The organism is Streptococcus infantis (assembly GCF_047465185.1).
GTDB lineage: Bacteria > Bacillota > Bacilli > Lactobacillales > Streptococcaceae > Streptococcus > Streptococcus infantis_O.
In genome coordinates, this window is record NZ_JASHAJ010000001.1 from 56,448 (window position 1) to 114,118 (window position 57,671).

Below are 57,671 nucleotides of genomic sequence, written 5' to 3' on the forward strand. Positions count from 1 at the left end.
CACCAGCAACTGTTGAAATTCCAAATGTTGCTGGACAAACTGTAGCAGAAGCTAAGGAAAAACTTAAAAAAGCTAATTTTGAAATTGGCGAGGAAAAGACTGAAGCTAGTGATACGGTAGAAGAAGGCCGGGTGATTCGAACGGATCCAGATGCTGGTTCGTCTCGTAAAGAAGGTATTAAAGTTAATCTCATTATCTCTTCAGGTCAGCAATCGTTTAAGATTGGAAATTATATTGGACGCAAATCTACGGACGTCATTGCAGAGTTGAAAGGGAAAAAAGTTCCTGAAAATCTCATCAAGGTTGTAGAAGAAGAATCAAGTGAAACAGAGGCAGGACTTGTTATGAGACAGAGTCTGCCAGAAGGAACCACTTATGATCTTAGTAAGGCGACAGAGATTACCTTGACAGTAGCCAAGAAGGTAACTAGCGTTCCTATGCCAAGTTATATTGGATCAAGTCTTGAATTTACTAAGAATAACTTGATTCAGATAGTTGGTGTAAAAGAAGCTAATATTGAAGTGGTAGAGGTCTCTACAGCTCCAGAAGGAACTGCTGAGGAAACTGTTGTCAGTCAGAGTCCAAAACCAGGTGAAGGTGTAGATTTGAATACAACTCGTATCAAGATTTCTATCTATAAACCGAAAACAACTACAACAACAAATCCATCACAAGGGAACCCTTATCGTGGAGAAACATCTCCACAGATTAGAGAACCACAGACTAATCAAACTACCACAACTTCAGATATCCATCAAGGTGAGAACTAATCAATCTTTGTCACAGTTTTTGTGGCAAAGATTTTTTTTCCTTAAAATTTATGATAAAATAAAAGGAGTTTAAAAAGGAGGGGAACATGGACGAATCAAAAAAACTGAATGCAGTCATTGATGTCATTATGTTAGCAGGTACAATTCTGCTTCGTAATGGTTCTGAAATCTATCGTGTCGAAGACACCATGATTCGAATTGCTCATTCACAAGGCATCATGGATTGTAATGTTTTGGCCATGCCTGCAGCTATTTTTTTCTCCATTGAAAATACAAATATCTCTCGAATGAAACGAGTAACCTCCTCTGCCTATAATATTGAGAAGGTGTGTGATGTCAACCAGATTTCACGACAACTTGTATCGGGACAGCTTGATTTGGAGACAGCCTTTATCCAATTAAAGGAATTGAATGCCAAGGCATCTCCCTACACCAATGTTCAGCTAACTGCTGCAGCGACCCTTAGTGCTCCCTTCTTCTCTATCATGTTCGGGGGGAATGTCTACGATGCCATTGGTGCAGGAGTAGCAACCATATTTGCTTTCACCTTTTCTCTTTACGTAGAAAAATTTATTCGTATTCCCTTTATGACAGCTTTTGCAGGTGCTCTTGTTTTTGGTTTGATTGCACAATTTTGGGCTCGCTATTCTGGCTTTCCTTCGACAGCCGATTTGGTCATTGCAGGTGCGGTCATGCCATTTGTACCTGGAATTGCTCTGACCAATGCTGTTCGAGATATTATGACCAATCACATTAACTCTGGTATGAGCAAGATGTTTGAATCCTTGCTGGTTACCCTTGCCTTAGGGGCAGGCACCTCTGTCGCCCTCCTACTCATGAACTAATATGACTCTAACAACATTTTTATTGCAGGCTTTAGCTAGTCTGTTAGCTATTATTACTTTTTTAATCGTTTTAAACGTTCAACGTTCTATGCTCATTCCTGGTGGAGTTTTGGGAATGTCAATCTGGTTGCTCTATCTAATACTCAAGGAGCCAACTAATGTTATTTTGGCGACCTTTATTGCCGCTGTAATTGGTTCTTGTATCAGCCAGATTATGAGTATTATCTACAAAACACCAGCCGTTGTTTTTACTTTAGCCATCTTGGCTCCGCTGGTACCAGGGTATCTATCTTATCGAACGACTTCATTTTTTGTGACAGGTGACTATAGAAACGCCATTGCCAGTGCAATGTTGGTGATGATGTTGGCCCTTGTTATCTCTATAGGAATGGCCAGTGGGACAGTCATACTCAAGTTGTATTACTATCTCAAAAAGAATCGAGCTAGCTAAGACTCGATTTTTTCGTTGGTAGAGTGGCTGAAAGAACATGAATAGGAAGATGGAAATGAACTTGATTTGGGGAATCAAGTCTTTTTTCGCTCATTTGACCTCAATTATGATAAAATAGAGGTGAACGAATTTTTATAATGAATGATAAAAATAGAGGTAAATATGAAAATCGGTATTGATAAGATTGGTTTTGCAACCAGTCAATACGTTTTGAAATTACAAGATTTAGCAGAAACTCGAGGGACTGATCCTGAAAAATTGAGTAAAGGGCTCCTTTTAAAAGAATTGAGTATTGCTCCTTTAACAGAGGATGTTGTTACCTTGGCTGCTAGTGCAGGAAATTCTATCCTGACTGAAGAAGAGAAGCAAGAGATTGATATGGTTATCGTAGCGACAGAATCAGGAGTCGATCAAAGTAAGGCAGCTGCGGTTTTTGTACACGGTTTGCTTGGAATTCAACCTTTTGCTCGTAGTTTTGAAATCAAGGAAGCTTGCTATGGTGCAACTGCGGCTCTTCACTATGCTAAGTTACACGTAGAAAATTCTCCAAAATCAAAAGTGTTGGTACTAGCTAGTGATATTGCAAAATATGGTGTCGAAACTCCTGGTGAACCAACCCAAGGAGCAGGCTGTGTTGCCATGTTGATTAGTCAAAATCCACGTGTTATGGTCTTCAACAACGATAACGTTGCGCAGACTCGTGATATCATGGACTTTTGGCGTCCAAATTATTCAACGACACCATTTGTAAATGGAGTATATTCAACACAGCAGTATTTGGATAGCTTAAAAACGACTTGGGAAGAGTACCAAAAGCGTTATGATTGTGACTTGAATGATTTTGAAGCTATTTGTTTCCATTTGCCATATCCAAAGCTAGCTCTCAAGGGATTGAAAAAAATTCTTGATAAATCTCTACCTCAAGAGAAAAAGGATTTACTTCAAAAACACTTTGATGAGTCCATTATTTATAGCCAAAAAGTTGGGAATATCTATACAGGTTCACTCTTTTTAGGCCTCTTGTCTCTTCTTGAAAATTCTGATAGTCTTAAAGCAGGGGACAAGCTAGCTCTCTATAGCTATGGTAGTGGTGCTGTATCTGAGTTCTTCAGTGTGGAATTGGTTGAAGGCTATGAACAGCAATTGCAGAAAAATCGCTTAGAATTGCTAGACCAGCGTCAAGTATTGAGCGTAGATGATTATGAACGAATCTTCTTTGAGGAAGCAAACTTGGATGAGTCTGGTTCTGCAACCATGTCAGGCTATGAGGGACAAGACTATGCTCTGGTTGAGATTGTAGAACACCAACGTCGCTACAGCAAGGTTGAAAAATAATGAAAAAAAATTGGAATGGATTTGCTAAAAAAACAATTCAAGAGCGCCTAGAGTTCGTTAAGTCTCAGGCGCTTACTTCTATCGAATCCCAAGAGAGTCTTGAACAAAACGAAAATCTCAGTCTAGCAGTAGCGGACCAATTGAGTGAAAATGTGGTAGGAACCTTCTCACTTCCATACTCAATCGTTCCAGAAGTTCTGGTAAATGGTCAAGAATACACAGTTCCCTATGTGACCGAAGAGCCATCTGTTGTAGCTGCAGCTAGTTTTGCTAGTAAGATTATCAAACGTGCGGGTGGTTTTACTGCTCAGGTTCATCAACGCCAAATGATTGGTCAGGTAGCTCTTTATCAGATTCCGGATAGAGAGCGAGCTTGCCAGGCTATTTTGAGTCAGAAAGCAGAGCTACTCGAACAAGCAAACCAAGCCTATCCCTCCATTGTCAAACGGGGTGGTGGTGCTCGTGATTTAAAGGTTGAGAAAATTTCTGGTGAGACGGACTTTTTAGTGGTTTATCTCCATGTAGATACTCAGGAAGCCATGGGCGCCAATATGCTCAATACCATGCTTGAAGCTTTAAAACCTAGTCTAGAGGCTATCAGTCAAGGACAAAGCTTAATGGGGATCCTATCCAACTATGCCACAGATTCGTTAGTAACAGCAACTTGTCGGATTGCCTTTCGTTATTTGAGTCACCAGAAGGATGAAGCGCGTGAACTGGCAGAAAAAATGGTATTAGCCAGTCAGTTTGCCCAAGCAGATCCTTATCGAGCAGCCACTCATAACAAGGGTATCTTTAATGGCATTGATGCTCTCTTGATTGCTACTGGAAATGATTGGCGTGCTATTGAAGCGGGAGCGCATGCCTATGCGAGCCATGATGGCGCCTATCGAGGTCTCAGTCGTTGGACTATCGATTTGGGAACAGAAGAACTCATTGGAGAGATGACCATGCCGATGCCGGTTGCTACCAAGGGTGGATCAATTGGTCTCAATCCTCGAGTCGTTCTCAGCCATGAGTTGCTAGGTCATCCATCTGCCAAAGAATTGGCTCAAATTATCGTTTCGATTGGTCTTGCACAGAATTTTGCAGCCCTTAAGGCTTTGGTCAGTACAGGTATTCAGCATGGACACATGAAACTTCAGGCAAAATCGTTAGCGCTTTTAGCAGGTGCGACTGAGGCAGAAGTGCCTAAGTTGGTAGAAAGCTTGATTGCAGAAAAAACTTTTAATCTAGAAAAAGCACAGACTCTTTTGAAAAAATTAAGATCATAAGAAAAACTCAGACGAAACTAGTCTGAGTTTTTTGTTTATACTCAATGAAAATCAATGAACAAACTAGGAAGCTAGCCGCAGGTTGCTCAAAACACTGTTTTGACGTTGTAGATGGAAGCTGACGTGGTTTGAAGAGGTTTTCGAAGAGTATTAAATACTTTTTCCAGGTAAGAGACTAACCGGCAAGAAATAACCAGTGGTAGCAACCTCTTTACCTTCAATTTTTTGCAGTAGCAAATCAACTGTCAGGCGAGCAATCTCTTCCATAGGTTGTTTAATGGTAGTGAGGTGAGGATAGAAATTCTCAATGAAATAAGTCCCGTCATATCCGATCACTTTGAGTTGTTCAGGCACAGAGATACCAAGTTCCTGAGCAATTTTAATAACCAAAATAGCAGTTAAATCATCAGAGGCGAAAATCGCATCTGGTTTTTGTTTGGTCAAGATATTTTTAATTTCCATTTCCTTACGAAGGGGTGAAAAATCACTGGAAACATTGATAATAGGAGCCTTTGGCAAGATTGAAGCAAAACCAGCATGACGAAGTCCAGTTGGGGAATTGGAGTTGTCATTACCTGTAATCATGATGATAGATTTGGCTCCAGTTTTAGCCAAGGTCTGAGCGGCTAGGACTCCGCCAGCATAGTTATCGGAAGAAACGACAGGTATGTCTGGTGATAGGTTACGGTCAAATGAAATGATCGGAGCGGTTACGCGATTGTAATCCTCAATCCCAAGGTTGTGACTTCCCGAAATGATGCCGTCCACCTGGTTGGCTTCTAGCATTTCGATGTATTCGCGTTCTTTTTCTGAATCATGCTCACTATTACAGATGATGGTCTTGTAACCTTTTTTGAAGAGTTCGTGTTCCAATTTATCAATCAATTCAGCATAGAAAACATGGCTGATTTTAGGGAAAATCAAACCGATTAACTTGGCTGATTTTCCTTGAAGACTTCGAGCTAGGTTGTTAGGTTTATAGCCCAGCTCACGCATGGCTTCATTGACTTTTTGAATGGTTTTTTCTGACAGATAACCCTTTTTGTTGATGACACGTGAAACAGTAGTAGGGCTGACGCCAGCTAGTTTTGCGACATCAGTTAGTTTTGCGACCATATTCTAATTCGTAGTATGTTCCAGTTGGGTTTCCAGATTTAATGAGGATTCCATTTTGATCTTCGTGAGGGAAGACACGACCAGAAAATACCTTTTCTCCTTTATTGATGAAGATTTCAAAGACTGAGTTGTCGATGAAGATATTGACAGTAGTTGCTTGATTAGTAACTGAGCAAGAGCGAGTAGTTCCAAATTCTTGAGCATATTGCTCACCTGCTTGACTGCGGTCGACGGTTACTTGGCCATTGACAAGATCGAAATTGATAGAGAGCCCCTTGCCGTCTTTATCAGCAAGAAGGATGATTTCACTTTGGCTATTAGCTTCTAAGTTTAGTTCAAGTTCGTAGGTGTTCTTAGTTTCAGAACGATTTGAAAATTCCTCTTTTGAAGCACGGAGGTCCTTGATGGCTGCTACAGGATACTGATAGAGTTTTCCATCTTTAATAGTTAATTCTTTGACCAATGAGAAAGTTCCTTGGTGATCAAAGTGATCAGATGGATAAGAAACATCTGGTAAGCCAAGCCAACTTACTGCTAAGGCACGTCCATCAGGAGCATTGAAGGCCTGAGTGGCATAGGCTTCGAAACCATAGTCTAGATTGTGTAGTTCAGACACATCTACCAAACGAGCATTTTCAGGGTCGAAGGAAGCACCAATTTTATACATATTTGGATAGATATTGTCATAGTCAAGAACTTTTTTATCCAAACCTTGTGGACAGTAGAGAAGGACAGGTTGTTCTCCGACAAAGACAAGATTTGGGCACTCCATCATATAGGCAGTACGGTCATTGTTGAAGTCCAAATCACCAACTTCTTGCCAGTTTGTATAATCGTTATCGACTGCTTTGTAGAGACGGACAAATCCTTTTTTCTCCAAGTCCTGACCGCCGACGATAGCATAGTATTGTCCTTTAAAGTTAAAAATTTGTGGATCACGGAAGTGGTCAGTAGCATCAGCTGGTTGATCAATTAAGATTTTATCAATCTTTTCGATTTTTCCATCCTTATCCATTAAGGCACCAATCTGATAAGGGTGACGCACCCAGTTTTCATCACGGACATTTCCTGTATAGAATAGGAACAATTGATCACCAAACTGCATAGCAGATCCAGAGTAAGCGCCGTGGCTATCAAGTGGAGTATCAGGTAAGATTTTTACACCTGTTTCAGTAAAGTGAACCAAGTCGTCGCTTTCAAGCTGAACCCAAGATTTCAAACCGTGAGCTGCACCAAAGGGGAAGTTTTGGTAAAAGACAACCCACTTGCCATCAAAGTAAGAGAAACCGTTTGGGTCGTTAAGGAGTCCTTCCTTTGGTTCAATGTGATAGCTGACATGCCATGGGGATTGTGCCATCTTTTCTTGGATTTCTTTTCTTTCTTCTTGTGTCCAATCTTCATAACGTCTGTAACGACGTTCAGTAGTCCATTCCATTTATATTCCCTCCATAAATTCTACTATCTTTATAGTAAACGTTTCCTTTTAAAAAAGCAAGTCTTTTATCATAAAATTAAGAAAAAAATGTCAAACGATTGACAGAAACGGATTGAAGGATTTTATGAAAATAAATGAAAAAATGAAAGAATTTGCAAAAAAATATTTAAAAACCTCACAATAATAGGTAAAATATTGCTTTTTTTATTTAAAAAACATCAAAAACAATCAAAAAGTTCAAAATGCTAAAATTTTTTCTGCAAAACGCTTGACATATTTTAAAAACATGATAGAATTATATGCGTAGGGCGGATAAAATCGCTTTCAAACATTTTACAAATTTTTTATAAGGAGATTTTTGCAAATGACGAATACAGAAATTGCAAAAAAAGTCATCGAAGCCTTAGGTGGACGTGAGAACGTTAATAGTGTAGCTCACTGTGCGACTCGTCTTCGCGTTATGGTTAAAGATGAAGCGAAAATTAACAAAGATGCTATCGAGAGCTTGGAAAAAGTTCAAGGTGCTTTCTTTAACTCAGGTCAATACCAAATCATCTTTGGTACTGGTACAGTAAACAAGATGTACGATGAAGTCGTAGCTCTTGGTTTGCCAACTTCAACAAAAGCTGAAATGAAAGCAGAAGCTGCTAAACAAGGAAATTGGTTCCAACGTGCCATCCGTACTTTCGGTGACGTCTTCGTTCCAATCATTCCAGTTATCGTAGCAACTGGTCTCTTCATGGGTGTTCGTGGTCTCTTGACTGCTCTTGGAATGACACTTCCAGAAGATGTGACAACTTATACTCAGATCTTGACTGACACTGCCTTTATTATCTTGCCAGGTTTGGTTGTTTGGTCAACTTTCCGTGTATTCGGTGGTAACCCAGCCGTTGGTATCGTTCTTGGTATGATGCTCGTTTCTGGTTCACTTCCAAATGCCTGGGCTGTTGCGTCTGGTGGTGAAGTAACTGCAATGCAGTTCTTCGGATTTATCCCAGTTGTTGGTTTGCAAGGTTCAGTTCTTCCAGCTTTCATTATCGGGGTTGTTGGAGCTAAGTTTGAAAAAGCAGTTCGTAAGGTTGTTCCAGATGTACTTGACCTCTTGGTAACACCGTTTGTAACACTCCTTGTAATGTCAATTCTTGGATTGTTTGTTATCGGACCAGTCTTCCACGTTGTTGAAAACTACATCCTCATTGGAACTAAAGCTATTCTTAACTTGCCATTCGGACTTGGTGGTTTCTTGATTGGTGGAGTTCACCAATTAATCGTCGTATCAGGTGTTCACCACATCTTCAACTTGCTTGAAGTTCAATTGCTTGCTGCTGACCATGCTAACCCATTTAACGCTATCATCACAGCTGCCATGACTGCTCAAGGTGCTGCGACAGTAGCCGTTGGTGTGAAAACTAAAAATCCTAAACTTAAAACACTTGCTTTCCCAGCTGCTCTTTCTGCCTTCCTAGGTATTACTGAGCCTGCTATCTTCGGGGTTAACTTGCGTTTCCGTAAACCATTCTTCCTTTCATTGATTGCTGGTGCAATCGGTGGTGGATTGGCATCTATCCTTGGACTTGCTGGTACTGGTAATGGTATCACAATCATCCCTGGTACAATGCTTTACATTGGTAATGGACAACTTCTACAATACCTTCTTATGGTAGCTGTATCATTTGCACTTGGTTTTGCTCTTACTTACATGTTTGGTTACGAAGATGAAGTAGAAGAGGTTGCAGGAGCAATTTCTGAAGCTGAAACTGACCGTTTAACAGAAGAAGCAGTAACTGGTGCTGTTGTTGCACCAAGCGAAGGTGTCATCCAAACACCAATCGTTGGTGACGTTGTTGCTCTTTCAAATGTGAATGACCCAGTATTCTCAAGCGGAGCTATGGGACAAGGTATCGCCGTAAAACCAAGTGAAGATGTCGTTTACGCACCAGCTGATGCTGAAGTAACAATCGTCTTCCCAACTGGCCATGCTTATGGATTGAGAACAGCTAATGGTGCTGAAATCTTGATCCACGTTGGTATCGACACTGTTTCAATGAACGGTGAAGGCTTCAACCATAAAGTTGCCCAAGGTGACAAAGTTAAAGCTGGAGATGTTCTTGGAACATTTGACTCAGCTAAGATTGCCGCTGCAGGACTTGATAACACAACTATGGTTATCGTAACAAACACTGCAGACTTTGCTTCAGTAAATCCAGTTGCTTCTGGATCAGTTGCTAAGGGGGATGCAATCATCGAAGTTAAAGCTTAATACTCTTCGAAAATCAAATTCAAACTGCGTCATACTCGCTTTGCCGTACTCAAGTACTGTTCGCAGCTCGATTCCTAGTTTGTTCTTTGATTTTCATTGAGTACACTACTTTCGATTTAATAGATCAAAAAACGAACAAATGTCATGTTTGTTCGTTTTTGATTGAATGGTAAAATTTACAGAGGAAAATCTAAAATATTGAGCAATTTTCAGTCTGGAAATATGCTATAATAAAGAAAATAAATACAAGAGGTTAATCATGACAAAACTATACGGAAGCTTGGAAGCGGGCGGTACAAAATTTGTCTGTGCTGTCGGAGATGAAAACTATAACGTTGTAGAAAAAGTACAATTTCCTACAACAACACCTATTGAAACAATCGATAAAACGATTGAATTCTTTTCAAAATTTGATAATCTTGCAGGACTTGCAATTGGTTCATTTGGTCCAATCGATATCGATAAAAACTCAAAAACTTACGGATTTATCACAACAACTCCAAAACCTAACTGGGCAAATGTAGACTTGCTTGGTGCTCTTCGTCGCGCTCTAAACGTGCCTATGTATTTCACGACAGACGTAAACAGTTCTGCCTACGGTGAAGTGGTTGCTCGTAATAATGCCGGCGGTCGTATCGAAAACTTGGTTTATTACACAATCGGTACAGGTATCGGTGCAGGTGTTATCCAACGTGGCGAGTTTATTGGCGGTGTTGGTCACCCTGAGATGGGCCATTATTATGTGGCTAGACACCCAATGGATATTGAAAAAGAATTTAAAGGTGTTTGTCCTTTCCATAATGGATGTTTGGAAGGTTATGCGGCTGGTCCAAGTTTGGAAGCTCGTACAGGTGTTCGTGGGGAAAACATTGAACTCAACAACTCTGTTTGGGATGTTCAAGCCTATTACATTGCTCAAGCCGCAGTGAATGCGACTGTAACTTTCCGTCCAGATGTCATCGTCTTTGGTGGTGGGGTTATGGCTCAACAACATATGCTTGACCGTGTACGTGAGAAATTCACAGCCCTACTCAATGGCTACCTCCCAGTTCCAGATGTACGTGACTATATCGTGACTCCAGCTGTTGCTGGCAATGGTTCAGCTACACTAGGAAACTTCGTTCTTGCTAAGAGCGTTGCAAAATAAGAATATAAAAAACTCCCAACTGAGAAAGTTGGGAGTTTTGCTTTAGTCTTTTTCTATTTTTGTTTCCTGATGGAAAATATTTTGCCAAGTTTCGTGGCGGCGCCAGATACTGGTATGAATGGTATCACCGACTTGGTAGCGGATGAGTTTAGTCTTTTGACTGATAGAAGTTAGATGAAGCTCCTTGATAGCAGAGGTCAATTCTTTTTCAGCCTTATAGGCTCCCTTGTCTAGTTCTTGTCCGTCTTGGCGGATAAAAATAAAATCTTCAGCAAGTAATTCCTCCAGTTGATTTCCTTGGTCAATCAGTTGCTCTCTCATGAGCAATTTTTTATAGACATTATCTAGGATTTCATCCTCAGGGATTGGTGCTGGTTCGATATGAATGTCTGTATCAAAGACACCAAAGCGTTCTGATAACATGGATTCGACCTGGTCCGCAATTTCGTGACTTTCAAAAACAGACAGATCTGGGTTCATTTCAAGTGTGATGTCCAGATAAATATTGCTTCCGTAGGTACGACCCCTTTGAGATTTGACCTTGCTAATCTTAGGAATTTCCATGATAGCCTTTTGGTAATCTTCTAGCAAGTGTTCATCAAAACCATCAGAAAGGCTGAAGGATGACTCGATAAAGATATCATAGGCAGTCTTGAGGATAAAGAAGGTAATGATGATAGCGACCAACTTATCCACAATTGGATAGTTGAAGCTACTAGCCAGGATAGCAATAGAAGTTCCAAGAGATGTTACGGCATCTGATAGATTGTCCTTTGCTGCAGCCTTGAGGGCCTTGGATTTAGACTGTTTGCTCAGATGGGTATTGTAGAGATAAACAGCAAACATGATGATGGCAGAGATGACTCCCAGAGTCGCCCCAAGTGGGTCGATGACGGTTTGCTCTCGGCTGAGTATTTTTTGGATGGTGTCACGTAGAACATCAAAGCCAACGTAAAACATGATGATGGAAGTGATGAGACTTGCCAAGTCCTCGATTTTCCAGTGACCGAAGCGATGGTCCCTGTCTGCCGGTTGGCGAGCCAAACGAATTCCGATTAGAAGGGCAACATTTCCAACAATATCTGAAACGTTGTTAAAGCCATCAGCCACCAAACTGGATGAATGGAGGAGGTGTCCGGTCGCTAGCTTGGCTGCAGACAAGAAAAGATAAGTCAAAATGCTGATAATGGCACCACGCTCAGCTAATTTTAAGTTTGAAATCGATTGATTCATCTAACTCCCCTTCTAGCATTCTAGTATTCTATCATTATACTGGTTTTCCAAGGAAATTTCAAATGGAGCATGAACTAACTCCACCCCAGCACTTGAAAACTTTTGAAATTCTGATATAATAGAACTACTCAAGGGAGTAGCTGGCGGGTATCCGCGATAGTGTCGTCATTCCGAATTATTTCCGGCACTATATTAAACAGCGAGACTTGTTTTTTTAAAAAACAGGTCTCTTTTTTTGTAAAAGAGGCCAAAAAGGAGGAGACTGTTTTGTCAAAAGAACAAAATAAAGACTTGTTTTACACGCAATCTTCTGAGGAAGTCCTAAAGAATCTGGACTCATCTGTTGAAGGTTTGTCAACTGCTCAAGCTCAAGAACGCTTAGCGACTTATGGTCGAAATGAGTTAGAAGAGGGCGAAAAACGTAGCCTACTAGCTAAATTCCTTGATCAATTTAAGGATTTGATGATCATCATCTTGCTAGCAGCAGCCACACTTTCTGTGATTACAGAAGGAATGGATGGTTTAACAGATGCTCTTATCATCTTGGCCGTAGTTGTCTTGAATGCAGCCTTTGGTGTTTACCAAGAAGGGCAAGCAGAAGCAGCGATTGAAGCATTGAAAAATATGTCTAGCCCAATGGCCCGTGTTCGTCGTGACGGTCATGTCATTGAGATTGACTCAAAAGAATTGGTACCCGGAGATATCGTCTTGCTTGAAGCGGGAGATGTCGTGCCTGCAGATATGCGTTTGTTTGAAGCAGCTTCTCTTAAAATTGAAGAAGCAGCTCTTACAGGGGAGTCTGTGCCAGTTGAAAAAGATGTGACAGGACTTGTTGAAGCAGATGCTGGTATCGGGGATCGTGTTAACATGGGTTACCAAAACTCAAACGTAACATACGGTCGTGGTATTGGTGTCGTGACCAACACTGGTATGTATACAGAAGTTGGTAAGATTGCAGATATGTTGGCTAATGCCGATGAGACTGAAACACCATTGAAGCAAAGCTTGGAACAATTATCTAAAGCCTTGACTTACTTAATCGTTGTGATTGCGGTCATTACTTTCTTAGTTGGTGTATTCGTTCGTGGAGAGCATCCATTAGAAGGCTTGATGGTTGCGGTAGCCCTTGCGGTTGCGGCGATTCCAGAAGGACTTCCTGCCATTGTAACCATCGTTCTATCATTGGGAACTACAACTCTTGCAAAACGGAATTCAATCGTCCGTAAATTGCCAGCTGTTGAGACTCTAGGTTCAACAGAAATCATCGCGTCTGATAAAACAGGTACTTTGACTATGAACCAAATGACGGTTGAAAAGGTTTATACCAACGGTCAATTGCAAAGTTCGGCATCTGAAATTGCTGCTAACAACAATACGCTACGTATCATGAACTTTGCCAATGACACCAAGGTGGACCCATCTGGCAAGCTGATCGGGGATCCAACGGAGACAGCTCTTGTACAGTTTGGTTTGGACCACAACTTTGATGTTCGTGAAGTCTTGAAGGATGAGCCACGTGTAGCTGAATTGCCATTTGACTCAGACCGTAAACTCATGTCTACCATTCATAAGGAAGCAGACGGTTCTTACTTTATCGCTGTCAAGGGTGCGCCTGACCAACTGCTCAAGCGCGTGACGCGTATTGAAGTCAATGGGGAAGTTCGTCCTATCACGGATGAAGATAAGAAAGCTATCCTCGCTACCAACAAAGACTTGGCTAAACAAGCCCTTCGTGTCTTGATGATGGCTTATAAGACAAGTAACGAAATTCCAACCTTGGAATCTGAAATTGTTGAGTCTGACCTCATCTTCTCTGGTTTGGTCGGAATGATTGACCCTGAGCGCCCAGAAGCTGCAGAAGCTGTTCGTGTCGCTAAGGAAGCGGGTATCCGTCCAATCATGATCACAGGTGACCACCAAGATACGGCTGAAGCTATTGCCAAACGTCTTGGAATCATTGATCCAAATGATACAGAAGACCATGTCTTCACTGGTGCTGAGTTGAATGAACTCACTGATGAAGAATTCCAAAAAGTCTTCAAGCAATACTCTGTATACGCACGTGTATCACCTGAGCACAAGGTTCGGATCGTGAAAGCATGGCAAAAAGAAGGCAAGGTTGTTGCCATGACAGGTGATGGAGTCAACGATGCGCCATCACTTAAGACAGCTGACATTGGTATCGGTATGGGGATTACAGGTACAGAGGTTTCTAAGGGTGCTTCTGATATGGTCCTTGCTGATGACAACTTCGCAACCATTATCGTAGCGGTTGAAGAAGGACGTAAGGTCTTCTCAAATATCCAAAAATCCATCCAATATCTCTTGTCTGCTAATATGGCTGAGGTCTTCACTATCTTCTTTGCAACCTTGTTTGGTTGGGATGTGCTTCAACCAGTGCATTTGCTATGGATTAACCTAGTAACAGATACACTACCAGCTATCGCCCTTGGGGTAGAGCCTGCTGAACCAGGTGTCATGACTCACAAACCTCGTGGGCGTAAGTCTAACTTCTTTGATGGTGGTGTCTTCGGAGCAATCATTTATCAAGGGATCTTCCAAACCATGCTAGTTTTAGGTGTTTATGGTTGGGCTCTTCTCTTCCCAGAGCACCAAAGTCATACTGAAATCCATGCGGATGCCCTTACCATGGCTTTTGCAACTCTTGGTTTGATCCAATTGCTCCATGCCTTTAACGTCAAGTCTGTTTACCAATCAATCTTTACGGTTGGACTCTTTACAAACAAGACCTTTAACTGGTCTATCCCAGTTGCCTTTGTCCTCTTTGTGGTGACAATTTTGGTTCCTGGATTTAATAATCTCTTCCACGTGTCACATTTGAGTTTGACTCAATGGATGGTGGTTGCTGTAGGAGCGCTTATGATTGTAGTCCTTGTTGAGATTGTCAAAGCAGTTCAACGAGCACTTGGAAAAGATAAAAACGCTATTTAAACATTGAAAAGTCATCTTTGGATGGCTTTTTGTTTTATATAAAGATAAACTGAAATAATACTCAATGAAAATCAAAGAGTAAACTAGGAAGAGAGCCGCAGGTTGCTCAAAACACCGTTTTGAGGTTGTGGATAGAACTGACGAAGTCAGTAACACATATACGGCAAGGTGAAGCTGACGTGGTTTAAATTTGATTTTCGAAGAGTATAATTTTGTGCTATGATCAAGGAGAACGATATGGTATGGAGGAATGAATCTTGGAAAAGAAAATTGTAAAAGATATCTTGTTTTTGTCGCAGGTATCCCAGCCTGCTAGTCAGGAAGATTTACCCCTAGCAAAGGATTTGCAGGATACCCTATTGGCTAACCGAGAAACCTGTGTTGGACTAGCGGCTAATATGATTGGAGTACAAAAACGTGTCATTATTTTTAATATCGGAATGATTCCCATGGTTATGTTTAATCCGGTTCTCAAATCTTTTGAAGGACCATACGAAACAGAGGAAGGTTGTTTGTCTTTGACAGGTGTCAGACCGACAACTAGGTATGAGAAGATTACAGTAAGCTATAGAGATATCCATTGGCAAGAGCAAACCATTACCCTGACGGGTTTTCCAGCGCAGATTTGTCAGCATGAATTGGATCATTTGGACGGTCGTATTATTTAAGCTCAAATCCTTCAAACTAAGTAAAGCCTCGTTTTTCTTGCACTCTTGTTTGAAATTTGTGATAATGAAAGAAAGAATAATAAATGGAGGACAGTCAAATGGGATTTTATCTGATGATTGGTTCGATGTTGCTTGGTCTTTTTGCTTTGAAGATAGGATTTTCTCATCTAAAGGAGAAAAAGTTTAATCTGTCATCTATCTTGGCAAGCTGCCTTGGGACAGCACTAGTTCTCTTTGCAATCTGGTTAGGATTGCCAAAATAAGGAAAGAAGAGGCTGGGACAAAAGTCCTAGCCTCTTTTTTATGTTGGATTGTCGAGTAAGACGCAGTGGTTGAGTGGGATCTACTACGCTGATTTCATCAGCTTTTATAGCCCTACTCAACTGTGCGGAGGTGGGACAACGAAATCGAATTCTAACGAATTACCGATTTCTGTCCCACTCTCTTTTAAGCTCAAATCCTTGGTAGTCCTAAAAAAATATGCTACACTAACACTATGAAAATTCTAATCCCAACTGCAAAAGAAATGAACACCGAAATTCCTAGTTTAGAGGCTAAACACTTGCGCCCTGAAAGTCAGGCAGTGCTGGATGAATTGGCCAGATATTCTGCCCAAGAGCTGGAGAGTTTTTACAAAATATCTGCCGAAAAAGCGCAAGAGGAGTATGACCATATCCAGGCCTTGAAAAATGAAACTGCGACAAACTATCCAGCCTTGCACCTCTTTGATGGACTCATGTATCGCAACATCGAACGGGACGATCTCACCAAGGAGGAGCAAACCTATCTGGAGAAACACCTCATGATAACGTCAGCTCTCTATGGTGTGATTCCAGCCTTTGAACCGATTGCGCCTCACAGACTGGACTTTTTGATGAAACTAAAAGTCGCTGGAAAAAGCTTGAAAAGTCATTGGCAGTTAGCTTATGAGGAGTCAATGAAAGACCAGGAGTTAATCTTTTCACTCTTGTCTTCTGAGTTTGAAACTGTCTTTCCTAAAGAAATCCGTGAGAAAATGGTGACCTTTAAGTTTATGGAAGAGCGAGATGGTAAACTAAAAATCCACTCAACTATTTCTAAAAAAGCCAGAGGTGCTTTCTTAACAGCCTTGATGGAAGGTCAGGTCACTTCGGTTGAAGAGATTAAAAAGCTCAGCTTTGCGGATTTCAATTATCGAGAAGACTTGTCTAGTGACAAGGAATTGGCTTTTGTGAAATAGATAGAAAATAGAGTCTGTCCTAAATTGTATCAGGGCAGGCTTTTTGTGATTTGGTGCTCCTATTTTTAGTTTAGAATGGTAGGAATTTTCTCACAATTTTGGTATAATAAGACTATTAGAAAATTTCGAGGAGACAAACATGTCAGTTAAGATTGCTTTACTTGGATTTGGTACAGTAGCCAGTGGTGTACCATTCTTGCTAAAGGAAAATAGAGAAAAAATCGTTCAAGCAGCACATTCAGAAATTGAAGTAGCCAAGGTTTTGGTCAAAGACGATGAAGAGAAAGCACGCTTGCTTGAGGCAGGAAATGATTTTAATTTTGTAACAAATATCGATGAAATCTTGTCAGACAAAGACATCACTATCGTTGTTGAGTTGATGGGACGTATCGAACCTGCTAAAACATTTATCACTCGTGCATTAGAAGCAGGGAAACATGTCGTGACAGCCAACAAGGACCTTTTGGCAGTCCATGGTGCAGAATTGCTTGAAATTGCTAAAGCTCACAATGTTGCTCTCTACTACGAAGCAGCTGTTGCAGGAGGAATTCCAATCCTTCGTACCTTGGTTAACTCACTAGCATCAGATAAAATCACTCGTGTTCTTGGTGTTGTCAATGGAACATCAAACTTCATGATGACTAAAATGGTAACCGAAGGTTGGTCTTACGAGGATGCTTTGGCAGAAGCCCAACGACTTGGCTTCGCTGAAAGCGACCCAACCAATGATGTGGACGGGATTGATGCAGCCTACAAGATGGTCATCCTTAGCCAGTTTGCTTTTGGGATGAATGTCAAGTTTGAAGATGTTGGTCACCAAGGAATTCGCAACATCACTCCAGAAGATGTAGCAGTAGCTCAAGAACTTGGTTATGTTGTGAAATTAGTTGGTTCTATCGAAGAAACAGCTTCTGGAATCGCTGCTGAGGTTACGCCGACCTTCCTTCCTAAAGAACACCCACTTGCAAGTGTTAACGGTGTTATGAATGCGGTCTTTGTGGAATCAATCGGTATCGGCGAGTCTATGTACTACGGACCAGGTGCAGGTCAAAAACCAACTGCAACAAGTGTTGTGGCTGATATTGCCCGTATCGTTCGTCGTTTGAATGATGGAACAATTGGAAAAGCCTTTAATGAATACAGCCGTCCAGTGGTCTTGGCTAAGCCAGAAGATGTCAAAGCCAACTACTATTTCTCAATCTTGGCTCCAGACTCAAAAGGTCAAGTCTTGAAATTGGCTGAACTCTTTAACGCAGAAGATATTTCCTTCAAGCAAATCCTACAAGATGGCAAGCAAGAAGGCAAGGCTCGTATTGTCATCATCACTCATAAAATCAACAAGGCGCAACTTGAAAATATTACAGCAGCTTTGAAGCGTGTATCTGAGTTTGAACTTCTCAACACCTTCAAGGTTTTAGGAGACTAAGATGAAGATTATTGTACCTGCTACAAGTGCTAATGTGGGTCCAGGTTTTGACTCTGTTGGTGTAGCTGTAACTAAGTATCTAGAAATTCAGGTTTGTGAGGAACGTGAAGAATGGATGATTGAGCACCAATTAGGCAAATGGATTCCACGTGATGAACGTAATCTTTTGCTGAAGATTGCTCTACAAATTGTTCCAGATTTACAACCAAGACGTCTGAAAATGGTCAGTGATATTCCGCTTGCACGTGGACTAGGTTCTTCTAGTTCAGTCATCGTTGCAGGGATTGAGCTGGCAAATCAACTAGGAAACTTGAAGCTAAGCAAACATGAAAAATTACAGTTGGCGACTAAGATTGAGGGACACCCTGATAATGTTGCACCTGCTATCTATGGAAATCTCGTCATTGCAAGCTCAGTCGAAGGTCAGGTTTCAGCAGTGGTAGCGCCTTTCCCAGAGTGTGCTTTCCTAGCTTATATTCCAAACTATGAATTGCGAACTCGAGATAGTCGTGGTGTCTTGCCTAAGAAACTATCTTATAAGGAAGCCGTTGCGGCAAGTTCTATCGCCAATGTGGCTATTGCAGCCCTACTGACTGGAGATATGGTCAAAGCAGGCCAAGCCATCGAGAACGATCTCTTCCATGAGCGTTACCGTCAAGAACTGGTGAGAGAATTTGCGACGATCAAGAAAGTTGCCAAGAGAAATGGTGCTTATGCGACCTACTTGTCTGGTGCTGGTCCGACTGTTATGGTCTTGGCTGATCCTGACAAGATGCCTAAAATTAAGGCTGAGCTTGAAAAGCAACCTTTCAAAGGCAAGCTTCATGATTTGCAAGTAGATACTCAAGGCGCTCGCGTCGAAGAAAAATAAACAGAACAATAGGATGGGGAAACTCTCTATTAGAGGGCTTCCTGTCCTTTTTTTGAAAATGAAACATGGGATATGAAATGTTTCCCGTGTTTAGCGACCGCTGGACGGTCAAGGAGGATTTGAAATGGCAGAAATATATTTAGCAGGTGGTTGCTTTTGGGGCTTGGAAGAATACTTTTCACGTATTTCTGGAGTGCTGCAAACAAGTGTTGGTTATGCCAATGGTCAGGTAGAAACCACCAATTATCAACTGATCAAAGAAACAGATCACGCAGAGACTGTGCAAGTCATTTATGATGAGAAGGCGGTCTCGCTCCGTGAGATTTTACTCTATTATTTCCGAGTCATTGATCCTTTATCTGTCAACCAACAAGGGAATGACCGTGGTCGTCAATACCGCACAGGGATTTATTACAAAGATGAAGAGGATTTACCGACTATCAATACAGTAGTTCGCGAACAAGAACTCCTCATCGGTCGTAAAATTGCAGTAGAAGTGGAGAAACTACGTCACTACATCTTGGCTGAAGACTATCACCAAGACTATCTCAAGAAAAATCCTGGTGGCTATTGCCATATCGATGTGAGGGATGCTGAGAAACCACTCATAGATGCCGCCAACTATGAAAAACCTAGTCAGGCAGTTTTAAGAGAAAATTTGTCAGAAGAGTCTTATAAAGTTACCCAAGAAGCAGCGACGGAAGCTCCCTTTAGCAATGCCTATGACCAAACTTTTGAGGAAGGGATTTATGTCGATATCACGACTGGCGAGCCCCTCTTCTTTGCCAAGGATAAGTTTGCCTCAGGCTGTGGTTGGCCAAGCTTTAGCCGTCCTATTTCCAAGGAACTCATTCATTACTACCAGGACTTGAGTCATGGTATGGAGCGAATCGAAGTTCGTTCACGTTCAGGAAATGCTCATTTGGGGCACGTCTTTACAGATGGCCCTCGTGAACTAGGTGGTTTACGCTATTGTATCAATTCTGCATCCTTACGATTCATCGCTAAGGATGAAATGGAAGAGGCTGGCTATGGCTACCTACTTCCATATTTGAATAAGTAAAAAGATGGTGGTTTTTCCACCTTCTTCATTTTGGAAATAGAAGGGACACATGAAACACTTACTTTCTTACTTTAAACCCTACCTCAAGGAGTCTTTCCTAGCGCCCTTGTTTAAGCTACTAGAAGCCGTTTTTGAACTCTTGGTTCCCATGGTGATAGCTGGGATTGTCGACCAATCTATCCCCCAAAAAGATCAGGGTCACCTCTGGATGCAAATGGGTTTCCTCTTTGTTTTTGCGGTTATCGGCGTTTTGGTAGCCTTAGTTGCTCAGTTTTACTCAGCCAAGGCAGCAGTAGGATTTACTAAGGAGTTGACCAATGACCTCTATCGTCATATTCTTTCCTTGCCCAAGGATAGTAGAGACCGTTTAACGACCTCGAGTTTGGTGACGCGTTTGACTTCAGATACCTATCAGATTCAGACAGGAATCAATCAATTCTTGCGCTTGTTTTTAAGAGCGCCTATTATTGTTTTCGGTGCCATTTTTATGGCTTATCGACTATCGCCTGAATTGACCTTCTGGTTTTTGGTCATGGTTGCTATTTTGACCCTTGTCATTGTCGTTTTATCACGTTTGGTCAATCCCCTATACAGTAGTTTGAGAAAGAAAACAGACCAGCTGGTTCAGGAAACGCGCCAACAACTACAAGGGATGCGTGTGATTCGTGCTTTTGGTCAAGAAAAACGAGAAATTGAACATTTCCAAGTACTAAACCAAATCTATATGGCTATCCAAATGAAAACAGGCTACTGGTCCAGTCTCTTGACCCCCTTGACCTATTTGATCGTCAACGGAACTTTGCTGGTGATTATCTGGAATGGTTATATTTCTATCCAGGGAGGCTGGCTCAGTCAGGGTGCCTTGATTGCCCTGATTAACTATCTTCTACAAATCTTGGTAGAGTTGATTAAACTAGCCATGCTGATTAATTCACTCAACCAGTCCTATATATCAGCCAAGCGGATTGAAGAAGTCTTCGCTGAAAAGCCTGAAGATATACTGGCAGAAATTGCTCAAAAAGAAACTACCTCGAACCAGTCCTTACGAGTTGAACACTTGAGCTTTACCTACCCAGATGCTGCCCAACCTTCTCTGAGAGATATTTCTTTTAGAATGAAAGAAGGGGAAATTCTTGGAATCATCGGGGGGACTGGTTCTGGTAAGTCAAGTTTGGTACAGGTCCTACTTGGCCTCTATCCGGCAGATAAGGGAAGCATTTCCCTTTGTCGAGATGGACGTAGTCCTCGCAATCTTTCTGAATGGCGGTCCTGGATAGCCTATGTTCCTCAAAAGGTTGAACTCTTTAAGGGAAGCATTCGTTCTAACTTGACTCTGGGTATGGAAGACCCTGTCTCTGACCAAGAACTCTGGCAGGCTTTGGAAATTGCCCAGGCCAAGGATTTTGTCAGTGACAAGGAAGGACTCTTGGATGCAGAGGTCCAAGCAGGAGGCCGTAATTTCTCAGGTGGGCAAAAGCAACGTTTATCGATTGCCCGGGCAGTCTTGCGTCGAGCACCATTCCTCATCTTGGATGATGCGACTTCGGCTCTTGATACCATTACTGAGTCCAATCTTCTGAAGGCTGTTCAAGATAACCTACCAAACACCAGCTTAATCTTGATTTCCCAACGAACTTCAACCTTGAAAATTGCAGACCAAATTCTTCTCTTGGAGAAAGGGGAGCAATTAGCACTTGGAAATCATAAGGAATTGATGGAGACTAGCCAAGTCTATCGTGAAATCAATGCATCCCAACATGGAAAGGAGGACTAGAATGAAAGGTAAACATGCAAGTCAAACCCTTAAACGATTAGCAAAAGATTTAGCTGGTCATCCCGTCCTTCTTTTCCTGGCTTTCTTGAGTACCATTGCTCAGGTAGCCCTATCAATCTATCTGCCAATCTTGATAGGACAGGTGATTGACCAAGTCCTAGTCGATGGTTCATCCCAGCTATTTTGGCAGATTTTCCTCCAGATGATTTTGGTGGTCATTGGGAATACGCTGGTACAATGGGCCAATCCTCTCCTCTATAATCGACTGATTTTCTCTTATACCAGAGATTTGCGCGAAAAAATCATTGAAAAGCTCCATCGTCTTCCGATTGCCCTTGTAGATAGGCAAGGTAGTGGGGAAATGGTCAGCCGTGTAACGACAGATATCGAGCAGTTGGCAGCGGGTCTGAATATGATTTTTAACCAATTTTTCATAGGAGTTTTGATGATTTTGGTCAGCATCCTTGCTATGCTCCAAATTCATCTATTGATGACTCTCTTGGTTCTGCTCTTAACACCTCTATCTATGGTCATTTCACGTTTTATCGCTAAGAAATCCTACCATCTCTTTCAAAAGCAGACAGAGACTAGGGGGATTCAGACTCAGTTGATAGAAGAATCGCTCACCCAACAGAACATTATCCAGTCCTTCAATGCTCAGGAAGAATTTATCGAGAGACTTCATGAGGCAAATGACAACTACGCAAGTTATTCTCAGTCGGCTATCTTTTATTCATCGACAGTCAATCCTTCCACCCGTTTTGTCAATGCCCTCATTTATGCCCTACTTGCTGGTGTTGGAGCCTTACGTATCATGGCGGGTTCTACTTTGACGGTTGGGCGTTTAGTGACCTTTTTGAACTATGTGCAGCAGTATACCAAGCCTTTTAACGATATTTCATCAGTCTTAGCCGAGTTGCAAAGCGCCTTAGCTTGTGCAGAACGTGTTTATGCTGTTCTAAAAAGTCCAGAGGTTACAGAAACAGGTCTTAAAGAATTGAACAGCGACCAAGTCAAGGGAGCTATTTCCTTTAAACATGTTTCTTTTGGTTACAATACTGAAAAGATCTTGATTAAGAATCTGTCTATTGATATTCCAGCTGGTAGTAAGGTTGCTATCGTTGGACCAACGGGTGCTGGGAAGTCTACCCTTATCAATCTCCTCATGCGTTTCTACCCGATTAACTCAGGAGATATTTTGCTAGACGGTCATTCTATTTACGACTATACTAGAGCATCTCTTCGACAGCAGTTTGGGATGGTGCTCCAAGAAACTTGGCTCAAGCAGGGAACCATTCATGACAATATTGCCTTTGGCAATCCTGATGCTAGCCGAGAGCAGGTCATTGCAGCAGCCAAGGCAGCAAATGCGGATTTCTTTATCCAACAATTACCACAGGGATATGATACCAAGCTCGAAAATGCAGGGGAATCCTTGTCTGTTGGTCAGGCTCAGCTTTTGACCATTGCTCGCGTCTTTCTAGCCATTCCTAAGATTCTGATCTTGGACGAGGCAACCTCATCCATCGATACCCGGACAGAGGTGCTGGTTCAGGATGCCTTTGCCAAACTCATGAAAGGGCGAACAAGCTTTATCATTGCCCACCGTTTATCGACCATTCAAGATGCTGATTTGATTCTTGTCTTGGTCGATGGAGATATTGTCGAATATGGCAATCATGAGGAACTCATGACGAGAAAAGGCAAATACTATCAAATGCAGCAAGCAGCAGCTTTTAGCCCAGAATAATGGGAAAGCCATTATAATGCCTATGAACAAACAAGAAAAGTTGCCTTCGGGTGACTTTTTTGTTACAATAGCTAGAAAAATTATCCAGTATGAATTCCTATTTAGAAAAGGAGCCTATTGATGAAAGTCTTTCAGCATGTAAATATCGTGACTTGTGACCAAGATTTCCACGTCTATTTGGATGGGATTTTAGCTATTAAAGAATCCCAAATCGTCTATGTCGGCCAAGAGAAACAAGAAATCTTAGATCAAGCTGAACAGCTTATAGACTATCAGGGAGCCTGGATCATGCCTGGCTTGGTCAACTGCCATACCCATTCTGCCATGACAGGTTTGAGGGGCATTCGTGATGATAGCAATCTCCACGAATGGCTAGAGGACTATATCTGGCCAGCAGAAGCAGAGTTCATACCAGAGATGACTACAAAGGCCGTCAAAGAGGCGCTAACAGAGATGCTCCAGTCAGGAACGACAACTTTCAATGATATGTACAATCCTAATGGAGTGGATATAGCTGAGATTTATGAGGCAGTCAAGGCATCCAAGATGCGTTGCTATTTTTCTCCAACCCTCTTTTCTTCAGACGTGGAGACGACGGCTGAAACTATAGCCAGAACTCGAGCTGTTATCGAGACAATCAAAGGCTATCAAGACCCAAATTTCAAGGTTATGGTGGCCCCTCATTCGCCCTACAGTTGTAGTCTAGATTTGCTGGAGGCAAGTCTTGAGCTAGCAAAAGAAGAAAACATTCCTCTTCATATCCATGTTGCAGAAACACAGGAAGAGTCAGGCATTATCCTGAAACGTTATGGCAAACGCCCATTAGCCTTCCTAGATGAGCTCGGCTATTTAGACCATAAAGCTGTCTTTGCCCATGGTGTGGAGTTAAATGAAGGAGAAATTGAGCGCCTGGCAGATTCACAAGTAGCTATAGCCCACAATCCTATCAGCAACCTCAAATTAGCATCAGGGATTGCACCAGTCGTTCAACTTCAACAGGCAGGAGTAGCAGTTGGTATTGCGACGGATTCAGTTGCTTCTAACAATAACCTGGATATGTTTGAGGAAGGACGGACTGCAGCACTCTTACAGAAGATGAAGAGTGGTGATGCTAGCCAATTTCCAATCGAAACCGCCCTCAAGGCCCTGACAATCGAGGGTGCTAAGGTGTTAGGAATGGCAGATGAGATTGGAAGTTTGGAAGTTGGCAAGCAAGCTGATTTCCTAGTCATCCAACCCCAAGGAAAAATCCATCTCCAACCCCAAGAAAACATGCTATCTCACCTCGTTTATGCCGTCAAATCTAGTGACGTTAATGATGTCTATATCGCTGGTGAACAAGTCGTGAAAGACGGTCAAGTGCTGACTGTGAACATGCAAAAATAAGCATAAATTTACGAAATCTCATAGGAAATTTCTTGTGAGGTTTTTAAAATTTTGCTAGAAATCAGGCGAGTAGATGTCTTGCAGAAATATATTGATACTAAATTAGCAAAACACCTATTAGATAAAAAAAAAAAATTGTGGTATAATAATAAGATGCAAAAAAAGGAGTATGTATGGACATTTCAGAAATTCGTCAAAAAATTGACGCAAATCGTGAAAAATTAGCTTCTTTCAGGGGGTCTCTTTGACCTCGAAGACTTAGAGGAAGAGATTGCCATTTTGGAAAACAAAATGACAGAACCTGATTTTTGGAACGATAATATTGCGGCCCAAAAAACGTCGCAAGAATTAAACGAACTCAAAAATACCTATAATACCTTCCACAAGATGGATGAGTTGCAGGATGAAGTTGAGATTTTACTAGACTTTTTGGCAGAGGATGAATCCGTTAAGGATGAGCTAGTTGAGAAACTCTCTGAGTTAGATCAGATGATGACCAGCTACGAAATGACCCTTCTCTTGTCAGAACCCTACGATCACAACAATGCCATCCTTGAAATCCATCCTGGTTCAGGGGGGACAGAGGCTCAAGACTGGGGCGATATGCTCCTTCGTATGTATACTCGCTATGGAAATGCCAAAGGCTTCAAGGTTGAGGTCTTAGACTACCAAGCAGGTGATGAGGCAGGAATCAAGTCAGTAACCTTGTCTTTTGAAGGACCAAATGCTTATGGTCTTCTCAAGTCAGAGATGGGAGTTCACCGTTTGGTCCGTATCTCACCATTTGACTCTGCTAAACGTCGCCACACCTCATTTACTTCTGTAGAAGTTATGCCAGAGTTGGATGATACTATCGAAGTTGACATCCGTGAGGATGATATCAAGATGGATACCTTCCGTTCAGGTGGAGCAGGTGGACAAAACGTCAACAAGGTTTCAACAGGTGTCCGCTTGACTCACATTCCGACAGGGATCGTCGTAGCATCAACCGTCGACCGTACTCAGTACGGAAACCGTGATCGTGCTATGAAGATGCTTCAGGCAAAACTCTACCAGATGGAGCAGGAAAAGAAAGCTGCTGAGGTAGACTCGCTCAAGGGTGAGAAAAAGGAAATTACATGGGGAAGCCAAATCCGCTCCTATGTATTTACGCCTTATACAATGGTAAAAGACCATCGTACAAACTTTGAAGTAGCGCAAGTAGATAAGGTTATGGATGGAGACCTAGATGGTTTCATCGATGCTTATCTGAAATGGCGTATCAGTTAAAAGAAAGGAAGTCACATGTCAATCATTGAAATGAGAGATGTTGTCAAAAAATACGACAACGGGACAACAGCCCTACGTGGCATCACTGTAAATATCGATGCAGGAGAATTTGCCTACATCGTAGGACCTTCAGGTGCTGGTAAATCAACTTTTATCCGTGCCTTGTATCGTGAGGTCAAAATCGACAAAGGAAGCTTGCAAGTTGCAGGTTATAACCTCGTTAAGATTAAAAAGAAAGATATTCCGTTCTTGCGTAGAAACGTTGGAGTAGTCTTTCAGGATTACAAACTTTTGCCAAAGAAAACCGTTTATGAGAACATTGCTTACGCTATGGAGGTTGTTGGTGAAAGTCGTCGTAACATCAAAAAACGTGTTATGGAAGTCTTGGACCTTGTCGGTTTGAAGCACAAGGTTCGTTCATTCCCGAATGAACTTTCAGGTGGTGAGCAACAACGTATCGCCATTGCGCGTGCTATTGTAAACAATCCTAAGGTTTTGATTGCCGACGAACCAACAGGAAACTTGGACCCAGATAACTCATGGGAAATCATGAACCTCTTGGAACGTATCAATCTTCAAGGGACAACTGTTTTGATGGCGACCCACAACAGCCAAATCGTAAATACCTTGCGCCACCGCGTTATTGCCATCGAAAATGGTCGCGTGGTACGTGATGAAGCGAAAGGAGAGTACGGATACGATGATTAGTAGATTTTTCCGCCATCTGTTCGAAGCTTTAAAAAGTTTAAAGCGTAATGGATGGATGACCATTGCTGCTGTCAGTTCAGTAATGATTACCTTGACCTTGGTTGCTATCTTTGCTTCAGTTATCTTCAATACTGCGAAATTAGCAACTGATATTGAAAACAACGTCCGCGTCATGGTTTATGTTCGTAAAGACGTTGAAGACAACAGTGAAACCATTGTAAAAGAAGGCCAAACAGTCACGAACAATGACTACCACAAGGTCTATAACGCCCTTAAAGCTCTGCCAGCTGTTAAAAATGTAACCTTCTCAAGTAAAGAAGAGCAGTACCAAAAGCTGACTGAAACTATGGGTGATGAGTGGAAGGTGTTTGAAGGAGATGCAAACCCTCTTCATGATGCCTATATCGTAGATACCAATTCACCAAGTGATGTAAAACCTGTAGCTGAAGAAGCTAAGAAAATCGAAGGTGTCTCTGAAGTTCAAGACGGTGGTGCCAATACCGAACGTCTCTTCAAGTTGGCTTCCTTCATCCGTGTATGGGGATTGGTCATCGCAGGACTCTTGATCTTCATCGCAGTCTTCTTGATTTCAAATACCATCCGTATTACCATCATTTCACGTAGCCGTGAAATCCAAATCATGCGTTTGGTTGGTGCCAAGAACGGTTATATCCGTGGCCCATTCTTGTTAGAAGGTGCCTTTATCGGATTGTTGGGAGCAGCTCTCCCATCAGCATTGGTTTACTTTATCTATAACCGAGTGTTCCAATCTGTCAACCCATCCTTGGTTGGTCAAAACCTATCTTTGATTACACCGAATACCTTTATTCCATTGATGATCGGTCTCTTGTTCCTCATCGGAATCTGTATCGGTTCACTTGGTTCAGGAATCTCAATGCGTAGATTCTTGAAAATCTAAGTCACATAACTGGATAAAACACATAAAAAAGTGGAATGTCATCAAGACTTCACAGATCTTGATGCCCCGCTTTTTCTTTTGGTCTTGGTGCTCAGTCGCTTGCCAATTTTGGCTAAAGAGTGTATGATAGGAAAGGACCTTTTTACTAATATGAAAAATGAACAATGAATGAGGAAAAGATGAAACAATTTTTAGAAAAGGCGAGTATTCTCTCCCTATCACTAGTATTGATTACGTCGTTTTCAATCTCTAGTGCTCTGCCAGCCATGTTTGACTATTATCAGGGCTATTCGACAGGTCAAGTGGAGCTCTTGGTTAGCCTTCCTTCCTTTGGGATTATGGCTATGCTTCTCCTAAATGGAGTGCTAGAACGCCTCTTCCCTGAACGCCTCCAATTAACCTTGGGGCTCTTGATTTTATCGATTAGCGGGACTGCGCCTTTCTGGTATCAGGGTTACTATTTTGTCTTTGCGACTCGCCTACTTTTCGGGCTTGGTGTCGGTATGCTCAATGCCAAGGCTATCTCCATCATCAGTGAACGCTACCACGGAAAGACCCGCATCCAAATGCTTGGTTTTCGTGGGTCAGCCGAAGTCGTAGGAGCATCCATCTTAACCTTAGCAGTTGGTCAACTATTAGCATTTGGCTGGACAGCTAGCTTTTTGGCCTATGCGGCTGGTTTGGTGGTCTTGGTTCTCTTTCTCCTCTTTGTTCCTTATGGACATGGCGAGGACCACCATGCTATGCATAAAAGTGAAGTGGCAGAGCAGCTGACTCCATCCATGAAACGTCTGATTTTCTTTTTAGCCATTGCAGCGTCTGTCATCGTTTGTACCAACACAGCTATCACCTTCCGTATCCCTAGTCTCATGATTGAGGCGGGTTTTGGGGATGCTCAGTTGTCCAGTTTGGTACTTAGTGCCATGCAGTTGATTGGGATTCTAGCTGGAATCAGCTTTTCTTTCCTGATCTCGACCTTCAAGGAAAGACTTCTATTGGTCGCTGGTGTCACTTTTGGGATAGGGCAAATCATCATTGCTCTTTCCCCATCACTCTGGGTGGTGGTTGCAGGTTCTATCTTGGGAGGATTTGCCTACAGTATCGCTCTGACGACAGTCTTTCAGTTGGTTTCTGAGAAAATTCCTGCAAAACTCCTCAACAAAGCAACTTCATTTGCTGTTTTGGGATGTTCTTTTGGAGCATCATTAACACCCTTCGTTCTTTCAGGGATTGGCTTGGTGACTATGGATGGTCGAATGACCTTTATTATCCTAGGAGCATGGATGATTGCAACATCAGTCATTGTTTCTATTTTATTGAAAAAAGAAGTTTAACAAAAAACTCAAGGATGTAAGTTCCTTGAGTTTTTTTATTTATTAGAAAGCATCTGCCAAAAAATATCGATGATATAAGTCAAGCCATAGGTATAAACAACTAAGGTAAAAGGCTTTGTCAAGATGATGATAGTCATATAGCGTTTGAAGCTCATTTTAGTCAGGGCAGCCAGCATGCAGAGAAAGTCGGCAGGGCTGATAGGCCAGATCATCATAAAGATAAAGAAACGGTCAAAGCGATTACCCTTGTCTAACCAGCCGATATATTTGTCGTAGGTTCGTTTGCTGACGACCGACTGGACAAAGGGAGCCCCGTAGAGTCGGACTAGGTAAAAGATAATGGCACAACCAATGACGATACCAATGTAGTTATAGATAGTACCCACGATATGTCCATAGATGAAAACACCCGCAACGGATGTCAGAGCACCAGGGATAATGGGAACAACTGTCTGTAAAATCTGTAAAAAGATAAAGAGTGGTGGACCCCAGACACCAGCCTGTTGGATAAATTCAGATAGGGTTTCTTTTGATTGCAAGATCCCCGCCTGATAGGCCCAGATACAGAAAATCAAGGTACCGACACCGCCTGCTATAGATGAGATATTAATAACTTGCTGCAGCAGGGGAGAGACAGCTTTCATTTGTTTATCGGATGACATGTAAACTCCTCGCTAATAGTATGATTCTACTATACCATATTTTGAGGAGAAAGACTACATGGGAAACTTCGTGTGACTTAGTCTCAAGTATGGTAAAATGGGAATAAGAAAATGACAGCTTAGAATGAGGAAAATCATGTTAGGATTGAAGTTTAATGGCACTTGGCGCAACTATCAAAAGCAGGTCTTAGAAAACTTTCAAGAATACCAGGCAGATGGCCATGTCCACTTGGTGGCAGCGCCTGGTTCAGGGAAAACAACCATTGGGATTGAGTTGATTGCTCGCTTTGATAAGCCAGCTCTGGTTTTAGTGCCGACGGTTACCATTCGGGAACAATGGGTGGATAGGATTCGCCAGGCCTTTTTAGAGGATGAGAACCAGGTCACAAGTCTCGTGTCTCAAAATCTCAAGGACATGAAGCAAATCACCATTGCCACCTATCAAGCTTTTCACAGTGCTATGCAACAGGTGCAATCTCAAGAAGATAACGGCGAGGTTGAGGATTTTGTAGGCTTTGACCTGCTTGCCAGACTCAAAGAAAGGGGTGTCGAAACCCTCTGTCTGGACGAATGCCATCACTTGAGAAATGAATGGTGGAAAAGCTTAGAAGACTTCCGTAAAAACTACCAGCAACTGCAAGTCATCTCTCTTACTGCGACACCGCCTTATGACAGTGAACCAGAACTCTGGGATCGCTATCTCCAGATGTGTGGCGAGATTGACCAAGAAATCACAGTCCCAGAACTGGTCAAGGAAGACACTCTTTGCCCTCATCAGGACTTTGTCTATATCTGTTTTCCGACTAAGGAAGAGGACAAGCGCTTGGAAGAGTTTGAGGACACCAAGTGGCAGTATGTCAGTCAACTAGTCCTTGATCCTGACTTCCAAGAGTTGATTCGGAGTTCCAAGGTTCTCAAAGGGGAAATCTCTGCGGATATGCTCCTTGAGGATCCCAAGTATCTCTCAGCCCTCCTCATTTATCTACAGGCTCAAAAGCAGGAAATTCCCAAGCATCTACAAGATTTACTGGGAGCTGAAGGCTTGCCTGCCCTTAATTACTACTGGCTAGAAGTTCTCTTGCAAGGCCTTCTATATCAGACTCCTGACTGGTATGAGGATCCGCAGGAGACAAGGAAAAAGATAGAAGCAGAACTGAAATCAAGAGGACTGATTGAAAAACGTCAAGTTCTCTTGGTCAAATCCAAGGCCAATGACCAAATCCTCAACCAATCTCTAGGAAAACTAGCTGGGATTGCATCTATCTTTGAGACCGAGTATGCTAGTCTAGGAAAGGACTTGAGACAGTTGGTCTTGGCAGACTATATTCGCAAGGACTTTGCCAGTTATCTGGGAGATGCCCAGGCACCAATCACGCAATTAGGCGTCCTCCCGTACTTTGAAACTATTCGCAGAAGTGCACAAAAGCAAGGCTTGTCTGTCCCTATAGCAGTCCTTTCTGGTAGTGTCGTGATCATACCTGCTAGTGTCAAGGCAGAACTTCAAACACTCATCCCAAACACTAGCTTAAGCTTCTCTGCCATTGGAAAGCTTGATCAAGAGTCCTATCTCCAAGTAGGCTTTCCATCTAGCTTTAAAGGGATGGTCGCAGCAGTGACCGAACTCTTCCAACGTGGTTCTATCCAGGTCTTGGTCGGAACCAAGTCTCTCTTGGGAGAAGGATGGGATGCACCTTGTGTCAACTCTCTCATCCTCGGAAGTTTTGTCGGAAGCTTTATGCTCAGCAATCAGATGCGGGGCCGTGCCATCCGTATCTGGCCAGGGCATCCAGATAAGACTAGTAATATCTGGCACCTAGTAGCCATCAAACCGTACAAAAATCCAGCCTTTTCTAAGGAGGATCAAGAGGAACTAGACCTCAATCCATATCAGGACTTACAAACCCTTGCCCGTCGTATGGACCATTTCCTTGGCTTGTCCTATAAGGAAGATACCATTGAAACAGGTCTGGATCGCTTGAACTTTCCTGAGTTCCCATTTAAGAAAAAGAAACTCGAAGACTATAACGAGAAGATCATGGAACTATCCAAAGATCGTGCCTCCCTTCGTAAAAAATGGCAGGAATCTCTCATTGTTGCTGACAAGATTGAGATTGTTAACGAAGTGGCGACCGACAGCAAACGAATCCCTCTGCTTGCTCTAGCGGATGCTGAAAGGTGGCTTCGCTATGCTCTGATGATATCTGCTATCAGTATTCTAGCCTATGTATTTAGGATAAGCTTCTTTGCCTTACCATGGTTGACAGCTCTCTGTGTCCTTTTCCTAGCCATCACAGCCTTTCGCTATTACAGCTACAAGAGTCCTTATAAACGCTTGCGCCAGATCGGTGAAGCTATTCGCAAAGCCATGGTGACTGTCGGGCATTTGTCTGATGACCAGTCGCGCGTGCAGGTCGATGAGGACAAGGAAAGCTTTAACATCTTTGCCTATCTAAAAGGTGGCAGCATGCGAGATAAGGAACTCTTTTCAAGGGTTTTAGGAGAATTCTTTGCCCCTGTGGACAATCAACGCTACCTCTTAGTCGCTCAAAAAGCACCAGTCGGCCAATCCAAGTATTTCGTAGTTCCTAGCCTCTTTGAAAAACGCAAGGAAGATTCCCAGCTCATCCAAAATGCCGTCGCACCGCATATAGGCAACTACCAACTCGTCTACACTCGCAACGAAGCAGGCCGAAAAATCCTACTCGAAGCCAGACTCAAATCCCTAGCCAACAAAAATGACCGCATCATCACTAAAAAGAAGGTTAAGAGTGCGTTGAAGTAGGGGGAAGACTATTTATATAAAGAAAAAAGGAAATAATTATGACAGAGACAATTCTAATTTTAGGCAATGGATTTGATATTGCAATGGGGCGAAAAACGAAGTATACCGATTTTATTGAGTTTGAAAAACAATTATTTTCTAATCGCGATAAGAAATTGATAGAGTTTCTAAAAGTTAAAAATATAAGGATTGATAAATACAAAGATAATTTGTATTTGAAATTTATTAATGAAAATAGAGATAGACTTGGAGAAAATTGGTCTAACCTTGAAATTATGATTTCACAACTAGCAGATGCGATAATGTATTATAAGGAGAATAATGATTTACTATTCAAAGTTACTACTACAGGACAAACTGGGTTACTGGAGGAGAAATTATTACAAGAAAAAAATTATAGGTCAAAATTATATATTTCAGATTTGTTTTTTTCACTATTTCATGGAAAAGGCTGGAGTTCTTTAGAAAGAGAAGTTGCATTGGATAAATTAAATAATGAATTTATCCGGCAACTTGATTTACTAATTGAACTACTAGAAATCTATCTGTCGTATTTAGATTATATAGATTTTGAGATTCGAGGAATTGAAGCAAGACCAACAGCTTTAGATGCAGTACCTAATTTATCACATACCTATGTTTTAAACTTTAATTATACCAACACGTCAGCTTATTTATTTGAAACTGTTGAAGAAAGAACTCATTTTATACATGGCCGAATTGATTTAGATAGAACTTTCAGTCAAATCAATACTATAGTCTTTGGAATTGAGGATAAGGGAAATGATGTTAATAGTGATTTGATTCCATACCAGAAATATTATCAAAGAGTTGTTAAAGAAACAAGCAATAAATTTGAGATGTTTTTTCTCTCAAGCTATTTTGTTGAATATTTACATGTGCCGGGTACAGAAAACAGTTTCCGTCACGAACATAAAGCGGCTAAAAATATAATTATTTTTGGCCATTCAGTAGATCCTTTAGATAAAGAGATATTTCAAAAATGTTTTGAATTAGCAAAGATAGGTGAGTATCCTTATCGATTTATTTTCACTTATTTTGATGAGCAAGCTAAACGTTCAATTATTAAGAATCTCGCAATCATCCTTGGCAAAGAAAAACTGATAGAATTAACAGGGACACAGAATGTTGTATTTGTAAAGAGTGATGATAAGGATGGTATGAAAGAGGTCCTGATTCCTTAATAAAGTCAAAAAGTAATTAAATTTTTAGAAAACAATAGTAAAATTTTTTTAAAAAATTTAGTACCCCACTCGATCTATTCATGTCGAGTGGTTTTTCTTAGTTCGATTGTTTTTTACTGTCTAAAATATGATAAAATAGAAAGGATAATACATTAATTAAGGGAAGTAAAAATGGCAAATAAAGAAAGTGCAGAGCGTAAGGAGCTTCACCGTAAAATATGGGCGATTGCGGACGATGTTCGTGGGGCTGTAGACGGTTGGGATTTCAAGCAATACATATTGGGAATTTTATTCTATCGCTTTATTTCTGAGCATATGGCAGACTATTTTGATCACGCTGAGCATGAGGCTGGCGATTTAGAATTCAGTTATGCTGAATTGAGTGACCAAGAAGCTGAGCAAGATTTCAAACCAGGGACAGTTGAGGATAAAGGTTTCTTTATTCTTCCAAGTCAATTATTTGAAAATGTCGTCAAGAATGCGTCACAAAATGAAAATTTAAACGAAGATTTAGCCAATATTTTCCAAGACATTGAAAAATCGGCGATTGGATTCAAGTCAGAGGATGATATCAAAGGCTTATTTGATAACTTGGACACACGAAGCAACATCCTTGGTGGAACTGTTCCAGAAAAAAATAAACGCCTTTCTGATATCCTAAATGGTATCAATAGTATTAACTTTGGCAACTTTGAGGAAAATGACATTGATGCCTTTGGGGATGCCTATGAGTTCTTGATTTCCAACTATGCGAGCAATGCTGGTAAAAGTGGTGGTGAATTTTTCACACCTCAGACAGTGTCTAAATTGCTGGCTCGTTTGGTAATGGTTGGTAAGGACAAAATCAACAAGGTTTATGACCCAACATGTGGCTCGGGTTCACTCTTGCTTCAGATGAAAAAGCAATACGAAGACCATATTCTAGAAGATGGATTTTTCGGTCAAGAAATCAATATGACCAACTATAACTTGGCTCGTATGAATATGTTCTTACATAATATCAACTACAACAACTTTGATATTAAGCGAGGAGATACCCTTTTAAATCCTCAGCATTTGGATGAAAAACCTTTTGATGCTATTGTTTCTAACCCTCCATACTCAGTCAAGTGGGTGGGAGATGGAGACCCAACTCTTATCAACGATGACCGTTTTGCGCCAGCTGGTAAATTAGCTCCTAAGTCAAAAGCTGACTTTGCCTTTATCATGCATAGTCTCAATCACTTATCTAACAGAGGTCGAGCAGCCATTGTTTGTTTTCCAGGTATTTTCTATCGTGGTGGTGCTGAGAAGACCATTCGTCAGTATCTAGTAGATAACAACTTTGTTGAAGCAGTGATTGCACTTCCTGAAAATCTCTTCTTTGGAACCTCTATCGCAACCACTATTTTAGTGTTGGCGAAGAATAAACTAGAAAATAAAACACTTTTTATCGATGCGAGCAAGGAGTTCAAAAAAGAGACCAATAACAATGTCTTGACGGATAGTAATATTGAGCATATCGTTGAATTATTTACTAACTACCAAAGTGTAGACTATAAAGCAGCTCTTGTTGATAATGAAGTGATTGGTTCGGAGCAGGATTACAATCTTTCTGTCTCTACCTATGTTGAACAAGAAGATACACGTGAAAAGATTGATATTGATGTTCTCAATCAAGAAATCGCTGAGACCGTCACTAAGATTGACTACTTACGTGCTGAGATAGATAAGATTGTAGAGAAACTAGGAGGTAAATGATGAATATCCTAGAAGAAATCCAAAACTGTCCCGTTGAGTGGAAAGAGTTGGGGGAAGTGACTGATACTGTTACAAGTCCAGTAAAATTAACTAAAAAGGAGTATAAAGTATCAGGGGAAATACCAATTGTTGATCAAGGGGAACAATTCATTGCAGGTTTTTCAGATTATGGAAAATATCTGAAAAAGGATGAATATATTATTTTTGGGGATCACTCAGAGCATGTAAAATATATAGATTTCGCTTTTGTTCAAGGAGCTGATGGTTTAAAAATTTTGAAACCTAAGAGTGGCATAAAAGCAAAATATATATACTATTGCTTTTGTAATTTTTATAAGAAAGAAGGAAATTATAAAAGACATTGGAGTAAAGCAAGAACTACTCTTATACCAATTCCTCAAAGTGAAGAAATTCAAGAAAAAATCGTGCAAATACTTGACAAATTTACCGATTATGTTACAGAATTGACCTCAGAATTGACCTCAGAATTGACCTCACGTAAAAAGCAATATTCTTATTATCGAGATAAACTTTTGTCCTTTGAGGATGAGGTTTATCAGGTTGAGTGGAAGACAATCCTAGATGTTTCTAAAAAGGTAACGTCTGGAGGGACACCAGATAGATCAAATAGTTTATATTATGGCGGTTCAATTCCTTGGCTTAGAACTCAAGAGGTAGATTTTCGGGAGATTTATGGTACAGAATTAAGTATAACAGAAGAAGGTCTAGCGAATTCATCAGCTAAATGGATTGAAAAAAATGCGGTTATAGTGGCTATGTATGGAGCAACTGCTGCGAAAGTAGGTATTGCCAAGATTCCATTAACAACAAATCAAGCATGTTGTAACATTGAGGTAGATGAAGATATAGCAAATTATCGTTATGTTTACCACTGGTTGACTTATAATTACGAAGCATTAAAATCAATGGGACAAGGATCGCAATCTAATATTAATGCGGGGGTGATAAAATCATTCAAAATCCCAGTCCCTTCCCTCGAAATCCAATCTCGCATTATTCAAGTTTTAGACAACTTTGATACGGTTTGTAACGACTTAAATATTGGACTACCCAAAGAGATTGAACTACGTCAAAAACAGTACGAATATTTCCGAGAAAAACTCTTGACATTCGTCGCCGAAGGCGAGTACACTGACAGTACAGTACAGTACAGTACAGACAAGACATCATTAGGCTCTTGAACTGGGTATTTGGACCAATTCGGGTGAATTTGGGGCAAGTCATCAATTTACAACGAGGGAAACGTCTTGTTAGAAATCAGCTAACTACTTCAGGAAGTTTTCCGGTTTATCAGAACAGTTTGACACCTTTAGGATATTTTACATATTCAAACAGATCAAAAGGAACTAGTTTTATTATATGTGCAGGAGCAGCTGGTGAAATTGGGTATAGCGATACGGACTTTTGGGCAGCAGATGATGTCTATACACTAGAGACATCAGATATTATTTCAGATAAGTTTATGTATTATGTTTTGTTAAGTAAGCAAGATAGGCTCAAATCACAGGTTCGAAAGGCAAGTATACCTAGATTATCTAAGGATGCTATTGATAAAGTTACTTTTTATCTACCATCCCTTGCTGAACAAGAAAGAATCGTCTCTATTCTTGACCATTTCAACACCTTAACCAACTCTCTTTCTGATGGCCTCCCAAAGGAAATTGAACTAAGACAGAAACAGTACGAATACTGGAGAGAACAATTATTAAACTTTACTAGATAAATTCCTTAATCATATCGAAATAGAATCTCAATTAAAACAAAAAAGGAAGCATGCTATGGTTGATTATTCAAAAATACATGAAGTAATTGCGGAAACAAATGAAGGGATTCTCTTGGCTGAGTATCAACCAGAGTATCGTACGGATAGAGAATATCAGACAGAGGCTGATTTAGAAAATCAGTTAATTTCTGATTTGGTAAATCATCTCAACTATGAACGCTTAAATATTCATACACCTGAAGAGCTCTTAGCAAATGCTAAGGTGCAAATAGAAAAACTGAATAAGGTGACTTTTACGGATGCGGAGTGGGATCGCTTTGTAGTAGAGTATCTGGATTGTCCCAATGAAGGGTTAGTTGAAAAAACTCGAAAAATCCAAGAGAATTATATCTATGATTTTGTCTTTGATGATGGACGAATTAAAAATATTTTCATTCTTGATAAGAAAAACATTCACAACAACAGCATGCAGGTCATCAACCAAGTGACCCAAGTGGGTAGTCATACCAACCGTTATGATGTTACTATTTTAGTGAATGGTCTGCCGTTAGTTCAGATTGAATTGAAGAGACGAGGGGTTAGTCTTAAAGAAGCTTTTGAACAAATCCATAGATATAGCAAGGAAAGTTTCAATAGCGAAAATTCTTTATACAAATACATTCAAATTTTTGTTATTTCAAATGGAACCTATACACGCTACTTTGCAAATACGACAGCTCAAAATAAAAATCATTATGAGTTCACTTGTGAATGGGCAGACCGTAAAAATAAAACCATTCACGATTTAGAAGACTTTACTGTCACTTTCTTGAGTAAGCGAGTCCTCTTGGAAGTCTTGACCAAGTATTGTGTCTTTGATGCTGATAATACCTTACTCATCATGCGCCCTTATCAGATAGCAGCAACGGAGAGTATTTTACGAAAGATTCATTCCACAAATGAAATGAAGAATTTCGGTACAATCAATGCTTGTGGCTATATCTGGCATACGACTGGTTCTGGGAAAACTCTGACTAGTTTTAAGACCGCTCGTTTAGCAACAGAGTTGGACTATATTGACAAAGTGATTTTTGTGGTGGATAGAAAAGACCTTGACTATCAAACCATGAAGGAATATCAAAAATTCCAACCAAATTCAGTCAATGGTAGTAACAATACGAAAGAACTCCAACGTAGTATTGAAGAAAATGATGGAAAAATTGTTGTCACAACCATTCAAAAATTAAATAAGTTTATCACTGCGAATCCAAATCATGAAATCTACAGTAAGAAATGTGTCTTGATTTTTGACGAGTGTCACCGCTCCCAGTTTGGAAAGGCACAAAAGCGTATCAAAAAAGCTTTTAAACAGTATGCTCTATTTGGTTTTACAGGCACTCCGATTTTCCCAGAAAATAGCTTAACAGGAGAAACAACACAAGAGGTTTTTGGAGAGCAACTTCATAACTACGTTATCACAGATGCTATTCGAGATAAAAAAGTGTTGAAGTTCAAAGTCGACTATAACTATATCAAGCCTGAAATCAATAAGTATAGAGAAGCAGAAAAGGCAATCGGTCGAGAGCTCGATGAGAAGAAACTCAAAAAGATGGAGAAGGAACTACTTTTGCATCCTGAACGGATTGCAACCATCACAGAGTACCTGTTGAGAGTTTATAATGACAAAACGCACCGAAATCAACACTACACTCACAAACAAAAACAACTGTCTGGATTTAATGCCATGCTGGCTGTACAAAGTATTGAAGCTGCGAAATTATACTATGAAGAACTTCAGCGACAACAAGCGGCATTACCAGAAGCTAAGCGTTTGAAGGTCGCGACTATCTTTAGCTTTGCGCCTAACGAAGAACAGTCAGCGTATGGAGAAATTCAAGATGAAGAGCTAGACCCTCAAGATACAGCCATGCCTCTTTCGTCTAAAGAGTTTCTTTCTAAGGCAATCTACGACTATAATCAAATGTTCAAGACCAACTTTTCGACTGATGGGAAAGAGTTTCAAAATTACTATCGTGACCTTTCTAAACGAGTTAAGTCCAAGGAAGTGGATTTGTTGATTGTAGTGGGTATGTTCTTGACAGGTTTTGATGCTCCGACTATGAATACTCTCTTTGTTGATAAAAACCTACGTTATCATGGTTTGATTCAGGCTTTTTCTAGAACCAACCGAATTTTTAACAAAGTTAAACCTTTTGGGAATATCGTATGTTTCCGTGATTTAGAAAAAGCTACTCAAGAAGCTATTAGAACCTTTGGGGATACCAATAAACTTGATATTATCTTAGAAAAAAGTTTTAGCGAATACATGGATGGTTTCGTGGATCAGGTAACTGGTATCAAGGTTAAAGGTTATACAGAAGTTTGTCAGGAAATTCTGGAAAGATTCCCGAACCCACAAGAAATAGAAACAGAACGTGATAAAAAAGAGTTTGTTAAATTATTTGGTGAGTTTCTGAAGCTAGATAACGTTCTTCGAAATTATGATGAATTTCAGGAAATCGAAAAGTCTATCTCTGAAGGTTATCTCCAAGATTTAAGAAGCTCTTACGTGGAAATTCGAGATGAATTCTTAAACCTTAAAAACTATGAAAGAACGAAAGATCTAGGTGTTGACCTTTCAGATATTGAATTTGAGATTGAGCTCTTAAAAACGGACGAGATTAATCTGGACTATATACTCGCATTAATTGTTGAAAAATCGAAGAACTCTGAGTCTAAGGAAGCAATGAAATCTGAAGTTAGCCGTGTTATTCGGTCAAGTATTGATATTCGTGCTAAGGAAGAGTTGGTGATTGGCTTTATCAATGATACTGATTTAGCGAGTCTGAAAGACCATGATGAAATTATCAATGCATTCTATGCTTATGGTAAAGAACGTAAAGCAGTCGCTATTCGTGAATTAGCAGAATCTGAAAATCTTGTAAAAGATTATCAATTATTCATTGATCGATCTATTCAACGTGGTTATGCTGAGAATAGTGGAGCTGATCTGGATTCGATTATTCCACCGACTACCCGTAGACAAGGAGCTCGTGAACGTAAGAAACAAGAAGTTTTACATCAGATTCAAACATTAGTAGAGATTTATTCAGGAATTTAGTAAAGTGGACGTTAGATTCATCTAAAAATCAATTCGCTCATTTTAAAAATACAACTTTGTTTCCGTATTTCCTGGGAACTAGTAAAAAGTTAGGAGAAATATGGGAAATAACAACCAACGTGCCCTTTGTCAGCAACTCTGGGCGGAAAATAAATACCTTGTTTTGAGCCATTCTAGCAATATTTACAAGGATATTCGCCAGTATCTCAAGCAAGAAGTGGTGGAGCTGAGTCAGGTTCAAGAGATGATTGACCGTGCCTGCCAGATTCCAGAGCACAGGGGTCAGGTTTGCAATGCTTTTCAGCATATTTGGGGCTATTTTAAAAAGAACGCCAGTCCTGATGAGCGCAAAGACTATATGCTCTTGCTGGATCGCTATCGCTTTGGTCAAGCTTCTAAGGAAGATTTGATTGCAAGGACTCGAGATTTGCTGGAGCGTTACCCAAATGCTTATCTGCAAGATTCTACCTTGTTGAAAGGAGACTCCCATGAGACTTTGGCATGAGGCTTTGATTTCACAACTTCCCCGTCCTCAGCTCTTAGGACAACATCGAGAGTGCTGTGCCCTGCGTGGGAATGGCTGGGGCAGAAAGCATGCAACGGTTGACTATGTCTTTACCCATTCGCCCTATCGTCTCTATGCCTATCATCGTTTGATCATGGAGGAGATGGCTAGCCGTGGCTACAAGGTCAGTCCAGAGTGGCTGGACAAGAACTACCGAGGCAAGACCTGTCCTTCCTATGAAGACTTAGCAGAGGAAAAGCTGAAAAGTCCCATCTATAGCGAGCATGACGCTGCCTACTATGAGGAGTGTCTGGCTAATCTCAGAGAGAAGGGGATCGAGCTGGAGTAAGAGTCAGGATTAGCTCCACTTTATAACTCTTTTCGTATTTTTTCGAATAATAAAAATGAGATCTTTAGAATGATTCTAAGGTCTTCTTTTAATAAGTATTTGGATTTACTTTTAATAACTTTTAAGTTATAATTTAAAAAAGCCAAGCGTGAACTGAAGGACTTAAAAGAAAGAGGAGTAAGTGATGAAAAATAGTGCCATTGGGAGTAACTGGAAGGATGTTCGGTCTCAACTTTTTACCAAGGAGGAAATCCTTGAAAGTGATATGCGGGTGGCAATTATGAGTGAATTGATTGAAGCTAGACGTGAGCAAGGAATTAGTCAGAAAAAGCTAGAAGAACTTAGTGGAGTGAGCCAGCCTGTCATAGCCAGGATGGAAACCGGCAAGACCAGTCCTCAGTTGGATACCGTCTTAAAAGTTCTAGCCAGTTTAGGCAAGACACTCGCAGTTGTCCCACTTGAACAGGAAAAAGGTTGATAGGGATGGAATGACATGGTTTGCTAAAATCATCTACTGGATAATTTTACCTCCCGTCCGCACTTTTCAGGGAAATATCAGAATTACAAAAGAAAACTAACCTATAGTCTTTTCTAATAACAAGTCATAGTCAGCTTTCAGATTACTGGAATTTTACAATAAATGTAGCAACCTTGAAAGGTTACTAATCTATATCTATCAAAGGATTTGGGGAATCTTCTCCAAATCTTTTTTTGTCCTTTGAAAAAAGATATAGTTTCAAACTATATCAAAGCCTAATTTTTTACAATTATACAGACGCTTTCTTTTCTGTTAAGATAGTTTCAACAACAATTTTTGGAGGACAAAACATGTCAACTACAATTATCGGTTTCCCACGTTTGGGTGAATTCCGCGAATTAAAATTTACAACTGAAAAATACTTTAGAAAAGAAATCTCAGAAGAAGAACTTTTGGCTGCTGCGAAAGAATTGCGTGCAAAACACTGGAACATCGTTAAAGAAAAAGGCATCACTGAAATCCCATCAAATGACTTTTCTCACTATGACAACTTCCTTGATGCTGCTTTCCTTTTTAACGTAGTTCCTGCATCTGTTCAAAACTTGGACTTGTCAGATCTTGAACGCTACTTTGCTTTGGGACGTGGTTACCAAGGAGAAAAAGGGGATGTTCGTGCCCTTCCGATGAAGAAATGGTTTAACACTAACTACCACTACATCGTTCCTAAATTTGAAAAAGACACTCAAGTCAAATTGGCTGGTCACAAGATTTTCGATGAGTTCCAAGAAGCTAAAGAGCTTGGTCTTAACACTCGTCCTGTTCTTGTAGGTCCATTCACTTTCCTTCAATTGTCAGACTTTGAAGAAGGCGTGAAAGCAGAAGATTTCGTGGATAGCTTAGTAGCTGCTTACCAAGATGTTTTTGCGAAATTGGCTGAACTTGGTGCAACTCGTATCCAACTCGATGAAGCTGCTCTTGTCAAAGACTTGACAGAAGAAGAAAAAGCACTCTTCTTGAACATCTACAACAAACTCTTGGCTGATAAAAAAGGTCTTGAAGTCTTGCTTCAAACTTACTTCGGTGACGTTCGTGACGTCTACGCTGACCTTGTGAAATTGCCAGTAGATGCAATCGGTCTTGACTTTGTGGAAGGTAAGAAAACTCTTGAACTCGTTAAAGGTGGCTTCCCAGCTGACAAGACTCTCTATGCAGGTATTGTCAATGGTAAGAACATCTGGCGTAACAACTACGAAAAGAGCTTGGCTATTCTTGAGCAAATCCCAGCTGAAAATATCGTTTTGACAAGCTCATGCTCACTTCTTCATGTGCCATTTACAACTGCTAATGAAGATTTTGAACCAGCTATTTTGAACCACTTTGCATTTGCAGTTGAAAAATTGGATGAGATCCGTGACTTGGATGCTATCCGCAACGGTCAAGGTGCAGAAGCTCTTGCAGCAAACAAAGAACTCTTTGCGACTGAACGTGTTGGTGAAAATGCTGAACTTCGTGCGCGTATCGCTGGATTGACTGACGCAGACTACACTCGTTTGCCAGCCTTTGCAGAACGTGAAGCAATCCAAGAAGAAGCATTCAAACTTCCAGCTCTTCCAACAACAACAATCGGTTCATTCCCTCAAACTAAGGAAGTTCGTGCGAAACGTTTGGCCTTCCGTAAGGGTGAATTGTCACAAGAAGAATACGATGCCTTCCTTGCTGAAACGATCGACGAATGGATCAAATGGCAGGAAGAAGTTGGATTTGACGTGCTTGTACACGGTGAATTCGAGCGTAACGACATGGTTGAGTACTTCGGTCAAAACTTGTCAGGTTACCTCTTCTCTAAGAACGGTTGGGTACAATCATACGGTATGCGTGGGGTTAAACCACCAATCATCTGGGGTGATGTGACTCGTCTCAACCCTATCACTGTGAAATGGTCTAGCTACGCACAAAGCCGTACGGACAAACCTGTTAAAGGTATGTTGACTGGACCTGTTACAATTCTTAACTGGTCATTCCCACGTGAAGACATCTCTATCAAGGATTCTACTCTTCAAATCGCTCTTGCAATCAAGGATGAAGTTCTTGACCTTGAAGCTGCAGGCGTGAAAATCATCCAAATCGACGAGGCTGCTCTTCGTGAGAAATTGCCACTCCGTCGTAGCGACTGGTACGAAGACTACCTTGACTGGGCTATTCCAGCCTTCCGCTTGGTACACTCAACAGTAGCACCAGATACACAAATCCACACTCACATGTGTTACTCAGAATTTACAGATATCATCCCAGCTATCGACAACATGGATGCGGACGTTATCTCATTTGAAGCTAGCCGTTCAAATCTTGAAATCTTGGACGAACTTAAAGCTCAAAACTTCCAGACAGAAGTGGGTCCTGGAGTTTACGATATCCACTCTCCTCGTGTGCCTAACGAAGGCGAAATCGACCACACAATCGAAGCTATCCTTGCCAAAGTTCCAAGCAAGAAAGTATGGATCAACCCTGACTGTGGTTTGAAAACACGTGGTATCCCAGAAACGAAAGAAAGCTTGATCCGCCTTGTAGACGCTGCGAAAGCTGCGCGTGAGAAATTGTAAGAAAAGACAGTTCTCTCTACACGGTTGATCAGTAAGAAATCAACTAGAAAAGGTTCATACATATGTCACGTCAAACACCGTCCCTCTCATTTGAAGTTTTCCCTCCAAACCCAGAAGTAGGCAATGACAAAATTATTGCAGCCCTGAAAGACATGCAGGGCTTGGCACCACACTTCATCAGTGTGACTGCTAGTAATAATAAATTTAATATCAAAGAGACGACGGTTCGTTTGGCTGATTATATCCAAAATGACTTGGAGATTCCAACCATTGCTCACTTGCCAGCTATCTATTTGACTAAGGATAAGGTGGCTGAGACCATTGCGGATTTGGATAAAGTTGGTGTTCAGAAAATCTTGGCTCTTCGGGGGGATATCATTCCAGGTGTTGAGCCACAGAAGGATTTCCGTTACGCCACAGACTTGATTGAGTTTATCACTGAACAGGCGCCACACTTTGATATTATTGGAGCTTGTTATCCAGAAGGGCACCCGGATTCGCCAAACCAAATCTCAGATATTCAAAATCTCAAGAGAAAAGTGAATGCAGGCTGTTCAAGCCTTGTCACTCAGCTATTCTTTGACAATGAGCGTTTCTACGATTTCCAAGACAAATGTACCTTGGCAGGGATTGATGTTCCCATTCATGCAGGTATCATGCCAATCCTGAATCGTAACCAAGCGCTTCGTCTCTTGAAGACTTGTGAGAATATCCATCTCCCACGTAAATTTAAGGCTATCTTGGACAAGTATGAGAATGACCCTGAGTCACTCAGAGCAGCAGGACTTGCCTATGCCGTAGACCAAATCGTGGACTTGGTAACGCAAGACGTAGCAGGCGTGCATCTCTACACCATGAACAATGCAGACACTGCTCAGTACATCCACCAAGCAACCCATGCCTTGTTCAATCACCAACCTTAAAATAATAAAAAGCAAACCATTCTTCTTTTCATAGCAGAATGGTTTCTTTTTTTATAGAAAAGACCGTACTTTTTAAGAAAAATATGATAAAATAGACTCTGTACGTACTTGATACAAAGATGAGGGTATTTAGGTTGTAAAGGTTGCGAAAACGAAACTCAAAAAGTCCAAAATATCTTGAGTAATTGAACCCGCCTACAACTCTGTGGGAAAAGATAAATCCTCCTAGGAGCAGTCGCTCCGTCGTTTGATTTCCTATTTTCCTTTGAGTTGCTTAACGGCTTAGTATCTTGAGTAATTGAATTTTGGCCTCATTTCTTAGGAAAAAAGATAAGCTTCCTAGCACTCATCGAGTGCGACGTCACCTTCCTATTTTTCTACAGAAATGTTCGGCAAGCCGAACCGTCCAAAATATCTTGAGTAATTGAACCCGTCCGAAAAGCTGTGTAAAAAAGATAAACTGACTTGTCTTCATCGAAGACTTCACCAGTTTCCTATTTTTACTTTGCTTTTTGCGGCCTTAGTATCTTGATCTTTGTAGGCAAGGCGTATAATATTAACAATCCAAAGGGGATTAAAATGACAAAACATGTGTTTCAAACGACTTTCGCGGGTCGTGAGTTGATCGTAGAGACTGGTCAGGTTGCTAAGCAAGCAAATGGCTCTGTTGTGGTGCGTTACGGTGAGTCAACCGTCTTGACTGCTGCTGTTATGTCTAAGAAGATGGCAACTGGGGATTTCTTCCCGCTTCAAGTCAACTACGAAGAAAAAATGTATGCGGCTGGGAAGTTTCCTGGTGGCTTCATGAAACGTGAAGGACGTCCTTCAACAGATGCGACTTTGACAGCGCGTTTGATTGACCGTCCAATCCGTCCAATGTTTGCGGAAGGTTTCCGTAATGAAGTGCAAGTCATCAATACTGTTCTTTCTTACGATGAAAATGCATCTGCACCAATGGCAGCTATGTTTGGTTCATCATTGGCACTTTCTATCTCAGATATTCCGTTTGACGGACCAATCGCTGGGGTACAAGTGGGTTATGTGGATGGGGAAATCATCATCAACCCAACGCAAGAACAAGCAGAGCAATCGCTTCTTGAATTGACAGTAGCAGGTACTAAACACGCCATCAACATGGTAGAGTCTGGTGCCAAAGAATTGTCAGAAGAAATCATGTTGGAAGCTCTTCTCAAAGGACACGAGGCTGTCAAAGAATTGATTGCCTTCCAAGAAGAAATCGTTGCGGCAGTTGGTAAAGAAAAAGCAGAAGTGGAATTGCTTCATGTAGATGCTGAATTGCAAGCTGAAATCATCGCAGCTTACAACAGTGACCTCCAAAAAGCGGTCCAAGTAGAAGAAAAATTAGCTCGTGAAGCTGCAACTCAAGCAGTGAAAGACCAAGTCACAGCAGTTTATCAAGAAAAATATGCAGACCACGAAGAATTTGATCGTATCATGCGTGATGTAGCTGAAATCTTGGAACAAATGGAACACGCAGAAGTGCGCCGTTTGATCACAGAAGACAAGGTACGTCCTGATGGTCGTAAGGTCGATGAAATCCGTCCTTTGGATGCGGTTGTTGACTTCGTTCCCCGTGTGCACGGTTCAGGTCTCTTTACTCGTGGACAAACGCAAGCTCTTTCTATCTTGACTTTGGCGCCAATGGGTGAAACGCAAATCATCGATGGTTTGGATCCAGAGTACAAGAAACGCTTTATGCACCACTATAACTTCCCACAATATTCTGTAGGGGAAACTGGACGTTACGGTGCACCTGGTCGTCGTGAAATTGGTCACGGTGCTCTTGGTGAGCGTGCCCTTGCTCAAGTTTTGCCAAGCTTGGAAGAATTCCCATACGCTATCCGTCTAGTAGCAGAAGTCTTGGAATCAAACGGTTCTTCATCTCAAGCCTCTATCTGTGCCGGAACTCTTGCCCTTATGGCTGGTGGTGTTCCAATCAAGGCGCCAGTAGCAGGGATTGCTATGGGACTTATCTCAGATGGTAACAACTATACAGTATTGACAGATATCCAAGGTTTGGAAGACCACTTTGGAGATATGGACTTCAAGGTTGCAGGTACTCGTGACGGGATTACAGCCCTTCAAATGGATATCAAGATCCAAGGGATTACTGCAGAAATCTTGACGGAGGCTCTTGCTCAAGCCAAGAAAGCTCGTTTTGAAATCCTTGATGTGATCGAAGCAACTATTCCAGAAGTTCGTCCAGAATTGGCTCCAACTGCTCCGAAAATTGATACCATCAAAATTGATGTGGACAAGATCAAGATTGTCATCGGTAAGGGTGGAGAAACCATCGATAAGATCATCGCTGAAACAGGCGTTAAGATTGACATCGACGAAGAAGGTAACGTATCTATCTACTCTAGCGACCAAGATGCCATTAACCGCGCTAAAGAAATCATTGCTGGTTTGGTTCGTGAAGCCAAAGTGGACGAAGTCTACCATGCCAAAGTTGTTCGTATCGAGAAATTTGGTGCCTTTGTCAACCTCTTTGACAAGACAGATGCCCTCGTACACATCTCTGAAATGGCTTGGACTCGTACTAATAATGTAGAAGATTTAGTTCAAATTGGTGATTTTGTGGATGTTAAGATTATCAAGATCGATGAAAAAGGTCGTGTAGATGCTTCTATGAAGGCACTCTTGCCACGTCCGCCAAAACCTGAACGTTCAGAAGAAAAAGGTGAAAAGGGTCATCGCCATGGCGATCGTCCTCGTCACCATCACAAGGACCACAAACCAAAGAAAGAATTTACTGAAACACCAAAAGACTCAGAATAAGAAAGGAGAAATGTATGGGATGGTGGCGTGAAACCATTGATATCGTAAAAGAAAATGATCCAGCGGCTCGCACCACTTTGGAGGTTCTTTTGACCTATCCTGGTGTGAAAGCCTTGGCTGCCCACCGTCTCTCTCATTTTCTCTGGAAGAATGGTTTTAAGCTTTTAGCTCGTATGCATAGCCAGTTTTGGCGTTTTTGGACTCAGATTGAGATTCACCCTGGAGCTCAGATCGAATCAGGTGTCTTTATCGACCATGGGGCAGGACTTGTGATTGGGGAGACGGCGATTGTTGAGAAGGGTGTTCTTCTCTACCACGGTGTCACTCTCGGTGGGACTGGTAAGGATGTTGGCAAACGACATCCGACCGTGCGTAAGGGAGCGCTCATTTCTGCTCATGCCCAAGTCATCGGACCTGTAGAAATCGGTGAAAATGCCAAGGTCGGTGCCGCAGCAGTTGTTGTAGCAGATGTTCCTAGCGACGTGACGGTTGTCGGCATTCCTGCTAAGATTGTTCGTGTTCACGGGCAAAAGGATGAACCAACCATTCACGAAGTCGAAGAAAAACGTGAATACTACGTCAATAAACTCGAGCAAGCGAGAGAAGCCAGTCACAGGTCGTCTGGTTTGTAAGGAGAAGTGATTCGTTAATTTAGGAGGTTAGGTCGATGCTATTAGAAGAATTTGAAAATGTACCTGCTGTTATCGAGCCAACTGATCGAAGCCTCCTTAGTGGTGGAGAAGTTTGTGATACTATTATCTTGTCTTTTAATGGAGAAATCCTTGAACGAGTAAAGCAGATAGAAGGTGTCTACGAAGGTGGCTATCTTACCAATCTAAATGGCAAACTGCCATGGTATATCTATGAAAAAGATGGGAGTAAGGTAGCAGTTGCTATGGCTACTATTGGAGCTCCAATGGTTGTTGGACTCTTAGAAGAACTAAAAGCAAGAGGATTTAAGAACTTTATTGTTTTGGGATCTTGCGGAGTTCTAGACCAGTCTATTCAAGCAGATAAGATTATCTTACCAAGCTCGGCTTTACGTGATGAAGGTACTAGTTATCACTATGCTCCAGCAAGTGATGAAATAGCCTATGAGCGATCTCTACTCTTAACTATGGAAAACGCCTTGGATAAAGCTGGTGTTGAGCATATTCGAACAAAGTCTTGGACCACAGATGCCTTCTATCGTGAGACAGCTGCTAAGGTCAAACGAAGACTTGAAGCAGGAGCTAGAGTTGTAGATATGGAAGCTTCGGCTATCATGGCCTGGGCCCAATATCGACAAGCCCAGGTCTATCAATTTTTCTATACAGCTGACTATGTCGACCATCACAATCATGAGTGGGATGCCAGACGCGAAGAAAGAAAAGCAGATGCTATGACTTTCTTTGAGATAGCCTTAGTAATTGCCAGAGAGCTGGATTGAAACTACTCTTTACGATAAACAAGAAAGAGAAAGGAGTCAGTGAGTGATTAAAATCTATGACACCATGTCTCGTGATTTACGAGAATTTGTCCCAATCGAGGACGGCAAGGTCAAGATGTATGTCTGTGGGCCAACAGTTTATAACTATATCCACGTGGGGAATGCCCGCTCAACGGTAGCTTTTGATACTATTCGTCGCTATTTTGAATATCGTGGCTATGAGGTTGCCTATATTTCTAACTTCACAGATGTGGATGATAAGATTATTAACCGTGCTAAGGAAGAAGGTATCACACCTCAGGAAGTAGCGGACAAGTATATCGCTGCCTTTCGGGAAGATGTGACGGCTTTGGGTGTGAAACCTGCGACTCGCCATCCTCGTGTAGTCGAGTTTATGGCTGATATCATCCGCTTTGTAGAAGACTTGATTGAAAAAGGCTTTGCCTATGAGAGTCAAGGGGATGTCTATTTCCGTGTAGAAAAATCCCACAACTATGCTAAGTTAGCTAATAAAACCCTAGAAGACTTGGAATTAGGTGCTTCAGGTCGGACAGACGAAGAAACAGCTCGCAAGGAAAATCCTGTAGACTTTGCTCTTTGGAAAGCAGCCAAACCAGGTGAGATTTCTTGGGACAGTCCATGGGGGCCTGGTCGTCCAGGCTGGCATATCGAATGTTCGGTTATGTCAACGGAGATTTTAGGCGATACCATCGATATTCACGGTGGTGGAGCTGACCTTGAGTTTCCTCACCATACCAACGAAATTGCCCAATCTGAAGCTAAAACAGGCAAGACTTTTGCCAACTACTGGATGCACAATGGCTTTGTCAACATCGACAATGTCAAGATGTCCAAGTCTTTGGGGAACTTCATTACGGTACACGATGCCCTCAAAACTATCGACGGTCAAGTGCTTCGTTTCTTCTTTGCGACTCAGCATTACCGCAAACCTATCAACTTTACGGAAAAGGCTGTGCGCGATGCCGAGACTAATCTCAAGTATTTGAAGAACACTTACGAGCAACCATTTACTGGAGATGTAGATGCTCAAGAATTGCAAGCTTTTAAAGATAAGTTTGTAGCAGCTATGGATGAGGATTTCAATACAGCTAATGGAATCACTGTTGTCTTTGAAATGGCCAAATGGATCAACTCAGGTAACTATGATGCAAGTGTTAAGGAAACTCTTGCAGCCATGTTGGAAGTCTTTGGAGTTGTCTTTGTTGAGGAAGTTTTGGATGAAGAGATTGAAGCCTTGATTCAAAAACGCCAAGAAGCGCGTGCCAATCGTGACTTTGCGACAGCTGACCAAATCCGTGACCAACTAGCTGCTCAAGGGATTAAACTACTTGATACCAAGGATGGAGTGAGGTGGACACGTGATTGATGTCAATCTCATTAACGGGATTGCGCTAGCCTTTGAAGGAGATGCGGTTTATTCTATGTATATTCGCCGTCATCTCATTCTTAAAGGCATGACCAAGCCCAATAAACTCCATCAAGAGGCCACTAAGTATGTATCAGCCAAGGCTCAGGCACGCTTGATTTCCCTTATGTTAGAAGAAGAAGTCCTGACGGAAAAGGAAGAAGAAATCTATAAACGTGGTCGCAATACCAATAGTCATACCAAGGCAAAGAACGCAGATGTAGTGACCTACCGTATGTCTACAGGTTTTGAAGCGGTCATGGGTTATCTTCATATGACTGAAAATGTGGAGCGCCTAGAAACCTTGATTTCTTGGTGTATCCAAAAAGTGGAGGGCTAGGAATGATTGCAAAAGAATTACTAGATTGGTTTCCACAAGCTCAAATTGTAGATCAGCCAATTGATAAGGAAGGTTTTCTTACGCTGCCAGTTTCCTCGCAACAGTGGATTTTACTGGAGGAAATTGGACTAAGTGAACGTGAGAAACAGTTGGTGGCTCTCTTAACCCAGCAGGAGCAAACGATCTCGCTCAATCCCTGGTATAGCTATTTGATTGAGGGCAAGGGACAAGCACCGCAAAGTTTTAAAAAGCTACAAGTTGTCTATTGTCACCTTTCCTATTACCAACAGGAAAACTTGACTTCTTGGTTGGATATGATGAGAACCCTCTTTCCTAATTGCGAGACAGTGCTTCAGGTGGGAGCTCAGGATTACCTGTTTGTTCTCCAACAGGACAAATACACTTCAGTTCGGTCTATCTTAACAGATACCTTGGAAGCAGTAGAGTATGACTTTGGGGTTCGCTTATCCATCATGCTTGGTCAGGTCTGGTCGCAAACAGGAAATCAGAGTTTGACAGATCTCATCAAAGCAGAACGTGACTTGTTTAAAAACTGGTGGCGACAAGGACACCAAGGATTCCATACGTTTTCTCAGCTCTACCTTTGGAGTATGGGTGAAAAAATGGTGGATCTTGGTTTGATCAAAGATTATCTCCACCAGATGATTTTGGACCAGGATCAAATTCAGGAAATCATTCTCTCCTTATGGGAAAATAGTGCAGTCCTAACTAAAACAGCACAACAACTGTATTTGCACCGCAATTCTCTCCAATACAAGATTGATAAATGGGAAGAATTGACAGGGCTTCAGTTGAAAGAATTGACAGATTTGACCTTGTGTTATCAGTTGATTTTATCAGATATTATTTAAAGTTTTGTGCAAGTTGCACAGAACTTTTTTATTTTTTTGGTCACCTTGCCATAGAAATGTAAAGCGTTTTCATTTATAATAAAACTATCAAAAATAAAAGGAGTTCACCGAAATGGTAGAATTAAATCTTAAAAATATTTACAAAAAATATCCAAACAGCGAACACTACTCAGTTGAAGACTTCAACTTGGACATCAAAGACAAAGAATTTATCGTTTTCGTAGGACCTTCAGGATGTGGTAAATCAACTACACTCCGTATGATTGCAGGTCTTGAAGACATCACAGAAGGTACTGCATCTATCGATGGTGTGGTTGTCAACGACGTAGCTCCAAAAGACCGTGATATCGCCATGGTATTCCAAAACTACGCTCTTTACCCACACATGACTGTATACGACAACATGGCTTTCGGTTTGAAATTGCGTAAATACAGTAAAGAAGATATCGACAAACGTGTACAAGAAGCAGCTGAAATTCTTGGTTTGAAAGAATTCTTGGATCGTAAACCAGCTGACCTTTCAGGTGGTCAACGTCAACGTGTTGCCATGGGTCGTGCGATCGTCCGTGATGCAAAAGTGTTCTTGATGGACGAGCCTTTGTCAAACTTGGACGCAAAACTTCGTGTATCAATGCGTGCTGAAATTGCTAAAATCCACCGTCGTATCGGAGCTACAACTATCTACGTAACTCACGACCAAACTGAAGCGATGACACTTGCAGACCGTATCGTTATCATGTCAGCTACTAAAAACCCTGCTGGTACTGGTACTATCGGACGTGTTGAACAAATCGGTACTCCTCAAGAAGTTTACAAAAACCCAGTTAACAAATTCGTAGCAGGATTTATCGGAAGCCCAGCTATGAACTTCATCAATGTTAAATTGAACGGTGATCACATCGTTGGTGACGGCTTCAACTTGAAAGTTCCAGAAGGTGCTTTGAAAGTTCTTCGTGAAAAAGGTTACGAAGGTAAAGAATTGATCTTCGGTATCCGTCCGGAAGACGTGAATGCAGAACCTGCTTTCCTTGAAACATTCCCAGAATCAGTTGTAAAAGCAACTATCTCTGTATCAGAATTGCTCGGTTCAGAATCTCACCTATACTGCCAAGTTGGTAAAGATGAATTCGTTGCTAAAGTTGATGCACGTGACTACTTGCAAGCTGGTGCAACAGTTGAACTTGGATTTGACTTGAACAAAGCTCACTTCTTCGACGTAGAAACTGAAAGAACAGTTTACTAAGATAGATTTGAATCAACCAACACTACTAGAATTTCTCTAGTAGTGTTTTTTTAGAGTTCAGCAAAGTCTTAGGGAATAGGCTTTTCTAGTTTTCATATTGACCAAAAAGTGTTAAAATGGTAGGAAGAACTGGAGAGTATGCATGCCAAAAGAAGTAATTTATTCAGGCGATGAAGTCGTCGCTTTAACGCAACAATATTTATCGAAAGAAGATGTGGCTTTTGTACACAAGGCCTTGGTTTACGCTGTAGAATGTCATAGTGGGCAGTATCGTAAATCAGGCGAGCCCTACATTATCCACCCTATTCAGGTAGCAGGTATTTTAGCCAAGCTCAAGCTAGACGCTGTCACTGTTGCCTGTGGTTTTTTGCATGACGTGGTAGAAGACACAGATGCTACTTTGGATGACTTAGAGCGTGAGTTTGGACATGATGTTCGAGTGATTGTAGACGGTGTTACCAAACTTGGTAAGGTCGAGTATAAATCTTTTGAGGAGCAATTGGCCGAGAATCACCGCAAGATGCTCATGGCCATGTCTGAGGATATCCGTGTTATCTTGGTAAAACTCTCTGACCGCCTGCACAATATGCGCACTCTCAAGCATCTTCGTAAGGACAAGCAAGAGCGTATTTCTAGAGAAACAATGGAAATCTATGCACCACTTGCTCATCGTTTGGGGATTTCAAGTGTGAAGTGGGAACTGGAAGATCTCTCCTTCCGCTATCTCAATCCAACTGAATTTTACAAGATTAGTCACATGATGAAGGAAAAACGTCAAGAACGTGAAGCCTTGGTCGATGAAGTTGTGACAAAACTTGAGGAATATTCGTCTGAGCGCCACCTTACAGGGAAAATCTATGGTCGTCCAAAGCATATCTACTCTATCTATCGCAAGATGCAGGACAAGAAAAAACGCTTTGAGGAAATCTATGACCTGATTGCCATTCGTTGTATCTTAGATACTCAGAGTGATGTTTACGCCATGTTGGGTTATGTTCATGAACTATGGAAACCAATGCCAGGCCGTTTCAAGGATTATATTGCCAATCGTAAGGCCAATGGTTACCAGTCTATCCATACGACTGTTTATGGACCAAAAGGGCCGATTGAGTTCCAGATTCGTACCAAGGAAATGCACGAGGTTGCTGAGTACGGGGTTGCGGCTCACTGGGCCTACAAAAAAGGAATCAAGGGTCAAGTTAATAGCAAGGAATCTGCTATTGGAATGAACTGGATCAAGGAGATGATGGAACTCCAAGACCAGGCGGATGATGCCAAGGAATTTGTAGATACTGTCAAAGAAAACTATCTGGCTGAGGAGATTTATGTCTTTACTCCAGATGGAGCGGTTCGTTCTCTGCCAAAGGATTCTGGACCGATTGACTTTGCTTATGAGATTCATACAAAGATTGGGGAAAAAGCAACAGGTGCCAAGGTTAATGGCCGTATGGTTCCATTGACGACTAAGTTAAAAACGGGTGACCAGGTTGAAATCATCACCAATCCAAATTCATTTGGACCAAGTCGTGACTGGCTCAACATGGTTAAGACCAGCAAGGCCCGTAACAAAATTCGTCAGTTCTTTAAAAACCAAGATAAAGAATTGTCCATCAATAAAGGCCGTGAAATGCTGATTAGTCAGCTTCAAGAAAACGGCTATGTGGCCAATAAATTTATGGACAAGCGTCACATGGATGAAGTCCTTCAAAAAACCAGCTACAAGACTGAAGAAGCCCTTTTTGCAGCCATTGGTTTTGGAGAAATCGGAGCCATTACCGTCTTTAACCGTTTGACGGAGAAGGAACGTCGTGAAGAAGAACGTGCCAAAGCCAAGGCAGAAGCAGAAGAACTGGTCAAGGGTGGCGAAGTCAAAGTAGAGAACAAGGACACGCTTAAGGTGAAGCATGAGGGTGGAGTTGTCATCCAAGGTGCTTCTGGGCTCTTGGTCCGGATTGCTAAATGTTGTAACCCTGTTCCTGGTGATGATATCGTTGGTTATATTACCAAGGGGCGCGGAGTTGCCATCCACCGTGTGGACTGTATGAATCTTCGTTCACAGGAAAACTACGAGCAACGTCTGCTAGATGTTGAATGGGAAGACCAATTCTCAACCAAGGAATATATGGCTCATATCGATATCTATGGACTCAACCGTTCTGGTCTTTTGAATGATATCTTGCAAGTCCTATCAAACACGACTAAGAATATCTCTTCAGTTAATGCCCAACCGACCAAGGATATGAAATTTGCCAATATCCATGTATCCTTTGGAATTTCTAACCTTTCAATGTTGACAACGGTAGTTGATAAGATTAAGAGTGTACCAGAAGTCTACTCAGTCAAACGGACCAATGGTTAAGTATGATCGATACAGTCAGAAAGGATTTCTATGAAAATCATCGTTCAGCGAGTTAAGCAAGCTCAGGTTTCTATTGAGGGGCAGATTCATGGTCAAATCAAACAAGGACTCTTGCTCCTAGTGGGTGTTGGACCTGAGGATCAGCAAGAAGATTTGGATTATGCAGTCAGAAAACTTGTCAATATGCGGATTTTCTCAGATGCCGAAGGCAAGATGAACCTATCTGTTAAGGACATCCAAGGAGAAATTCTCTCCATCTCTCAATTTACTCTTTTTGCCGATACTAAAAAAGGAAATCGTCCAGCCTTTACAGGTGCAGCCAAACCAGATATGGCCGAGGCCTTCTATCAAGATTTTAATCGAGAACTAGCCAAGGAAGTTCCTGTTGAAACAGGTGTTTTCGGAGCAGATATGCAGGTAGAACTGGTCAATGATGGGCCGGTAACCATCATCCTTGATACAAAAAATAGATAAGAAAAACCAAGCTTGTTAGCTTGGTTTTTGTTTATCTATAAAATCCCTAAAAGACAAAGCTTATAGGGATAAGGGGGGGTCAGTTCATTTTTTCAACATAGAGTTGTTTGGCGATTTCTAGACTTACCAAGAGTTCTTCATTGTTGTGAATCAAAGTAAAGGTATTAGAGAAATCATCAAACTGTTGAACTTGGAGTTTGTCTCCGATATTGATGGCATGTTTTTCCAGATATTTTAGGAGATCAAAACTGTCGTGAACCCGAGTCAGGAGATAGGTTCCAGCTTCTTTGGTTTCTGATAGTGGTAGGTTGTTGATTTCAACCAACAGCTCTCCTTTAGCAGGAATGGTACCACCGTGAGGGCAAGTTTTTGGGAAACCTAGCATACTTTCTAATCTCTCTACAAAAAAGTCTGAAACGGTATGTTCTAATACTTCAGCTTCCTCATGAATTTGGTCACTGCTATAGTCTAGATGGTGGACCAGAAAAACCTCAATCAAACGATGTTTACGATAAAGTTCTGATACAAGTGTTAGCCCAATATCGGTTAGCAAGTACCCTTTTTTCTTATCTTTTAAGATGAGATTTTCAGACTGCATGCGCTTAATCATTTCAGTTACAGCTGGAGGAGATACCTGCATTCGAGCAGCAATTTCCTTATTGGTAATCTTAGGAACATCCATGCCAATCTCATAAATACATTTTAAGTAGTCTTCTTTATTTGGTGTCATTCGCATTTCCTTGTTTATTATCTCCATCTAGTATACCAAAAAAAGCTAGATTTCTCTAGCTTCTTGCTACAAGAGCTTGACTTAGTTGAGTTTTTTTGCAGCTGCAATAGCGGCTTCAAAGTCTGGCTCGCTGTTGATATTATCCACGTATTCGACGTAGCGGATGGTATTATCGGTATCGAGAACAAAAACTGCGCGTGCAAGCAGATGCCACTCATTGATTAAGAGGGCGTAATCGCGTCCAAAGGAGTGGTCGAAGTAGTCTGAAAGCATGATGGCATTCTCAATTCCTTCAGCACCACACCAGCGTTTTTGAGCGAAGGGGAGGTCCATAGATACTGTTAGGACAACAGTGTTGTCTAAGCTAGCCAATTCTTGGTTAAAGCGACGAGTCTGTAGCGAGCAGATGCCTGTATCGATAGAAGGGATGATACTCAAGATCTTTTTCTTGCCTTCAAAGTCAGCCAGTGTTTTTTTAGAGAGGTCAGTCGTTGTGAGAGAGAAATCAAGTGCTTTATCTCCTACTTGTAGTTGTTTTCCTGTAAACGTAACAGGGTTTCCGAGGAATGTAGTCATAAGCTACTCCAATCTTTTTTCTTTCATTTTACATTAAACGTTCAGACTCTTCCAATAATTTGACTGGATTTTGAATCAAAAAAACGCCAATTCAAGGTGACTGACGTTTTTAAAATAATTATTTAGC

At 41.4% G+C, this 57,671-nt stretch carries 48 protein-coding genes (2 of these 48 cut by a window edge); 41 read left to right on the top strand and 7 right to left on the bottom strand.

Annotation, left to right across the window (positions count from 1 at the left end; translation table 11 throughout):
- The 5 genes from pknB to QM382_RS00345 all read left to right on the top strand — a co-directional run.
- Nucleotides 1-770: the final stretch of a Stk1 family PASTA domain-containing Ser/Thr kinase gene (gene pknB / locus QM382_RS00325; protein ID WP_414272061.1), read on the top strand. It extends 1,096 nt beyond the left edge of the window; the window shows 770 of its 1,866 coding nt (coding positions 1,097-1,866); the start codon falls outside the window, past its left edge; its stop codon occupies nucleotides 768-770.
- Between the two features lie 86 nt (nucleotides 771-856).
- Nucleotides 857-1,615, top strand: a complete 759-nt coding sequence (locus QM382_RS00330) for a threonine/serine exporter family protein (RefSeq protein WP_016465513.1) — start codon at nucleotides 857-859, stop codon at nucleotides 1,613-1,615.
- Between the two features lies 1 nt (nucleotide 1,616).
- Nucleotides 1,617-2,066: a threonine/serine exporter family protein gene (locus QM382_RS00335; protein ID WP_414272062.1), complete on the top strand. Its 450-nt coding sequence runs from the start codon at nucleotides 1,617-1,619 to the stop codon at nucleotides 2,064-2,066.
- A 162-nt stretch (nucleotides 2,067-2,228) separates the two neighbouring features.
- The gene (locus tag QM382_RS00340; protein ID WP_414272063.1) at nucleotides 2,229-3,401 is read left to right on the top strand and encodes a hydroxymethylglutaryl-CoA synthase; all 1,173 of its coding nucleotides are present in this window, start codon (nucleotides 2,229-2,231) and stop codon (nucleotides 3,399-3,401) included.
- Nucleotides 3,401-4,675 (top strand): hydroxymethylglutaryl-CoA reductase, degradative, encoded by a 1,275-nt coding sequence (locus tag QM382_RS00345; RefSeq protein ID WP_414272064.1) that lies wholly within the window; start codon nucleotides 3,401-3,403, stop codon nucleotides 4,673-4,675. The genes QM382_RS00340 and QM382_RS00345 overlap by 1 nt, the downstream gene beginning before the upstream one ends.
- 150 nt (nucleotides 4,676-4,825) lie before the next feature.
- On the opposite strand, the gene QM382_RS00350 is transcribed toward QM382_RS00345, so the two are convergent.
- Nucleotides 4,826-5,791: a LacI family DNA-binding transcriptional regulator gene (locus QM382_RS00350; RefSeq protein WP_414272065.1), complete on the bottom strand. Its 966-nt coding sequence runs from the start codon at nucleotides 5,789-5,791 to the stop codon at nucleotides 4,826-4,828.
- A complete protein-coding gene (locus tag QM382_RS00355; RefSeq protein ID WP_414272066.1) occupies nucleotides 5,772-7,226 on the bottom strand; it encodes a sucrose-6-phosphate hydrolase in 1,455 nt (484 codons plus the stop codon). The genes QM382_RS00350 and QM382_RS00355 overlap by 20 nt, the downstream gene beginning before the upstream one ends.
- A 364-nt stretch (nucleotides 7,227-7,590) precedes the next feature.
- Here QM382_RS00355 and QM382_RS00360 point away from each other — a divergent pair, with 364 nt between their 5' ends.
- On the top strand, nucleotides 7,591-9,486 hold the full coding sequence (locus QM382_RS00360; protein WP_414272067.1) for a sucrose-specific PTS transporter subunit IIBC: 1,896 nt from the start codon (nucleotides 7,591-7,593) through the stop codon (nucleotides 9,484-9,486).
- Between the two features lie 259 nt (nucleotides 9,487-9,745).
- A complete protein-coding gene (gene scrK / locus QM382_RS00365) occupies nucleotides 9,746-10,633 on the top strand; it encodes a fructokinase ScrK (RefSeq protein WP_006148929.1) in 888 nt (295 codons plus the stop codon).
- A gap of 42 nt (nucleotides 10,634-10,675) precedes the next feature.
- Here the strand turns inward: scrK and QM382_RS00370 are convergent, their stop codons facing one another.
- Complete coding sequence (locus QM382_RS00370; protein WP_414272068.1) at nucleotides 10,676-11,866, bottom strand: cation diffusion facilitator family transporter; 1,191 nt, start codon at nucleotides 11,864-11,866, stop codon at nucleotides 10,676-10,678.
- A 267-nt stretch (nucleotides 11,867-12,133) separates the two neighbouring features.
- Here QM382_RS00370 and QM382_RS00375 point away from each other — a divergent pair, with 267 nt between their 5' ends.
- The 14 genes from QM382_RS00375 to QM382_RS00440 all read left to right on the top strand — a co-directional run bounded on the left by QM382_RS00375 (nucleotide 12,134) and on the right by QM382_RS00440 (nucleotide 29,205).
- Nucleotides 12,134-14,818 (top strand): cation-translocating P-type ATPase, encoded by a 2,685-nt coding sequence (locus QM382_RS00375; protein WP_414272069.1) that lies wholly within the window; start codon nucleotides 12,134-12,136, stop codon nucleotides 14,816-14,818.
- A 257-nt stretch (nucleotides 14,819-15,075) separates the two neighbouring features.
- Nucleotides 15,076-15,486: a peptide deformylase gene (locus QM382_RS00380; RefSeq protein WP_414272070.1), complete on the top strand. Its 411-nt coding sequence runs from the start codon at nucleotides 15,076-15,078 to the stop codon at nucleotides 15,484-15,486.
- 98 nt (nucleotides 15,487-15,584) lie between these two features.
- Nucleotides 15,585-15,749: a hypothetical protein gene (locus QM382_RS00385; protein ID WP_006155852.1), complete on the top strand. Its 165-nt coding sequence runs from the start codon at nucleotides 15,585-15,587 to the stop codon at nucleotides 15,747-15,749.
- Nucleotides 15,750-15,982: 233 nt separating this feature from the next.
- The gene (gene yaaA, locus QM382_RS00390) at nucleotides 15,983-16,705 is read left to right on the top strand and encodes a peroxide stress protein YaaA (RefSeq protein ID WP_414272071.1); all 723 of its coding nucleotides are present in this window, start codon (nucleotides 15,983-15,985) and stop codon (nucleotides 16,703-16,705) included.
- A 139-nt stretch (nucleotides 16,706-16,844) separates the two neighbouring features.
- Nucleotides 16,845-18,131 carry a homoserine dehydrogenase gene (locus QM382_RS00395; RefSeq protein ID WP_414272072.1) on the top strand — a complete coding sequence of 429 codons (1,287 nt, stop codon included), beginning with the start codon at nucleotides 16,845-16,847 and terminating at the stop codon, nucleotides 18,129-18,131.
- 1 nt (nucleotide 18,132) lies between these two features.
- On the top strand, nucleotides 18,133-19,002 hold the full coding sequence (gene thrB / locus QM382_RS00400) for a homoserine kinase (RefSeq protein WP_414272073.1): 870 nt from the start codon (nucleotides 18,133-18,135) through the stop codon (nucleotides 19,000-19,002).
- Nucleotides 19,003-19,126: 124 nt separating this feature from the next.
- Complete coding sequence (gene msrB / locus QM382_RS00405) at nucleotides 19,127-20,065, top strand: peptide-methionine (R)-S-oxide reductase MsrB (RefSeq protein ID WP_414272074.1); 939 nt, start codon at nucleotides 19,127-19,129, stop codon at nucleotides 20,063-20,065.
- Nucleotides 20,066-20,114: 49 nt separating this feature from the next.
- On the top strand, nucleotides 20,115-21,839 hold the full coding sequence (locus tag QM382_RS00410) for an ABC transporter ATP-binding protein (protein WP_414272075.1): 1,725 nt from the start codon (nucleotides 20,115-20,117) through the stop codon (nucleotides 21,837-21,839).
- A gap of 1 nt (nucleotide 21,840) precedes the next feature.
- Nucleotides 21,841-23,589, top strand: a complete 1,749-nt coding sequence (locus tag QM382_RS00415; protein ID WP_414272076.1) for an ABC transporter ATP-binding protein — start codon at nucleotides 21,841-21,843, stop codon at nucleotides 23,587-23,589.
- A 120-nt stretch (nucleotides 23,590-23,709) separates the two neighbouring features.
- Nucleotides 23,710-24,975, top strand: a complete 1,266-nt coding sequence (locus tag QM382_RS00420; protein ID WP_414272077.1) for a TRZ/ATZ family protein — start codon at nucleotides 23,710-23,712, stop codon at nucleotides 24,973-24,975.
- A 173-nt stretch (nucleotides 24,976-25,148) separates the two neighbouring features.
- Nucleotides 25,149-26,244, top strand: a protein-coding gene (gene prfB, locus QM382_RS00425; protein ID WP_414272078.1) for a peptide chain release factor 2 whose coding sequence is annotated in 2 segments (ribosomal slippage) — nucleotides 25,149-25,220 and nucleotides 25,222-26,244 — 1,095 coding nt in all. Because the reading frame shifts where the segments join, the coding sequence is not laid out codon by codon here.
- 15 nt (nucleotides 26,245-26,259) lie between these two features.
- Nucleotides 26,260-26,952, top strand: coding sequence for a cell division ATP-binding protein FtsE (gene ftsE / locus QM382_RS00430; RefSeq protein ID WP_004251332.1), 693 nt, complete (start codon nucleotides 26,260-26,262; stop codon nucleotides 26,950-26,952).
- A complete protein-coding gene (gene ftsX / locus QM382_RS00435; protein WP_004251331.1) occupies nucleotides 26,945-27,871 on the top strand; it encodes a permease-like cell division protein FtsX in 927 nt (308 codons plus the stop codon). The genes ftsE and ftsX overlap by 8 nt, the downstream gene beginning before the upstream one ends.
- Nucleotides 27,872-28,050: 179 nt before the next feature.
- On the top strand, nucleotides 28,051-29,205 hold the full coding sequence (locus QM382_RS00440; protein ID WP_414272079.1) for an MFS transporter: 1,155 nt from the start codon (nucleotides 28,051-28,053) through the stop codon (nucleotides 29,203-29,205).
- Between the two features lie 35 nt (nucleotides 29,206-29,240).
- Here QM382_RS00440 and QM382_RS00445 read toward each other — a convergent pair whose 3' ends face one another.
- Nucleotides 29,241-29,867, bottom strand: coding sequence for a TVP38/TMEM64 family protein (locus QM382_RS00445; RefSeq protein ID WP_414272080.1), 627 nt, complete (start codon nucleotides 29,865-29,867; stop codon nucleotides 29,241-29,243).
- 136 nt (nucleotides 29,868-30,003) lie between these two features.
- On the opposite strand from QM382_RS00445, the gene QM382_RS00450 reads away from it, so the two are divergent.
- From QM382_RS00450 to dtd, 20 genes are all read left to right on the top strand, one after another.
- The gene (locus QM382_RS00450; RefSeq protein ID WP_414272081.1) at nucleotides 30,004-32,649 is read left to right on the top strand and encodes a DEAD/DEAH box helicase family protein; all 2,646 of its coding nucleotides are present in this window, start codon (nucleotides 30,004-30,006) and stop codon (nucleotides 32,647-32,649) included.
- 38 nt (nucleotides 32,650-32,687) lie between these two features.
- Entirely contained in the window at nucleotides 32,688-33,854 is a 1,167-nt protein-coding gene (locus tag QM382_RS00455) for an AbiH family protein (protein WP_414272082.1), read from the top strand.
- Between the two features lie 171 nt (nucleotides 33,855-34,025).
- Entirely contained in the window at nucleotides 34,026-35,594 is a 1,569-nt protein-coding gene (locus QM382_RS00460) for a type I restriction-modification system subunit M (RefSeq protein WP_414272083.1), read from the top strand.
- The gene (locus tag QM382_RS00465) at nucleotides 35,594-36,796 is read left to right on the top strand and encodes a restriction endonuclease subunit S (protein ID WP_414272084.1); all 1,203 of its coding nucleotides are present in this window, start codon (nucleotides 35,594-35,596) and stop codon (nucleotides 36,794-36,796) included. The genes QM382_RS00460 and QM382_RS00465 overlap by 1 nt, the downstream gene beginning before the upstream one ends.
- Nucleotides 36,793-37,338: a restriction endonuclease subunit S gene (locus QM382_RS00470; protein WP_414272085.1), complete on the top strand. Its 546-nt coding sequence runs from the start codon at nucleotides 36,793-36,795 to the stop codon at nucleotides 37,336-37,338. The genes QM382_RS00465 and QM382_RS00470 overlap by 4 nt, the downstream gene beginning before the upstream one ends.
- A 55-nt stretch (nucleotides 37,339-37,393) precedes the next feature.
- Complete coding sequence (locus tag QM382_RS00475) at nucleotides 37,394-40,438, top strand: type I restriction endonuclease subunit R (RefSeq protein WP_414272086.1); 3,045 nt, start codon at nucleotides 37,394-37,396, stop codon at nucleotides 40,436-40,438.
- Nucleotides 40,439-40,538: 100 nt separating this feature from the next.
- Nucleotides 40,539-40,943: a YbgA family protein gene (locus tag QM382_RS00480; RefSeq protein ID WP_414272087.1), complete on the top strand. Its 405-nt coding sequence runs from the start codon at nucleotides 40,539-40,541 to the stop codon at nucleotides 40,941-40,943.
- Complete coding sequence (locus QM382_RS00485) at nucleotides 40,927-41,292, top strand: TIGR02328 family protein (protein WP_414272088.1); 366 nt, start codon at nucleotides 40,927-40,929, stop codon at nucleotides 41,290-41,292. The genes QM382_RS00480 and QM382_RS00485 overlap by 17 nt, the downstream gene beginning before the upstream one ends.
- A 184-nt stretch (nucleotides 41,293-41,476) precedes the next feature.
- Nucleotides 41,477-41,770 carry a helix-turn-helix domain-containing protein gene (locus tag QM382_RS00490; RefSeq protein ID WP_049504013.1) on the top strand — a complete coding sequence of 98 codons (294 nt, stop codon included), beginning with the start codon at nucleotides 41,477-41,479 and terminating at the stop codon, nucleotides 41,768-41,770.
- Between the two features lie 350 nt (nucleotides 41,771-42,120).
- On the top strand, nucleotides 42,121-44,370 hold the full coding sequence (gene metE / locus QM382_RS00495) for a 5-methyltetrahydropteroyltriglutamate--homocysteine S-methyltransferase (protein ID WP_414272089.1): 2,250 nt from the start codon (nucleotides 42,121-42,123) through the stop codon (nucleotides 44,368-44,370).
- 62 nt (nucleotides 44,371-44,432) lie between these two features.
- Nucleotides 44,433-45,293 (top strand): methylenetetrahydrofolate reductase [NAD(P)H], encoded by an 861-nt coding sequence (gene metF / locus QM382_RS00500; protein ID WP_414272090.1) that lies wholly within the window; start codon nucleotides 44,433-44,435, stop codon nucleotides 45,291-45,293.
- Between the two features lie 579 nt (nucleotides 45,294-45,872).
- A complete protein-coding gene (pnp, locus tag QM382_RS00505; protein WP_414272091.1) occupies nucleotides 45,873-48,095 on the top strand; it encodes a polyribonucleotide nucleotidyltransferase in 2,223 nt (740 codons plus the stop codon).
- Between the two features lie 14 nt (nucleotides 48,096-48,109).
- Nucleotides 48,110-48,727: a serine O-acetyltransferase gene (gene cysE, locus QM382_RS00510; protein WP_414272092.1), complete on the top strand. Its 618-nt coding sequence runs from the start codon at nucleotides 48,110-48,112 to the stop codon at nucleotides 48,725-48,727.
- Between the two features lie 35 nt (nucleotides 48,728-48,762).
- Nucleotides 48,763-49,524 carry a nucleoside phosphorylase gene (locus tag QM382_RS00515; RefSeq protein ID WP_414272093.1) on the top strand — a complete coding sequence of 254 codons (762 nt, stop codon included), beginning with the start codon at nucleotides 48,763-48,765 and terminating at the stop codon, nucleotides 49,522-49,524.
- Nucleotides 49,525-49,567: 43 nt separating this feature from the next.
- Nucleotides 49,568-50,911 (top strand): cysteine--tRNA ligase, encoded by a 1,344-nt coding sequence (cysS, locus tag QM382_RS00520; protein WP_178894719.1) that lies wholly within the window; start codon nucleotides 49,568-49,570, stop codon nucleotides 50,909-50,911.
- Nucleotides 50,904-51,290, top strand: coding sequence for a Mini-ribonuclease 3 (locus QM382_RS00525; protein ID WP_004251273.1), 387 nt, complete (start codon nucleotides 50,904-50,906; stop codon nucleotides 51,288-51,290). Before cysS ends, QM382_RS00525 begins: the two co-directional genes overlap by 8 nt.
- 2 nt (nucleotides 51,291-51,292) lie before the next feature.
- The gene (locus tag QM382_RS00530) at nucleotides 51,293-52,162 is read left to right on the top strand and encodes a helix-turn-helix domain-containing protein (RefSeq protein WP_414272094.1); all 870 of its coding nucleotides are present in this window, start codon (nucleotides 51,293-51,295) and stop codon (nucleotides 52,160-52,162) included.
- Nucleotides 52,163-52,274: 112 nt separating this feature from the next.
- Nucleotides 52,275-53,405 carry an ABC transporter ATP-binding protein gene (locus QM382_RS00535; protein WP_254730484.1) on the top strand — a complete coding sequence of 377 codons (1,131 nt, stop codon included), beginning with the start codon at nucleotides 52,275-52,277 and terminating at the stop codon, nucleotides 53,403-53,405.
- Between the two features lie 142 nt (nucleotides 53,406-53,547).
- A complete protein-coding gene (locus tag QM382_RS00540) occupies nucleotides 53,548-55,764 on the top strand; it encodes a RelA/SpoT family protein (RefSeq protein WP_414272095.1) in 2,217 nt (738 codons plus the stop codon).
- A 30-nt stretch (nucleotides 55,765-55,794) separates the two neighbouring features.
- Complete coding sequence (dtd, locus tag QM382_RS00545; RefSeq protein WP_414272096.1) at nucleotides 55,795-56,238, top strand: D-aminoacyl-tRNA deacylase; 444 nt, start codon at nucleotides 55,795-55,797, stop codon at nucleotides 56,236-56,238.
- Nucleotides 56,239-56,317: 79 nt separating this feature from the next.
- Here dtd and QM382_RS00550 read toward each other — a convergent pair whose 3' ends face one another.
- The 3 genes from QM382_RS00550 to QM382_RS00560 all read right to left on the bottom strand — a co-directional run.
- Nucleotides 56,318-56,968: a metal-dependent transcriptional regulator gene (locus tag QM382_RS00550; RefSeq protein ID WP_414272097.1), complete on the bottom strand. Its 651-nt coding sequence runs from the start codon at nucleotides 56,966-56,968 to the stop codon at nucleotides 56,318-56,320.
- 81 nt (nucleotides 56,969-57,049) lie between these two features.
- Nucleotides 57,050-57,544 (bottom strand): thiol peroxidase, encoded by a 495-nt coding sequence (tpx, locus tag QM382_RS00555; protein ID WP_414272098.1) that lies wholly within the window; start codon nucleotides 57,542-57,544, stop codon nucleotides 57,050-57,052.
- A gap of 118 nt (nucleotides 57,545-57,662) precedes the next feature.
- On the bottom strand, nucleotides 57,663-57,671 hold the 3' portion of the coding sequence (locus tag QM382_RS00560; protein ID WP_414272099.1) for a metal ABC transporter substrate-binding lipoprotein. The gene runs 924 nt beyond the window's last position; the window shows 9 of its 933 coding nt (coding positions 925-933); its start codon lies beyond the right edge, outside the window; the stop codon is at nucleotides 57,663-57,665.

Bases quoted from the DNA above. Each gene is read 5' to 3' on its own strand.
- cysE (WP_414272092.1), top strand. From the start codon at position 48,110: ATGGGATGGTGGCGTGAAACCATTGATATCGTAAAAGAAAATGATCCA.
- QM382_RS00550 (WP_414272097.1), bottom strand. From the start codon at position 56,968: ATGACACCAAATAAAGAAGACTACTTAAAATGTATTTATGAGATTGGC.
- QM382_RS00465 (WP_414272084.1), top strand. From the start codon at position 35,594: ATGAATATCCTAGAAGAAATCCAAAACTGTCCCGTTGAGTGGAAAGAG.
- QM382_RS00350 (WP_414272065.1), bottom strand. From the start codon at position 5,791: ATGGTCGCAAAACTAACTGATGTCGCAAAACTAGCTGGCGTCAGCCCT.
- metE (WP_414272089.1), top strand. From the start codon at position 42,121: ATGTCAACTACAATTATCGGTTTCCCACGTTTGGGTGAATTCCGCGAA.
- QM382_RS00330 (WP_016465513.1), top strand. From the start codon at position 857: ATGGACGAATCAAAAAAACTGAATGCAGTCATTGATGTCATTATGTTA.
- QM382_RS00450 (WP_414272081.1), top strand. From the start codon at position 30,004: ATGTTAGGATTGAAGTTTAATGGCACTTGGCGCAACTATCAAAAGCAG.
- QM382_RS00370 (WP_414272068.1), bottom strand. From the start codon at position 11,866: ATGAATCAATCGATTTCAAACTTAAAATTAGCTGAGCGTGGTGCCATT.
- QM382_RS00540 (WP_414272095.1), top strand. From the start codon at position 53,548: ATGCCAAAAGAAGTAATTTATTCAGGCGATGAAGTCGTCGCTTTAACG.
- yaaA (WP_414272071.1), top strand. From the start codon at position 15,983: ATGAAAATTCTAATCCCAACTGCAAAAGAAATGAACACCGAAATTCCT.
- msrB (WP_414272074.1), top strand. From the start codon at position 19,127: ATGGCAGAAATATATTTAGCAGGTGGTTGCTTTTGGGGCTTGGAAGAA.
- QM382_RS00420 (WP_414272077.1), top strand. From the start codon at position 23,710: ATGAAAGTCTTTCAGCATGTAAATATCGTGACTTGTGACCAAGATTTC.
- QM382_RS00360 (WP_414272067.1), top strand. From the start codon at position 7,591: ATGACGAATACAGAAATTGCAAAAAAAGTCATCGAAGCCTTAGGTGGA.
- QM382_RS00385 (WP_006155852.1), top strand. From the start codon at position 15,585: ATGGGATTTTATCTGATGATTGGTTCGATGTTGCTTGGTCTTTTTGCT.
- QM382_RS00535 (WP_254730484.1), top strand. From the start codon at position 52,275: ATGGTAGAATTAAATCTTAAAAATATTTACAAAAAATATCCAAACAGC.
- ftsE (WP_004251332.1), top strand. From the start codon at position 26,260: ATGTCAATCATTGAAATGAGAGATGTTGTCAAAAAATACGACAACGGG.
- QM382_RS00515 (WP_414272093.1), top strand. From the start codon at position 48,763: ATGCTATTAGAAGAATTTGAAAATGTACCTGCTGTTATCGAGCCAACT.
- QM382_RS00445 (WP_414272080.1), bottom strand. From the start codon at position 29,867: ATGTCATCCGATAAACAAATGAAAGCTGTCTCTCCCCTGCTGCAGCAA.
- QM382_RS00340 (WP_414272063.1), top strand. From the start codon at position 2,229: ATGAAAATCGGTATTGATAAGATTGGTTTTGCAACCAGTCAATACGTT.
- QM382_RS00485 (WP_414272088.1), top strand. From the start codon at position 40,927: ATGAGACTTTGGCATGAGGCTTTGATTTCACAACTTCCCCGTCCTCAG.
- QM382_RS00490 (WP_049504013.1), top strand. From the start codon at position 41,477: ATGAAAAATAGTGCCATTGGGAGTAACTGGAAGGATGTTCGGTCTCAA.
- QM382_RS00335 (WP_414272062.1), top strand. From the start codon at position 1,617: ATGACTCTAACAACATTTTTATTGCAGGCTTTAGCTAGTCTGTTAGCT.
- tpx (WP_414272098.1), bottom strand. From the start codon at position 57,544: ATGACTACATTCCTCGGAAACCCTGTTACGTTTACAGGAAAACAACTA.
- QM382_RS00355 (WP_414272066.1), bottom strand. From the start codon at position 7,226: ATGGAATGGACTACTGAACGTCGTTACAGACGTTATGAAGATTGGACA.
- dtd (WP_414272096.1), top strand. From the start codon at position 55,795: ATGAAAATCATCGTTCAGCGAGTTAAGCAAGCTCAGGTTTCTATTGAG.
- QM382_RS00410 (WP_414272075.1), top strand. From the start codon at position 20,115: ATGAAACACTTACTTTCTTACTTTAAACCCTACCTCAAGGAGTCTTTC.
- pnp (WP_414272091.1), top strand. From the start codon at position 45,873: ATGACAAAACATGTGTTTCAAACGACTTTCGCGGGTCGTGAGTTGATC.
- QM382_RS00475 (WP_414272086.1), top strand. From the start codon at position 37,394: ATGGTTGATTATTCAAAAATACATGAAGTAATTGCGGAAACAAATGAA.
- thrB (WP_414272073.1), top strand. From the start codon at position 18,133: ATGAAGATTATTGTACCTGCTACAAGTGCTAATGTGGGTCCAGGTTTT.
- QM382_RS00415 (WP_414272076.1), top strand. From the start codon at position 21,841: ATGAAAGGTAAACATGCAAGTCAAACCCTTAAACGATTAGCAAAAGAT.
- QM382_RS00455 (WP_414272082.1), top strand. From the start codon at position 32,688: ATGACAGAGACAATTCTAATTTTAGGCAATGGATTTGATATTGCAATG.
- QM382_RS00440 (WP_414272079.1), top strand. From the start codon at position 28,051: ATGAAACAATTTTTAGAAAAGGCGAGTATTCTCTCCCTATCACTAGTA.
- QM382_RS00345 (WP_414272064.1), top strand. From the start codon at position 3,401: ATGAAAAAAAATTGGAATGGATTTGCTAAAAAAACAATTCAAGAGCGC.
- metF (WP_414272090.1), top strand. From the start codon at position 44,433: ATGTCACGTCAAACACCGTCCCTCTCATTTGAAGTTTTCCCTCCAAAC.
- QM382_RS00460 (WP_414272083.1), top strand. From the start codon at position 34,026: ATGGCAAATAAAGAAAGTGCAGAGCGTAAGGAGCTTCACCGTAAAATA.
- ftsX (WP_004251331.1), top strand. From the start codon at position 26,945: ATGATTAGTAGATTTTTCCGCCATCTGTTCGAAGCTTTAAAAAGTTTA.
- scrK (WP_006148929.1), top strand. From the start codon at position 9,746: ATGACAAAACTATACGGAAGCTTGGAAGCGGGCGGTACAAAATTTGTC.
- QM382_RS00480 (WP_414272087.1), top strand. From the start codon at position 40,539: ATGGGAAATAACAACCAACGTGCCCTTTGTCAGCAACTCTGGGCGGAA.
- QM382_RS00395 (WP_414272072.1), top strand. From the start codon at position 16,845: ATGTCAGTTAAGATTGCTTTACTTGGATTTGGTACAGTAGCCAGTGGT.
- QM382_RS00530 (WP_414272094.1), top strand. From the start codon at position 51,293: ATGATTGCAAAAGAATTACTAGATTGGTTTCCACAAGCTCAAATTGTA.